Below are 43594 nucleotides of genomic sequence, written 5' to 3'. Positions count from 1 at the left end.
CCGTCCCAGCCGTACCGCCGCCAGGGTGATATACCGCAGCTCACTGACCCGGATGCCCGTGGCACAGATGGTCTCCATCAGTAGGGCTAAGCGTTCCCGGCCCTGCTGCCGGGCGGCGTCCAGGAGCCGGGCGTACTCGGCCCGGGTCAGCTCCCGGCGGTGCTCCCGGAACAAGCGCCGTTGGATTTTCAAAAATTTTACCCGGCATTCCGTCCAGCCCATGCAGCGCAGGAAGGTATTCACCGCCGCCAGCATGGAATTCACCGTGGCGGGGGCGTAGCCCTCTTGGAGCAGCCAGGCTTTCCAACCTGCCAGGCTGTCCTGGGCCACCGGCCGCCCGTCTAACCAACGCTGCAAGGCCCTCACGTCCCGCAGGTATTTCTCCAACGTGCCCTTGGCCCGTTCCTCCCGGCGCAGCTGCGCGGCAAAGGCGGCGATGTCCGCCCCTGAGATAAAATAGCCCATAAAAAATACCTCCAAACAAAGCTGTTGGAGGTATTTTACTGCATTTGTCAAATGGGGGGGCGTATCCCCGCCGCCTGGTCCCGGAGCAGGGCCAGAAAGGCCTCCGCCGCCTTGGAAAACACCTGGTATTTTTTCCACACCACATGGAGCTCCGAGCGCAGCGCAGGTTCCAGGGGACGGAAACAGAGGGGGCTGTCCCCGCTGGTGTTGATGAGCTTGTCCAGGGCCAGGGCGTAGCCCAACCCCTCTTCCACCATCAGGGAGGCGTTGAACAGCAGGTTGTAGGTGGAGACCACATTCAGCGCCCCCAAATCCCGTTGGAGCCAGTTGGACAGGCTGCTCTTGGTGAGGGCCTGGCGGGAAAGCAACAGGGGCTGGTCCCACAAATCCTCCGGGCGGACCCTGGCCTTTTGGGCCAAAGGGCTGTCCTTGCGCATCAGCACCCCCCAGCTGTCGTAAAGGGGGAGTTGGAGGTAGTCATAGTTCGCCAGGTCGGCGGTGCCCATCAGGATGCCGAAGTCCAGCAGCCCCTTCTCCAACCGCTCCCCCACGTCGTAGGCGTTGCCGCTGTATAGGTGGAAGCGGACCTGGGGGTGGGCGCTCTGCAGTGCCCCCGCAGTCCGGGCAATGAGGCGCATGGCGTCGCTTTCCCCGCCGCCTACATATACGTCCCCGGAGAGGGCCTCTTGGCTGGTTTGGAACTCCGCCTGGGTCTTTTCCACTAGGTCAAGAATCTCGTTGGCCCGCTTGCGCAGAAAGGCCCCCTCCTGGGTCAGGGTGACCTTTCTGTTCCCCCGGAGAAACAGGGTTTTCCCCAACTCCGCTTCCAGGTCCATCAACTGGCGGGACAGGGTGGGCTGGGTCAGATGTAGGGATTCCGCCGCAGCGGAAATGCTCTCCTCCCGAGCCACGGCAAGAAAATAACGCAGGACCCGCAGTTCCATCGCAACGGCCCTCCTCTCTCATTTGGGGGCAGTATAGCATTCTGCGCTATGCCTGTCAAGTATATCCAGCCATAAAATATGGGTATTTGCGATTCCTCTCCCAGGACGCTATACTTGGAGTGGACACCAACAAGAGGAAGGAGCTTTGACCATGGAATTGGCGGAGTATTTGGAGGATGTGAAAGCGGGCAAGCGCATTGTAGCCGGTTCGGAGGCCCACCAGCTCATGCACCGGATGGCCAGGGAGGCCATGGAGCTGACGAAACAGATCAACGCAAGCTGCGACCAGGAGGAAATCCGAGGGCTGTTCTCCCAGCTCACCGGCAAGCCGGTGGACGAAACCTTTGCCATCTTCCCGCCCTTCTCGGCGGATTTTGGCAAGAACATCACCGTGGGGCCAGGAGTGTTCCTCAACGCCGGCTGCCGCTTCCAGGACCAGGGGGGCATCACCATCGGGGCGGGGAGCCTCATTGGCCACAACGTGGTCCTGGCCACCCTGAACCATGAGATGGACCCCCGGCACCGGGGCGATATGCACCCCGCTCCCATCCGCGTCGGGGAACGGGTTTGGATCGGGGCCAACGCCACCGTCTGCCCCGGGGTGACCATTGGGGACGGCGCCGTGGTGGCGGCAGGGGCGGTGGTAACCCGGGATGTCCCTGCCAACACTGTGGTGGGGGGTGTCCCTGCCCGGCGGATCCGCACCATCCCGGAGGAATAACAACAGGCAAAAAGAAACGCGAGACGCCGCAAACATAAGTGGCGTCTCGCGTTTGTATCATGTGTTATTCTCCCAAGGTCTCTGCTTGCAGCGTGTCAAAGGCTGCCATACATTCCTCCACTGTAGCGCCGTTGAGGAGCTCCCGGACGATGAGGCAGGTGTTGCCCCACTGCTCCAACTTCATTCCGGCGTTGGAGCCAAGGACAAAGACGCCCTCTTCAATCCGGTCGTTGAGGGGTTTCAGGGCGGGGATGCAGTCCACCTTCACATTTTTGGAGGGGGAGATCACCTTGTTGGTCTCCGTGTAGACTTGGAGGGCCTCGTCAGAGAGGATGACATCCAGCACTGCCATGGTGTCCTCCTTGTGCTCCGCCTGGGCATCGACCCCATAGCCGGTCATGGGCACCACCGGCATCTGTCCCCGCTCTGTGGGGAAGCCAATGACCTGAAGGTTGAACCCGGGGTTTCCATAGGCGGTGTCGGTGTTGGCCGCGCCCCAGTAGGCCATGACGATGGGGGTCTTTTGGGCCAAGAAATCTGGGCTTTCCCCCTCAATGGCCTCGCTGACTAAGGCTTTCTTCGCGTCAATATAGCCCAAATCAATCATCTTCTTGAGGAACTCAAAGCCGGGACGCATATAGTCGCTGTATTTGGTTCTGCCGCTGTTCAGGGCTTCGATTTCCTCTGCGGTGTTTCCGCCGTTGTAGAGGTCGGCGTAAGCCTGGGCCAGCACGAAGGTCTCCAACCACCAGCGGTTGGCGCCCACGGGGGTCTCATAGCCCTTTTCCTTCAAGACCCGGCAGCACTCCAAAAATTCCTCCGGGGTCTCTGGCAGTTTCAGCTGGCACTGGTCAAAGATATCTTTGTTGATGAACAGGCCGTAGGCCGCCACTTCCTGGGGAATGGCCACCAGCTTGCCGTTTACCGTGTTGGCGGTTTTGACCACGTCCCGCAGGTTTTTGACACAGTCCAGGCCAGACAGGTCCGCCAAATTCCCCTCCGCCCCTGCTTTCAGGATGACATCGGGATTGAGGAGGTACAGGTCGTCCATGTGATTGCGGATGCGGTCGATGGCCACATCGTCGTAGGTTTTATCCTGGTAGTCCTCTGCCGTGTAGGTGATATATTCTATCTTTACCCCCAGCTGTTCTTCCGCCATCAGGATGGTTTTCTCGGAAGCGCTTCTAGCGACGTTTTCTGCGTCGGGATCCGTTTTCTCCATGGGGCTGTATAGGCTCACAACCCGTGTATCTTCCTCTTTGTCTCGAAGAAGGTTGTTGGGATCGTGGGACCCGCAGGCGGCCAGGGCCAACAGGGATGTCCCAGCTAGGCAGAGGGCTACCAGTTTTTTCAGCGATGGTTTCATACAATTCCTTCCTTTCGCTCGATATAGTGTCGAATCACCTTTTTCAACAGTGCCACGTCAATGGGCTTTGCCACATGGGCGTCCATGCCGGCGTCCAGGGCTGCTTTTTCATCTTCGGCAAAGGCATTTGCTGTCATGGCTAGGATGGGGATTTTAGCGGCATCGCTGCGGGGGAGGCGGCGGATGGCCCTGGTGGCTTCGTGCCCGTTCATCACAGGCATCTGGACATCCATCAGGATTGCGTCAAACTCGCCTTCGGAAGAGGCCTGGAAGCGCTCCACAGCCAGCTGGCCGTTTTCCACGATCTCACAGCTGGCGCCCTCGATCTCCAAGATTTCTGATAGGATTTCCGCGTTGATTTCGTTGTCCTCCGCGGCCAGGAAGTGTAGTCCTTCCAGGCTGTCTTGGTCTGCGCCGTTCTCATCTATGGTGCCCATGGGGTGCTCCCGAAGCTCCGTGATTTTTTCTTTGAACGCAGAGACAAAGAAGGGCTTGAACAAAAGGCTTGTATTGGGGAGGGAGAGGAAGGCCTCTGTATCGTCTGCGTCATAGTCCGCCAAAAGCAGGAGGGGAATGGACTCCGGCAAAGCGGCCCGGAGCTGCTCTGCTGCCGGGAGCCCCGCTGGGTGCAGCAAGGCCCAATCCGCCAGAAGGACGTGATACCTTGTGCTGTCCTCCTGTAGCAGGGCCAGGGCGTCTTGGATGCTGTGGACGCTGTCCACCTCCACGGAGGTCTCTCTCATCAGCGTCTGGATGGATTGGCACAGGGTCTCGTCACTGGCCACGGCCAGGACATGGGAGATGCCCCTGCTGCTCCAAAAGTACTGGTCCACCTGGTCCTCGGGGATGCGGAATTCCAGCTCTACCCGGAAGAGGCTGCCTTGGTCAACCTCACTGGTGACCTCAATGGTCCCGCCCATAAGTTCCACGATGTTTTTGGTGATGGCCATACCCAGGCCGGTGCCTTGGACCTTGTTGGTGGTGCTGTTTTCTGCCCGGGTAAAGGCGTCGAAGATGGTTTCCAGGTATTCCGGGGTCATTCCGTAGCCGGTGTCCTCCACCTCGATGCGGATATGCTCATATTGGCTAGAGCGCTGCTTCAGACCGATGAGGCGGAACCAGATGGTGCCCCCCTCCGGGGTGTATTTGACAGCGTTGGAGAGCAGGTTGAACAGGATTTGGTTGACCCGGGTTTCATCCCCTACCAAATACTCATGCTGGATGCCGGAGACCTCCACATGGAAGGTCTGGTGCTTGGCCTTGGCCATAGGCTGGATGATGGCGTCTACAGAGGAGATCAGGTTGTTCAGGGTGAACTTTTCAAAGGTGAGGACAACCTTTCCGCTCTCAATCTTGGAGATATCCAGAATGTCATTGATTAGGCTGAGAAGATGCTGGCCCGAGGCGGTAATCTTCTTGGTGTATTCCCGTACCTTCACAGGATTGTCCGCATCCATAGAGAGCAATGTGGTGAAGCCCAAAACAGCGTTCATGGGGGTGCGGATATCGTGGGACATGTTGGAGAGAAAGGTGGTCTTGGAGTTGTTGGCGATTTGGGCAGCCCGCAGGGCTTCCGCCAGCTGCTTGCTGTGGAGCTCCCGCTCGGCCTCCCGTTCCTTCCGGAGCTTGGACTGCTGGCGCTGGTTCAGGTAGTACAGCAGGCAGCACAGGAAAAAGGCGATCATCATGATGGTAACCACGATGAAAATATTTTGGTTGACCGTCCGGCCCTCCTGCTGGATGGCTTCAATGGGTACATACCCCACCAGGAAGATGCTGCCGCCGTTGACGGCCCACATGTAGTTCAGAGAGTGCTTTTCTCGGATGTCATGGTAGAACAGAATGTTGTCCCCTTGTTCCAGGCAGGCATCCAGCTCCGCGCGCAGGCCCTCTTCCCGGATGCTGTTGGCCCGGTAAAAGTCGCCCAGGTTGAGATGACCGGCCGACCGGGCGCCCATACCCTTGGGCTTGAGTACGAAGCGTTCAGTTTTCGCGTCCATGATGTAAAGCATGGCTTTTTGATCGTAAAAGCCATTGGGCAGGGACTTGTCCAAAGAGTCGTAGATGTACTCAACATAAAGGGTGGCGATTTCCCGCCCAGCTTTTTTAACGGGACATTTTATGGAATATGCCCAAGTTCCCATGTCATTGAGGTAAGATTGGGAAACCGGCAGGCTGTTCACAGTCGACCCGCTGGAGAAGTCCAGGTCCTTTGGGGAAAAGACCTCGCCGGTGTTGGAAACCCCCGAGGTTTCGCCGGAGAGAACCAGGGATAGCTTCACCATGACTTGGTTTCGGTCATACGCACGGATATATGCCACAGGGTCCTCAGCCTCGCCAATCTCCTGGGCGATCATGGTTTGGAACTCCGCCTCATTTTTCAAGATGGCTTCAATGGTACACTGGATCAGGTCCAAGCTTTCGCTGAGATTTTGGATGGCTGAGTTAGACATCTCCTGGGAAAGTTTCTTCGACACAGCGAACACCACGGTACCCAAAACACAAAAGACCAATATAATGGAAAGAAAGAGGGGAATCCCTTTTCTTTTTTTCACTCTGCTGGGCTTATGTTTCATGTCAAGTCTCCATTCCGCTCAATTCGGTTAGAAACCCTCCAGCCAGCGCACAGTGCGCCAGGGGAGGGGCCATATACGAAGAAGGAACATGTATCACTAATATAGTATACCATCGACAGCGTTTTCGTGTCAATGCCATCGGCATAGTTCGGTGCACTTCTGTGGCTGGATTTTCCGGCGGAGCCAGGGGAGGGCTGGGGCCCGGCGGGGTGGGGCCCAGCCAGGATACTCCGGCCAAACAGCGGCTCTTGCCAGACAGGGGCTTTTTTGCTATAATACCTTTTATAATATGGAGAAAAAACAAGACCTGACCGCCTTCCCATGTTGTCCAAGGGGGGACTAAAGAGGCTATATGCAGGTATACTTCCATTAGGAGGGGTCTCATGGGTATGCTATCCCAACTGAAATACGGCATCGACTGGTCCAGCATGGGAACCATGTTTCTGCGCATTGCGGCGATCCTGCTGTGCCTGGTGGTCCATGAACTGTGCCACGGCCTAGCGGCCTACTACCTGGGGGACCCAACGGCCAAGCAGAACCATCGGCTGTCCCTGAACCCCCTGCGCCACCTGGACCTCTTCGGCCTGCTGATGATGGTGACGGTGGGCTTTGGCTGGGCTAAGCCGGTGCCGGTGGACCCCCGGTATTTTAAGAACCCCAAGGGGGGCATGGCGGTCACCGCCCTGGCGGGGCCGTTGTCCAACTTCGCCCTGGCGTATCTGTCCGCCCTGGTGTGCAACGGCCTGGTGGCGGGGATCACCGTGAAGGGCCAAACCCCTGGCCTGATGGCGGCTCTGAACTTCTTCTACCTGCTGCTGGTGCTGAACATCGGCCTGGGGGTGTTCAACCTGATCCCCTTCCCGCCCTTGGACGGCTCCAAGGTGCTGGCCATGTTCCTGCCTGACAGGGCTTATATCCGTTGGATGCGCCTGGAACGCTATGGGATGCTGGCCCTGATGGCCATTTTGTGGCTGGGCTGGATCGACGCCCCCCTGTACGCTGTGCGCACAGGCCTCACTGAGGGGATGATCAGCGGCGGAGGCTTCGTCTACGACGGCGTGCTGAAGCTGCTCCTGAGGTAAGGGGATGGAACGGCCGGTCTATCATATCCCCGGGGCGGTGAAGGACAAGGCGGAGAACCGGGACTTTGTGGGCCCCCTGGATTTGATCCTCTACCTCCTGCGTAAGGATAAGATCGCCATCCGGGACATCCCCCTGGCGGACATTCTCCAACAATATCTGGACTGGATGGAGGCCCGGGAGCGGCTGGACTTGGAAGTGGCAGGGGAGTTCATTGCCATGGCCTCCCAGCTCATGTATTTGAAAACCAAGATGCTCCTGGCGGAGGAGGACAAGGAAGCCCTCTCCGAGATGGAGGAGCTCATCGCCTCCTTGGAGGCCCGGGAGCGCCGGGCAAGTTTCCAGCGCTTGGAAGTGGTGCTGCCTCAGTTGGCGGAGGCTTTCCAGCAGGGGCGGGACAGCTTTTCCAAGGGGGCGGAGGCCCGCTTTGCCCAGCGGGTTTACCGCTATGAACACAGCCCGTCGGATTTGACGGCGGCGGTGCTGGCCTGGCAGGCCCGTCAGGCGGCAGCCAAGCCCCCGGACGGGCGCCTGCTGCGCCGGACGGTACGGCCGGAGCCCTACCGGGTGGAGGAAAAGGCCCGGCAATTGCTGGACGTGCTGGAACAGCAGGGGCCCACCAGCCTCACCGCTTTGGTGGCCCGCAGTGGGAGCCGGTCCGAGGCCACGGCGGTGTTCCTGGCTCTGTTGGAGCTGTGCCGGGGGGGCAAGGTCCACCTGGCTGGGACCATGGAAGATCCGTCCATCTCCCTGCGGGGAGAGGAAGAAGGAGAGGGGGAGGCCTATGAAGGGGAATAAGCTATCCTGGGGCGTGGAGGCCATCCTCTTTGCCCTGGGGGAGCCGGTCCCTACGGACAAGCTGGCCCAGGCTCTGGGCTGTACCCCGGAAGCGGCGGAAGCGGCCTGCCGCGCCCTGGCCGATATGTACCAGCAAGAGGGCCGGGGCATCCGCCTGGTGCGCTTGGAGGAGAGTTGGCAGCTGGTTTCCGACCCGGCCTGGGGGGAGACCATCCGGGCCCTGTTGGAGCGCAAGCGGCCGGACAAGCTCTCCCCGGCGGCCTTGGAGACCTTGGCTGTGGTGGCCTATTTCCAGCCGGTGACCCGGGTATACATCGACCAAGTCCGGGGGGTGGACTGTTCCCACTCCCTGTCCCTGCTGCTGGACCGGGAGCTGGTAGAGCCCTGCGGCACCCTGGACGCCCCAGGGCGGCCCATCCTCTACCAGACCACGCCGGCATTCCTCCGGGTTTTTGGCTTGGAGAGCTTAGAGGAACTGCCCCCGCTGCCGGAGGAGAGCCCCCCAGAGGAGAGGGAAGGTGAGGCGCTATGAGGGCTTGGATGGTACTGGCCATACTTGTGGTCCTGCTCCTGCTGCTGAGCCGGTTGCGCCTGGGGGTGCTGGCGGGCTATGGCCCGGAGGGCACCCAAGTGAAGCTCCGGGTGGGCCCCTTCTTGTTCCAAGTGTTTCCCGGGAAAAAGAAGAAGAGAAAGAAGAAACCAAAGAAAAAACAGAAAGCCGCCCCCAAAGAGAAGCCCAAGCCCGATGTGAAAGCTCTGCTGTCCCTGGCCCGGGAGCTGCTCCCGGTGGGGGTGGAGGCCATGGGGGGCTTCCGGCGGCGGCTGCGCATCGACCGGCTGTCCCTCCGCTTGATCTGGGGGGAGGAGGACCCCGCCGACGCGGCCATCCACTATGGCTACGCCTGGGGGGCAGTGGAAGCCCTGATGTCCTTCCTGGAAGCGAACTTCGTCCTGGTGCGCCGGGAGGTGGCCTTGGATCTGGACTACCAGCGGGATAAGCCGGAGGTGGCGTTTGCCCTGGGTCTCTCCCTGACCCTGGGGCAGACCTTGGTGGTTTCCTTGCCTGCTGCTGTGCGGGCCTTGAAGATATTGCACCACAACAGAAGAAACCGGTCTGCACCGCCGCCCAAGAGCGCCGGTGCGCCAGCCCAATGAGAGGAGAACGAAGCATGGAAAAGAAGCATCCAGTGAACGAATTGATGGAGGAGACCATCCAGAGGATTCGCCAGGCGGTGGACGCCAACACCATAGTGGGTCAGCCCATCCAGGCGGGGGAGGTCACCATCATCCCGGTGTCCAAAGTCTCCTTTGGCTTTGGCACCGGCGGCTCGGAGCTTGACGGCAAGGGGCCGCAGCCCCATCCCTTTGGCGGCGGCGGCGGCGCGGGGGTGAAGGTGACCCCGGTGTGCTTCCTGGTGGTCAGCGGAACCAACGTGCGGGTCCTGCCCACAGCCCCCTATCCAGAGAGCAGCCTGGACCGGGTATTGGATTTGATCCCCGACGCGGTGGGGAAGGTCAGCGAATTTTTGGAAAAGAAGAAGGACAAGGGGACGGATGAGGCGTTGGATGACGTGTTCGTTGAATAAATTGTAAACACGCCACAACTGGTATAAAACCCGCAGGGATGCCCCATACTGATGCTGTATTCATCTATATAGTATGGGGGGATTCCTATGCGCAAACGATTTGCCGCCCTGGGGGTGCTCTGCGCTCTGCTGCCGGGGCTGGTGGTCCATAGTTTTGCGGCGGAGGCGCCCGCGGTTTCCGCAGCCTCCGCCCTTTTGATGGACGCGGACAGCGGCCGCATCCTCTACCGCTTGGACGAGAACACGCCCCGGCCCATTGCCAGCACCACCAAGCTCATGACTGCCCTGGTGGCGGCGGAGTGCTTACAAGACCTGTCCCAGACGGTGACCATCCGCCGGGAGTGGACGGGGGTGGAGGGGACCTCCCTCTACCTGAAACCAGGGGAGAAGCTCACAGCCCAAACCCTGCTCTATGGCCTGCTGCTCCACTCCGGCAACGACGCGGCGGTGGCCTTGGCAGGCCACTGCGCCGGGGACGTGGACAGCTTTGTTGGGTGGATGAACCAGCGGGCCAAGGACCTGGGTATGCGCAACACCCACTTTTCCGACCCCAACGGCCTGGGGGATGAGAACCACTACGCCTCTGCCCTGGACATGGCCCGGCTGGCGGTGGCCTGCCTGGAAAACGAGACTGTGGCGGAGATTGTGGCCACCAAGTCCATTGCCCTAGAGGGCCGAAGCCTCACCAACCACAACAAGCTTCTCTGGCGCTATGAGGGCTGCACCGGTATGAAAACCGGCTACACCCGCCAGGCAGGGCGCACCCTGGTGTCCAGCGCCCAGCGGGAGGGGCAGACCCTGGTGTGCGTGACCCTCAACGACCCCAACGATTGGACGGACCATCAGGCCCTGCTGGACTATGGCTTTGCCAACTATCCCAGGGCGGTTCTAGCCCAGGCGGGGGACATCCTAGCCCAGGTGCCGGTGAAGGGGAGCCTGCTGCGCAGCCTCTCCGTGGCCCCCCGGGAGACCGTGGCCTACCCCCTCCAGGAGGGGGAGTCGGTGACCGTAGAGATGGACTTGCCAGAAGAGGTCCAGGCCCCGGTGTTGGAGGGGGAGATCGCCGGGAGCTTGCGCTTCTTCTGCAACAGCAAGCTGGTGGGGGAAACCTACCTGGTGTGGACCGGCACGGCGGGGAAGGATGTCACCGGAGAGGGGGCGAAGCCCTCCCCCCTGGAATACCTCCGCCGGCTGGGCCAGGGAGATGGATAAAAGGACCGGGCGGCACCCTTTATGCCGCCGGAGAAGGAGAATTTCATGGAGGAACGCCTGCAAAAGCTGCTCTCCGCCGCGGGGCTCTGCTCCCGCCGGAGGGCGGAGGCCTACATATTGGAGGGGCGGGTACTGGTGAACGGCCATCCCGCGGCCCTGGGGGACCGGGCGGACTTGGCGCGGGATTTGGTGACCCTGGATGGTCAGCCGGTGCAGCCCAGCGGTGGGAACACCCTCCTCATGCTCTATAAGCCCCGGGGAGTGGTCACGACCCTCTCCGACGAGAAGGGACGCAAGACCGTGGCGGAGCTGGTGGCGGATTGCCCCGCCCGGGTCTGGCCTGTGGGGCGTCTGGACATGGACTCCGAGGGCTTGCTGCTGCTCACCGACGACGGGGCCCTCACCAACGCCCTGCTCCATCCCCGCCACGGGGTGGAGAAGGAGTATTTGGTGTGGGTGGCAGGCTATGAACCCCAGGCGGAGAAGCGCCTGTCTGCCCCCATGACCCTGGATGGCCAGCCGCTACGTCCAGCCAAGGTACGGCTGAAACAGGCGGAAGGAGACCGGGCCCTGCTGTCTGTGACCATCCGGGAGGGGAAGAACCGTCAAATCCGGAAAATGTGCGCCCTATGCGGCTTAGAGGTGCGGCGGCTCAAGCGTATCCGGGAGGGGGCGTTGCGCCTGGACCGGGAGCTCCGGCCTGGGCAGTGGCGGCCCCTGACGGCCCAGGAACGGCATTTGCTGGAAGGCGTGCAAATGCTGCAAGATTAAGAATTTTTTCTTGCAAACGGAACGGCTTGGCGTTATAATACCCCCTGACAGTAGCTTTATCAAAGCAGGTATCGCGCCAAGATCCCATGGACAGGCGGTTGAGCGGAGGAAAGATGTATGGCCAAGGACATTTTAGCTCTCATCAGCAGCAAGATGAATACGTTTTCAAAGGGTCAAAAGTTGATCGCCAACTATATCTTGAGTTCCTATGACAAGGCCGCCTTTATGACGGCCAGCAAGCTGGGCAAGACCGTCCATGTCAGTGAGTCCACTGTGGTGCGCTTTGCCTCGGAGCTGAAGTATGACGGATACCCTGCCATGCAAAAGGCCTTGCAGGAGATGATCCGCAACAAGCTCACCTCCATCCAGCGCATTGAGGTGACCAACGACATCATCGGCAACCAGGACGTGGTGAGCACCGTGATGCAGTCGGACATGGAAAAAATCCGCCTGACCATGGAGGAGCTGGACCGGGAGAGCTTCGACGCGGCAGTGGAGGCCATTGTGGAGGCCCGGAAAATCTATATCCTGGGCACCCGTTCCTCTGGCTCCCTGGCGGGCTTCATGTCCTTCTACTTTGGCCTGATGTTTGACAACGTGGTTCACGTAGGGGAGAGCGCCAACCAGGAGATTTTTGACCAGATCGTCCAGGTGGGGGTGGGGGACGTGGTAATCGGCCTGTCCTTCCCCCGCTACTCCCGGCGGACTGCCCGGGCCATTAGCTTTGCCCACGAGCGGGGTTCCAAGGTCATCGCCATCACCGACAGCGCTACCAATACCATGGCCCAGTCGGCGGACTATGTGCTCCTAGCCAAAAGCGACATGGCCTCGGTGGTGGATTCTCTGGTGGCTCCCCTGAGCCTGATCAACGCCCTGCTGGTGGCCATTGCCCGGAGCAAGACCGACGTGGTGGACCACTTTGAGCGCTTGGAGCACATCTGGCAGGAGTACGGCGTGTTTGTGAATATGGAGGAAGAGAACCAATGAGCCACCCACCTGTGGTGATTCTCGGCGGCGGGGCGGCTGGGATGATGGCCGCCCTGTGGTGCCGGAAGTCGGGCGCGGCAGTGCTGCTGCTGGAGCCCAACGAAAAGCTGGGGCGCAAGCTGTACATCACCGGCAAGGGCCGCTGCAACCTGACCAACCATACCACCCCGGCGGGGGTGCTGGAAAACATACCCAGGAATGGACGCTTCCTCTACAGCGCGGTGACCCGCTTCCCGCCGGAGGACGTGATGGGCTTTTTTGAAGATTTGGGTGTCCCCCTAAAAACCGAGCGGGGGGGACGGGTCTTTCCCCAGTCAGACAAGGCGGCCGACGTGATCGACGCCTTATTTTTTGCCCTGAAACGGGCGGGGGTGTCCCGCCGCCAGGCCAGGGCCCTGGACCTGGTGATCCAATCAGACCGGGTCACTGGGGTGATTGTGGAAGGGGAGATGATTCCCGCTGCCGCTGTAGTGGTGGCCACGGGGGGCCTGTCCTATCCGGCCACCGGATCCACGGGGGATGGCTACCGCTTGGCCCAGGGGGTGGGGCATACCATCCTGCCCCCAAGGGGGTCCCTGGTGCCCCTGGAAGAGGCTGGGGAGGACTGCGCCCAGATGCAGGGCCTTTCCCTGCGCAATGTGGCCCTGACCGTGAAAAATCAGAAAAAGAAAGTCCTGTTCCAAGAACAGGGGGAGCTGCTTTTCACCCACTTTGGCCTCTCCGGCCCTCTGGTGCTCAGCGCCAGTGCCCACATCAACTGGGAGCGGGACCAGTGTACGGCCCTCATTGACTTGAAACCCGCCTTGGAGGCGGAAAAGTTGGAGGCACGGGTCCTGCGGGACATTGCCGCCGCCCCCAACAAGGCCTTTCACAATCTGTTGGAGGGTTTGCTGCCCCGCCTGCTGGTGCCGGTGATGGTACAGCGGGTGGAGATTCCCACGGACCTGCCGGGGAACGCTCTCACCAAGGGCCAGCGCCGCCGGCTGGTGGAGGCCATGAAGGCCTTTTCCATCCCCCTGGCCGGGCCCCGCCCGGTAAAGGAGGCCATTGTCACCGCTGGGGGCGTCAAGACCGGGGAGATCGACCCCAAGACCATGATGTCCAAAAAGGCGGCGGGCCTTTTCTTTGCCGGGGAAGTGATGGACGTGGACGCCTATACCGGTGGCTTCAACCTGCAAATCGCCTGGTGTACTGGCCGGGTGGCCGGGGAGAGTGCCGCCGCTTACTGGAAGGAGCAACCATGAAACACTATAACATCGCCATGGATGGCCCTGCCGGGGCGGGGAAAAGCTCCCTGGCCAAGGCCCTGGCTGCCAAGCTGGGGGCCCTATATGTGGATACCGGGGCCATCTACCGCACCGTGGGCCTCTATGTGGCCCGTCAGGGCGGAGACTGCGGCAAGGCAGAAGAAGTCCTGCCCAAGCTGCCGGACATTCACATCACCTTGGACCATGGCCCCGACGGCCTCCAACGGATGTACCTCAACGGGGAGGATGTCACCACTGCCATCCGGGAGAACGCGGTGTCTCGCTATGCCTCCCAGGTTTCCGCCATCCCAGAGGTGCGGGCGTTCCTGCTGGACATGCAGCGCAAGCTGGCGGCGGAGCACAATGTGGTCATGGATGGCCGGGACATCGGCACCGTGGTCTTGCCGGAGGCGGAGGTGAAGGTATTCCTCACCGCCTCTGTGGAGCAGCGGGCCCTGCGCCGCTGGAAGGAGCTCTGTGCCAAGGGGGAGAGCCCTGACCTGGCCACCATCCAGGGGGAGATTGCCCAGCGGGACTACGACGACAGCCACCGGGCGGCGGCCCCCCTGCGCCAGGCGGAGGACGCGGTGCTGCTGGACACCTCGGCGCTGAATTTAGAGGAGAGCTTGGAGGCGCTGCACGCCATTGTGAAAGAGAGGATCGGACCTTGAAAAGTATCATTCCCTACCCGGTGTCCTACCTGGTGAGCAAGCTGATTTTTACCATTGCCTTTTTCCGCACTCCCCTGAAGGTCTACGGCCGGGAGAATATCCCCAAGGGCAGTGTGGTGATCTGCTCCAACCATGCCCACGGCAACGACCCCTTTTACATCGTCTACTCCTTCCCCTTCTGGGACAAGATCCGCATCATGGCCAAGGAGGAGATCCGCCACATGCCTGTGGTAGGCCGCCTGCTGGACTTTTTGGGCATTCCCATCTGGGTCAAGCGGGGGCAGTCGGACCTGGGGGCGATGAAACTCGCCATGAAAACCCTGAAAAAAGGGGAGAAGCTATTGATTTTCCCCGAGGGCACCCGCCACGATGAGCTGGGGGAGGGCAAGACCGGGGCGGCCCTGATGGCCATTCGCGCCAAAGTACCGGTTCTGCCCGTATATATCGCCCCGGAGCGCAAGCACTTCCATCGGGTAAAGGTGTATTTTGGAAAGCCCTTTATGCCCTTCACCCAGGAGCGGAAGCCCACCGCCGAGGACTACCAAAAGGCCACGGAGGAAATCATGGCGCACATCGCCGCCATCCGGGACAGCCGGGAGGAGATGGAGGCACAATGCAAGAAGTGATTTTGGCCAAGTCCGCCGGCTTCTGCTTTGGTGTGCGCCGGGCGGTGGAGATGGCCCAGGCACTGGCGGAGAGCGGGAAGCCCTATGTGATGCTGGGCCCTGTGATCCACAACCAGGAGGTGATCCGGGACCTGGAAGCCCGGGGCGTGGGCTGTGTGGACAGCCTGGAAGCCCTGCCCCCAGACTGCGGCGTCATCATCCGCTCCCACGGGGAGGGCCAGGCGGTCCACCGGCGGCTGCGGGAGATGGGCCGAGAGGTGGCCGACGCCACCTGCGTGAAGGTGACGAAAATCCACCGCATCGTGGAGGGGGCCAGCCGCCGGGGGCGGCAGGTCATCATCATCGGCGAGGTGGAGCACCCGGAGGTGAAGGCCATCGCCGGCTGGTGCCAGGGGGCGCGGGTTTTCCGAAGCGTGGAGGAGTTGGACGGTTTTCTCCGGGAAAAGGACGAAAACCACCAAAAACCTATCACTATGGTTTCCCAAACTACATCAACCCATAAAATTTGGGGCCCATGCCGAGAAAAAGTAAAAAAAGAGTGTACAAACGCCGAAATTTTTGATACAATATGTAATGCTACGTGTAAGCGGCAATCAGAGGCGCAGAGTTTGGCGGAGCGCTGTGGCGCGATGATCGTGATCGGCGACAGAAAAAGCTCCAATACGACCCGACTTGCCGAGTTGTGCCGGACGCATTGCCCGCTGGTTTACCACATCAGCCGGGCGGAAGAGCTTGACCGGGGTATGGTGAGCGGGGTAGCTTCTGTGGGAATCACTGCTGGTGCATCTACGCCGGGGTGGATAATAAAGGAGGTCAAAGTCAAAATGGACGAGAATACCAATGTGATGGAGATCGAAGAGTCCTTCGCTGATATGTTGGAGAAATCGATCAAAACTTTAAATACGGGAGATAAGGTTACAGGTGTGGTTACCGGGATCACTGCCACGGAAGTCAACGTGGACCTGGGCACCAAGCACGCAGGCTACATCCCCCTGGCTGAGCTGAGCGACGACCCCACCGCTAAGGTGGAGGATCTGGTCAAAGTGGGCGACGAGATCGAGACCTATGTGATGCGCGTCAACGACATGGAGGGTGTTGCCACCCTGTCCAAGAAGCGCCTGGACGCCGTGAAGAACTGGGACACCATTGAGACCGCTGTGGAGGAAAAGACCGTGCTGGAAGGCGTGGTCACCGAGAACAACAAAGGCGGCATCGTGGCCAACGTCAAGGGCATCCGCGTGTTCATCCCCGCATCCCAGACCGGTATGCCCCGTGGGGCCGACCTGTCCGAGATGATCAAGGAGAAGGTGCGCCTGCGCATCACCGAGGTGAACCGCTCCCGCCGCCGTGTGGTGGGTTCTATCCGCGCGGTGGCTGCGGAAGAACGCGCCGCCAAGGCCGCTGAGGTCTGGGAGAACATCGAGGAAGGCAAGCGCTATGACGGCGTGGTGAAGTCCCTGACTTCCTATGGCGCGTTCGTGGACATCGGCGGGGTGGACGGTATGGTTCACGTCTCCGAGCTCTCCTGGAGCCGCATCAAGAATCCCGCTGAGGTGGTCTCCGTGGGCGACCAGGTCAGCGTGTATGTCATTTCCTTCGACAGCGAAAAGAAGAAGATATCTCTGGGGATGAAGGATCGGGATCAGGACCCCTGGGAGAAGTTCACCTCCACCTACGACGTGGGCGACACCGCCAACGTCCGTGTGGTGAAGCTGATGACCTTCGGCGCTTTCGCCGAGATCGTCCCTGGAGTGGATGGCCTCATCCACATTTCCCAGATCGCCGACCACCGCATCGACAAGCCCGGCGATGTGTTGGAGGAAGGCCAGCACGTGGACGTGAAGATTACCGACATCGACCATGAGCGCAATAAGGTCTCCCTGTCCATCCGTGCCCTGCTCAACGACAGCCGCAGTGCTGTGGATGAGGATGCGCTGGACGAGGACGAGGAAGGCTGAGTTCGTAGGCTATAAAAAATAGATCAAAAAGGGGAACAACCGTTCCCCTTTTTGCCAAACAATACAGGAGGGGTGAGCCGCCTCTCTTTGGGGCAAACTAGGCTCAGCCCAAGGAAATGGAGGAGAATACTATGGTTACCATTACCAAAGATACCATCGTGGGCGACATCCTGGATATCGCGCCGGAGACCGCCCCTGCGTTTGTGGAAATCGGCATGATGTGCCTGGGTTGTCCCGCTTCCCGGAATGAGACCGTGGAGGAGGCCTGTCTGGTCCATGACCAGTCTGTGGACCAGCTGGTGGACAAGCTCAACGCCTTGATTGCAGCCAACAAGCACTAAATGACAGAGAAAACAGGGACGGGACCCCCCGCCCCTGTTTTTTGTCAGAGTAGGAAGGAGGGGGAGCATGGCAGGCTTGACCCTATCCCCCCGGCTCTCCGCCATCGCCGCCCAGGTTCCCCAGGGGGCCCGGCTGACAGACGTGGGCACTGACCACGCCTATCTCCCCACCGCCCTGCTGCTGGCTGGGCGCATCCACCAGGCGGAGGCTACCGATGTCAATGAGAGGCCCCTGCGCCGGGGCCGGGAGACGGCCACCCTCTACGGGGTGTCCGAGAGGATCAACTTCCAGCTTCGGGACGGCCTGGATGGCATCCGGGGGCCGGAGACGGACACGGTGGTGATTGCCGGCATGGGGGGAGAGCTCATCGCCCGTATTTTGGAACGGGCCCCTTGGACCAGGGAGAAATTGTTGCTGCTCCAACCGATGACCGCCCAGGCGGAGCTGCGCCAGTGGCTGACAGGGCATGGCTATGCCATCCAAGGGGAGACCTTGGTGCGGGAGGGGGAGAAGTTTTATCAAATCCTCCGGGTCCAAGGAGGGGAGGCCAGACCCTATACCCAGGGGGAGCTCTGGGCTGGACGGCAGCGCCAGGGGGAGGAGAGCCCCCACCGCCTGGACTTTTTAACCCAGCTCATCCAGCGCCGCCGCCGTGCCCTGGCGGGGATGGCATTCAGCGCCAAGACCCTGCCGGAGGAGCTGCAACAGATGGAGGCCTTGGTGGAGGAGTTGGAGGACATGAGAGAGGAGTGGAGCAGATGGCGACGGTGAGAGAGATTTTTAATTGGTTGGACCAACGGGCCCCCTTCCGATACCAGTTGGACTTTGACAATGCTGGTTTCCTGGTGGGCCGGGGAGAACGGCAGGTGCAGCGGTGTTTGGTGGCCCTGGACATCACCCCCGCGGTGATTGACGAGGCGATTGCCCTGGACTGCCAGCTCATTGTGGCCCATCATCCGGTGATTTGGGGAAAGCTGGGACAGGTGACCGACGAGACCATTACGGGCCAAAAGGTTCTCACCTTGGTGGAGAAAGGCATCGCCGCCATCTGCGCCCATACGAACCTGGACGCGGTGGAGGGAGGCGTGAACACACAGCTTGCCCAAAGGGTTGGCCTGAAGGAGACAGTCCCCTTGGAGACAGACGGGACCGACGAAGCCGGCCATCCCTACGGCATCGGCCGGGTGGGGGAGCTTCCCGCTGCCCTGTCCCTGGACGACTTCGCCCGGCAAGTAAAAACCGCCCTGGACTTAGAGGGCATCCGGCTTATGGATGCCAGGGTTCCTGTGCGCCGGGTGGCGGTGGGGGGCGGGGCCTGCGGCGGTATGCTCCCCCAGGTGAAAGCCATGGGCTGTGATACCTTCCTCACCGCTGAGCTGAAGCACGATGTCTACCTGGAAGCCCAGGCCCTGGGGATCAATCTCCTGGATGCAGGCCACTATTCTACGGAAACTGTGGTCTGTCCCGCACTGGCGGCATGGCTGCGGGAGGCTTTCCCGGAAGTATCCGTGAAAATTGCCACCAGACAGCGGGAGGTATTTACTTACCTGTAAGCAGTCGGAGGAAAGGGTTCGTCCACCGTTTTCAAAAAGAGGGCGGCGTCCAGAGGAAACAGAAGATCGTACAAAAATCCTTGATTTATCAAGCCTTGCCCTTGCCAAGCCTGGCAAGCTGTGCTAAAATTACCCTGCATTTATCTGCCGTGTAACCACACGGCGCATCCATAGAATCAGAATAATCAGAAAGGGAACGATGCCAAATGTCCGGACATTCCAAGTGGCATAACATTCAAAAGACCAAGGGCGCGGCAGACGCCAAGCGCAGCGCCGCTTTCACCAAGGTGGCCAAGGAGATTATCGTGGCCGTCAAAACGGGCGGTTCCGGGGACCCCAACAACAATTCCCGCCTGGCCACCGTCATCGCCAAGGCCAAGGCCGTGAATATGCCCAACGACAACATCAAGCGCACCATCGAAAAGGCCCTGGGTGCCAACAATACCGACAACTATGAGAGCGTGGTCTATGAGGGCTACGGCCCCTGCGGCGTAGCCGTGATTGTGGAGGCCCTCACCGATAACCGCCAGCGCACTGCCCCGGAGGTCCGTCACTACTTCGATAAGTATGGCGGGAATCTGGGTGCCACCGGCTGTGTGTCCTGGTCCTTTGATCGTAAGGGTGTGATCCTCATCGACAACGAGGACGGCGACCTGGAAGAGGATGCCGTGATGATGGATGCCCTGGACTGCGGTGCCGCCGACTTCGAGCCGGAGGAGAGCTGCTTTACCATTTACACTGAGCCCGACGACTGCGGCAAGGTGGCTGCGGCCATGGAGGAAAAGGGCTATGTGTTTGCCTCCGCCCAGGTGGAGATGGTGCCCCAGAACTATGTGAAGCTTACCGACGATGGTGACCGCAAGAACATGGAGAAGTTGATTGATATGCTAGAGGATAATGACGATGTCCAGAACGTATACCACAACTGGGACCAGTGAGTGAGCAGCCCTTTTGAGAAGAAAAAGCCGGTTCCCTGCTGAAAAATGGGGAACTGGCAGGATAGCAGACAGCCCTTTCGCGTAGACTTTAGGTGCTACGTGAAAGGGCTGTCTGTTATGGTTCAAGTTGGGATTCTTCCTCCGCCCCGCTGTTGGGGGGTAAGGGCTGCACGAAGCTGTGGAGCATGGCGGGGGAGTGGGGGAACTGCCGGGTAAAGGCGCGGCGAATCCGCCGCTCTATCATGTTGCTGTTTTCGGCGCTGGCCTGGGGCAGCAGTAACACGAACTGGTCCGCACTGCTGCGGGCTACGGCATCCCCCCGGCGCAGGCAATTTAGGATGATCCCCTGTAGGTTGTCCATGGCCCGGTCTAAGCTGAAGCGGGAAAGGGGTTCACCTTTTTCGGCGGTGATGGAGAGCAGGAGGAGATGGACTGGCGCACCGCTGCGCCCAGCCATCCGGGCTGCGGAATAACAGATGGCCCGGAACGCGTCGAAATCACACAGGAGGGCACCGGGGCAGGGGGGTTCCTGAAGCCGTTCCAGGAGATTGTCGGGGGTCAGGCTCCGTGGGTCCTGATCCTGGCGGGCCTTTCGGTAGAGGTCCCGGAGGGGGTCGGAGGGTAACACCCCCTCCACTGCCAGCAGCTGTTGGTGGAAATGCTCATAGGCCAGGGCGGCTTCCTGGGGACGGTCCAATTGGAGCAGGGCTTCCAACTGCCAGCGGCATAGGGTCTCATCCTGGGGCTCCAAGGCCAGGGCAGCGGCGGAGAGCTGGGCGGTTTCCCGCCAGCAAGCGATGGCCGCCAGTTGGGGGAGGGTGGCCAGGACAGCGTGGTGATACTGCCGGTGCAGGGATTCCGCTTGCTCCGCTGCCCAGGCGGAACGTTGCAGGGTGGGGAGGAAGTCCCCGTGGTATAGCCCTAAAGCGTTCCAGTATAAGCGCAGCTGCACTTCTTCCTTTTGGGCCTCCTGGGCAGTCTGGCACAGGCGGGAAAACGTCTCGATATCCAGGGTGAGGGGGATGTCAGGGTTCCACTGGCAAAACCGCTCCCGGTTAAGGATGGGGGGCTGGCCGCAGTGGGCCTCCAACCCGTCCAGATTGGCCCGGGCCCGGTGGAGGAGGGCCTTTATGGCGCTGAGAGAATGGGGCGTCCCCGGCTTCTTCTCCCCCAGCACCTGGCTAAGCTCCTCATAGGGGACAGGGCGGTGCCGTTGGCAAATCAAATATGCCAGCATCAAACAGAGCTTGCGGGAGCGGCTGCTGACAGGGCGCTCTGTGTCCCCCCAGCGCAGGGTAAAGCTCCCTAGCATTTGGACCTGTATGGTAGCGTCCATGGACGATCCCACCTTTCTCAACGAATTATCTTCAAATATAACATAGTTTAGAAAAGGATGCAACGGGAACGTTTCTCAAACGGGGCATGGACGAAGGGAGGCGAGGATTGGTTTGGATGTATAGAATCAGGAAAAATGAAGAAAAATTTTCAAAAAACACTTCACAAACCCAGGAGAATGTGCTATACTGGCGGTGAAATCAAATCCCCCCTTCCCGCAGCTTGGGGGAAATTTATGAAATGAGGTGTCAAGCGATGAAGCGTTTGAAGAAGCTGCTCCCTCTGGCCCTGACCTTGAGCCTGACCCTGACCCTTGTGGCTGGCTGCTCTGGGGAGAGCGCCGAGAAGGAGCAGGAAACAATTTATGTTGACCAGGTGGTGATGGAGGAGTTCGACGTTGCCGACGAGGCCGTGGCTCTGGCCGGTGCTCCCGCCGCCCTGAGTGATATGCTTATGCCGGTGGCCTCCGGTGCCCAGGTCCAGCAGAACAGCCGGGCCACCATCGACTATTCCAATATTGCGGATGGCTACGTGATGGTTCAGTTCACCGACGCCACCCAGACCCGGTTGAAGGTACAGGTGACTGGCCCCACCGCCACCTATACGTATGATTTACAGCCCGGTGGTGAGTGGACGACCTTCCCCCTGTCTGACGGCAACGGGGCTTATACGGTCAACGTGCTGGAAAACACCAGCGGCACCAAGTACGCCCAGGTGTTGGCCGCCAGCTTCAATGTGACCCTGGCCAATGAGTTTGCCCCCTTCCTGCGGCCCAACCAGTATGTGAACTATGCCAACGCCACCAACACCATCGCCAAGGCCAAGGAGCTGGCCGGGAACGAGACCGACCCCTTGAAGCTGGTGGAACGGGTTTACCAGTATGTGGTGAATAACTTCACCTATGACAAGGAGCTGGCCGCCACGGTGAAGAGCGGGTACCTGCCTGTGCTGGACAATGTGCTGGCCGCCCAGAAGGGCATCTGCTTCGACTATGCCGCCGTGATGGCCGGGATGCTCCGCAGCCTGGAAGTGCCCTGCAAGCTGGTGACAGGCTACGTGCCCCTGGGCAACGGCCAGACCGGTTACCACGCCTGGATCAGTGTGTGGTCCGGGGAGAACGGCTGGGTGGAAGGCGCCATCTACTTTGACGGTACCACCTGGCAGCGGATGGACCCCACCTTTGCTTCCTCCGCCAACCGCAGTGAGTCCATCATGCAGTATATCGGCGACGGCAGCAACTACAGCGTGAAGTACGTGTATTAAGCTGGAAAAACAGCGGAAAACCCCTTTACGAACGGGAAGATATGTATTAAAATGGGCTTGCATTTTGCAAGCCCATTTTATTTTGAATCAGTGATTGGAGTACGCCATGAATCGAACGATGCTTTCCCACGAGGCGCTCTCCGCCCTGTGCCTGGAGCTGTCCATGCTCTTCCACGCAGGCGTTGGGGCGGGAGATGCCCTCACCCTTTTGGCCGAGGAGAGCCAGGGGTCGGAGCGGACCCTGCTCTCAGAGATGGCCGACCAAGTGGACGGTGGTGCGTCCCTCTCCGCCGCCATGCGGGAGACGGGGCGCTTCCCTGTCTACGTCTGCGGCCTCATGGAGGTGGGCGAACAGAGTGGACGCACAGAGGAAGCCCTGTCCGCCCTGGCCCGTTACTATGAACGCCGTGCCCGTCTGGACCGGCGGATCAAAAGCGCCCTGCTGTACCCGGCGGTGATGATGCTGTTGATGCTGGTGGTCATCGCGGTGCTGCTGGTGAAGGTGCTACCTATTTTTGACGATGTGTACGCCTCCCTGGGAGGACAGCTCACCGGCGTGGCCGGGGGCCTGCTGTCCCTGGGGCGCTGGCTGGACGGGGCAATGCCCGTGCTGTGGGTGCTCTTGGCCCTGGCGGTGGCGGCCATGGTGGCCTTTGCGGCCTTGCCCTCCTTTCGGGGGAAGCTCACCGGCCTGTGGCGCAACAGCCGGGGAGACAAGGGCTTGTCCCGGAAGATGAACGATGCCCGTCTGGCCCAGGCCCTGGCTATGGGGATGGCCAGCGGGATGCCGTTGGAGGAAGCGGTGGCCCTGGCCTCCGGCCTCATGGAGGATACCCCCCAGGCCAAGGCCCGCTGCCAGGACTGCCAGGAGCGCCTGGACCGGGGAGAGCGGGTGAGCTCTGCCATGAAGGACAGCCAGCTCCTCCCCGCCGGCCCCTGCCGCTTATTGGAATTGGGCCAGCGAGGCGGGGCAGGAGACACCGCCATGGAGAAGATTGCCGATGACCTCTCAGAAGAGAGCGAGTTGGCCTTGGAGGACCGGGTGAGCCGGGTGGAACCCGCCCTGGTGCTGGTGTGCTCCATCCTGGTGGGCTTGATCTTGCTGTCGGTGATGCTGCCGTTGATGCACATCATGTCGGCCATCGGGTGAGCGGCCATGAGGAGACGGAAGGCAATTTTGGGGCCCTTGCTGCGGGGCCTGCTGCTGCCGGCGCTGTGCGTGGCGGTGTTGCTGTTTTTCTCCACTGCCTTGAACAGCTTGGACCAGGGCCAGGGGGAAGAGGCCCAGCGGCAGTTGGAGGAGGCCTTGCGCCGGGGCTGCGTGGCCTGCTATGCCGCAGAGGGGATTTATCCCCCCAATTTGGATTACTTAAAGGAGCGCTATGGGGTGCAGGTGGATGAGAGCCGTTACACGGTGTTTTACAGCGTGTTCGCGGACAATCTGATGCCTGACATCACGGTGCTGGTGAACACACCATGAGAGAGAAGCCGATCCAACATCATATTGAGAGCCTGGCCGCCCTGCTGCTGTTCGGGGTGTTTGCTGTGTGTGTCCTGGCGGTGCTGCTCACGGGAGCGGACGCCTACCGGGGCCTGACCCAGCGGGACCAGGAGGCCTATGACCGGCGCAGCTGCACCCAGTATATCGCCACCCGGGTGCGGCAGGCGGACTATGCCCAGGGGATTGCCGTGGACAAAGACTTCGGCGGCGGGGCCCTGGTTTTGGATGCCAAGCAAAAATACCGCACCTGGCTCTACTGCCAGGACGGATGGCTTATGGAGCTCTACTGTCTGGCGGCGGAGCCTTTGGAGCCGGAGAGCGGCCAAAAACTGATGGAGGCGGAGGATATGGAGCTGTCCTTGCAGGATGACTTACTCACCGTCCGCCTCACCACCCCCCAGGGGGAGACCGACACGTTGCTGCTGTCCCTCCGGGGCGGTGAGGGAGAGGAGGCGGCCCCATGAGGAGCAAAGCGCCACTGGCGATGATGGAGCAAATGGTCATGCTGCTGGTGTTCGCCCTGGCGGCGGCCCTGTGCCTCCAAGCCTTTGTGAAGTCCGACCAGCTCTCCCAACAGGGGGAGGTCCGAGACCGGGCCGTCACCCTCTGCCAAAACGCGGCGGAAGCTATCCGCGCTACCGGGGGGGACTTCCCCAAAGCCGCCAAGCTCTTGGAGGCTACCCAGCATGAACGGGACGCCCTGACTGTGGAGTATCAAGAGGATTGGATCCCAGCGGGGGAGTCCATGCGCTATACCCTGGGGGTCTCCCGGATAGAGAGCGACTTGCCCGGCCTGGGAAAGGCCGCCGTTTGGCTGCGGGATGAACAGGGGGAAGCGGAGCTCTTCCGCCTAGAGGTAGCCTGGCAGGAGGAGGTGCAGCCACGTGGGTAGAAAAGAGCAGTTTTCCCCGCCGGCCTTGGGGGGGAGCTCCCTGCTGGTGGTGTTTGCGGTGTTGGCGTTGACAGTGTTTGCCCTGCTGAGCCTCTCCACTGTTCGGGCGGATGCCCGTCTGGGGGATGCGGCCACGGAGGCAGTGTCCGGCTACTACGCCGCCGATTGCCAGGCCCAGGAAATCCTGGCCCGGCTGCGGGCAGGGGAGCGGCCGAAGAACAACGCCGTCACCATCACCCCAGGAGAGACAGAAGGGGAGACGGTGTGCAGCTATGTGGTCCCCATCTCAGACACCCAGGAGCTGCAAGTGAAGCTCCGCCTGCGGGGGGCGGATTATACCGTCCTGCGCTGGTCCGCCGCCCCGGCGGGGGAGTGGGACTACGACGACGGCCTGCCCGTATGGGATGGAGAATCGTAGAGTCAAAACCCTTGAAAACAAAGTTGCGTTCAAGGGCCTTGATGATAAGGAGTATAGACTATGTCACAACTATTGGATTACTTGAAGCAGGCGGTGGAGGACAAGGCCTCTGACCTGTTCATCGTGGCAGGCAGCCCGGTGTGTGAAAAGCTGGACAAGCAGATGGTCCCCCTGAGCAATGACCGCGCCCTGCCCCAGGATACGGAGGCCATGGTCACAGAGCTGTACCAACTGGCCAAGCGTCCCATGGATGCCTACGTCCGGGAGGGGGACGACGACTTCTCCTTCTCCGTGGGCGGGGTGGCCCGGTTCCGGGTGAACACCTACCGGCAGCGGGGCTCTATGGCGGCGGTGGTCCGGGTGGTGGCCTTTGGCATCCCCAACTGGGAGGAGATGCACATTCCCCCCCAGGTGGTGGAGCTCTCCGAGCTCACCCACGGCATGATCCTGGTGACAGGCACCGCTGGGAGCGGCAAGTCCACCACCCAGGCCTGCCTCATCGACCAGATCAACCGGAAATACAGCCGGCATATCATCACCCTAGAGGACCCCATTGAATACCTCCATCGCAACGAGAAGAGCATTGTCAGCCAGCGGGAAATCGCCATCGACACCGAGGACTATCTCTCCGCCCTGCGTTCCTGCCTGCGTCAGGCCCCCGACGTGATCCTCCTGGGGGAGATGCGGGACAAGGAGACCATCCACACCGCCATGACAGCGGCGGAAACGGGCCACCTGCTCATCGCCACCCTCCATACCAAGGGGGCGGTGAATACCGTGGACCGTATTGTGGACGCGTTCCCCAGCGAACAGCAGGAGCAGATCCGGGCCCAGCTGTCCATGGTGCTGCGCACGGTGGTCTCCCAGCAGCTTTTGCCCGACCAGAACGGTGGCATGGTGCCGGCCTATGAGATCATGCACGTGAACAGCGCCATCCGCAGCCTGATCCGGGACAACAAGAGCCATCAGATCGACAATGTGATCTCTTCCAGCGGGGGAGAGGGCATGGTCTCTATGGATCAGTCCATTTTGGCCCTGTTCAAAAGTGGGCACATCTCCGCCCAGACAGCCATGGAGTATTCGGACAACCCCGACCAGCTCCGCCGCCGGCTGGGGAACGCACAGTGAGGCCCCTCATATCCTGAAAAATTTCATCGTGCTTCCACTGCCCCTGTGCGTCCTGCGCCGGGGGCAGTTTTTTTGCCTTTGTAATGGCGTTACAGAAGTCAAGGGGACAGACGGGTATAATAGAGCCAAGAAATACAAAGGAGGTACGGACATGGGTTTCTTCGATTTTCTCAAAGGCCCTAACATTGATCAGGGCGTGGAGGAATATACTGCCACACCAGGGGCCATGCTCTTGGACGTGCGCACCCCCCAGGAGTACCAGGAGGGGCGGATTCCTGGCAGTAAGAACGTCCCGCTGCAATCCCTGGAACAGGTAGGCCAGCTGGTGGAGAAACAGGATACCCCCCTGTTCGTCTACTGCTACAGCGGTGCCAGGAGCCGCCAGGCGGCAGGCGTCTTGGCCAGGATGGGATATACCAATGTAAAAAATTTAGGCGGCATTGCTGCGTATACAGGAAAGGTGGAGCGATAATATGAAAGTCGTCATTGTAGGCGGTGTGGCGGGAGGCGCCACGGCAGCGGCCCGGATCCGCCGGCTGGATGAACAGGCGGAAATCGTGGTGTTCGAGCGGTCCGGCTATGTGTCCTATGCCAACTGTGGCCTGCCCTACTACATCGGCGGGGCCATTGGGGACCCGGAAGCCCTGGCCCTTCAGACCCCGGAGAGCTTCCTCTCCCGCTTCCAGGTGACCATGAAGGTGCGCCATGAGGTCACGGCCATCCATCCAGACCGCAAGTGTGTCACGGTGCGGGACCTGGAAAGTGGCCGGACCTTTGAGGAGAAGTATGACAAGCTGCTGCTCTCCCCCGGGGCTAAGCCCACCCAGCCCCGGCTTCCGGGCATGGGGATGGAGAAGGTGTTCACCCTGCGTACTGTGGAGGATACCTTCCGCATCAAGGAATATATCAATCAGCACCGGCCCCGTTCCGTGGTGCTGGCCGGTGGGGGCTTCATCAGCTTGGAGCTGGCGGAAAACCTCCGGGAGCTGGGGATGGAGGTCACCATTGTCCAGAAACCCAGGCAGTTGATGAATCCCTTCGACCCGGATATGGCCGCCTTCATCCACGCCGAGATGCGCCGCAACGGCGTGAACCTGGCCTTGGGCCATGGGGTGGAGGGATTTGAAGAAAAGGACGGCGGGGTGGATGTGCTGCTGAAGGAGGGCGCACCCATCCACGGGGACATGGTGGTTCTGGCCATCGGAGTTACCCCGGATAGCCACCTGGCCCAAGAGGCTGGCCTGACCCTAGGCCTGCGGGGCAGTATTTTGGTGAATGACCGCATGGAGACCTCCGCGCCAGACATCTATGCTGTGGGGGATGCAGTGCAGGTGAAGCACTTCGTCACTGGGGAGGATGCTGTGATTGCCCTGGCAGGCCCTGCCAACAAGCAGGGGCGCATCGCCGCCGACAACATCTGCGGTGGGGACAGCCGCTACCAGGGCTCCCAGGCAAGCTCCGTCATTAAGGTATTCAGCATGACCGCCGCCGCCACGGGCATCAATGAGGCCGCGGCAAAACGGGTGGGGCTGGACGTGGACAAGGTGATCCTTTCCCCCATGAGCCGGGCGGGCTACTACCCCGGCGGTAAGCTCATGACCATGAAGGTGCTGTTTGAAAAGGGCAGCTATCGCCTGCTGGGGGCCCAGATCGTAGGCTATGAGGGGGTAGATAAGCGCATCGACGTGTTGGCCACCGCCCTGCGTGCGGGGCTGGATGCGATCCAGCTAAAAGACCTGGATTTGGCCTACGCGCCCCCCTATTCCTCCGCCAAGGACCCGGTGAATATGGCGGGCTTTATGGTGGAGAACCTGGCCAAGGGCGTGGTGAAGCAGTTTTATTGGGAGGATGTGGACAGCCTGCCTAGAGACGGCAGCGTGACCCTCCTGGACGCCCGCACTGTAATGGAGTACAGCCAGGGGAACATCCCCGGCTTCCGGAATATCCCCGTGGATGAGCTGCGGGAGCGTCTGGATGAGCTGGACCCTGCTAAGCCGGTGTATGTGATCTGCCAGAGCGGCCTGCGCAGCTACATTGCCAGCAGAATCCTGGCAGGACGGGGCTTTGACTGTTACAACTTCGCCGGGGGCTTCCGCTTTTACGACGCAGTGGCCCACGACCGGGCACTTACCCAGCGGGCGTTTGCTTGCGGTATGGACCAATAACCCCGTTCACCCATGCCGTGGACGTCGAGTGGGGTGACGGGATAACGAGAAAACGGCGGACAGTTGGGGGGTTCCAGCTGTCCGCCGTTTCTATATCGTCAAGGGATGGCCTCTATGCTTTATGGGGTGCTGCCGTCCTGTTCTTTGGGCTCCAAGCGGCTCAGGAGCAACCCGATGATGATCCCCAGTATTGCCGGGACCACCCAGCCCAGGCCGTAGGAGTACAGGGGGAGCCAGCTGCTTGCCCAGTCCACAATGGGCATGAAAGGGCCCTTCAGCACCCGGGCCAGCTCCAACAGTGCCGCCACCAGGGTCAGGAGGATGGTCCACTGGTAGAGGATGCGGCTGTGGCCAAAGAGGCTGCCCAGAATCCCCACGAGGATCAGGGCGATGGCCAGAGGGTAGAGGAAATACAGCACCGGCCCGGAGAGCTCAATGATCTTCGACAGGCCTACGTTGGAGATCAGGAAGGAGGCCCCGGTGAAGAGCACCGCCCACTGCCAGTACCGCAGCTTGTTGGGGAACATCTCCCCAAAGGTCTCGCTGCAGGAGACCACCAGGCCAATGGCGGTTTTCATACAGCAGAGGGTGACGGTGGTGGCCAGTAGGAGGCTGCCACCCTGGCCAAAGTAGTGCCGGGCGATGATGGCGAAGGCGTCGCCGCCGGTGAAATCCGCGTCGGACAGCCGGTCCATATACAACCCGCAGCACTTGGCCCCCACCAGGGCGGTGGCGGCGTAGATAACAGCCATGAGGCCCATGCTGACGGCGCCGGCTTTCACAGTGTTCCCAGCCACCGCCGCCGGTTCCTTGACTCCCAACTGGCGGATGGTCTGGATGACAATGATGCCAAAGGCCAAACTGGCCAGGGCGTCTAGGGTGTCATAGCCCTGAAGGAAACCGGCGAAGAAAGCGCCGCTCTCATACGTCCCCGTAGGGGCCACATCGGAGATGGCATTCACCGGCTTTACCAGGGCCGTCACCAGCATGATCCCCAGGAAGATCAAAAAGGCGGGGTTCAGAAACTTCCCCACAGAGTCCAAAATTTTGGAGGGCCGCAGGGCGAAGAAGAGCACCGCGGCGAAAAACAGGGTGGAGAAAATCAGTTGTGCTATGGTAGCGTTGTCCCCCACTAGGGGCTGCACACCGATGGTAAAACTGGTGGCGGCGCAGCGGGGGATGGCAAAAAGGGGCCCGATGGTGAGGTAGAGGGCACAGGTGAACAGGTAGCGGAAGGGGGTGGACACCCGGCCGGAGAGGTCCAGGAGCCCTTCGCTGCGGGAGATGCCGATGGATACGATACCCAACAGAGGGATGCCCACGGCAGTAATCAGCAGGCCCACAAGGGCTGCCGGGAGGTTGGTCCCAGCGCTGGCCCCCAGGATCAGAGGGAAGATCAGGTTGCCCGCGCCGAAAAACAAGCCGAAGAGCATGGAGCCGACCAGGACGAGCTGACGGCCATTGAGTTTCTGTTTGATAAAAAACACTCCTCTCTTTTCTTTTTGTCACCAGTGTACCATAAGGGAGACAAAAAAGCTACCAAACTTCCCAAAAGCGTGGATTTATTTTTCCAAGGATTTGGGAGGGGAGAAAAGAGGGAGTGTGGTTAACATATGCAGTTTTCTGTAGGGTTTGGGCTCACATATGGAACCGCCGCCGGACCTCTTCCCGAAGGGAGGGGACGTGGCGGATCACCAGCAGGGGCACGATGAGCACCACGCACACCGTCAGGACGATGAGGGACCAGGATGGGGCCCACTTGCCATGGAAAAAGAGGTCGGTGAAGCGTTCTACCCCCATGGCAAAGACCCCCAGGGAGCCAATGACCAAGGTGACGGAGGTGATGACGCTGCGGTGCCGGCCCCCCAGAGTGAGGCACCAGAAGAGGAACAGGGCCCCCAGAAGAAGGATGATGGGCAGGGCCAGGTGCCAGTACCAGTCCCAGCTATCCAGGTCGATGGCCACCAGGGAGACGTAGGCGGCTACGGTCATGATATCCGCCAACAGGAACAGCCGGAAAGCGCCCCGCTTGTGGATGAGCATAGGCGGGACGGCCCAAATCCAGATCATCACCACCGCGCCGATGACATACATGGACCACAGCCGCTGGGTGGGCAGGAAGAAGCGGTTCAACACCCAGCAGCACACCGCCACCGACAGCAGCACCGTGGTAAGCAGGATGGCCAGTTGTCCCCGGGCCACCGGCGGGACCTCTTTCCGCTCCTGGGGATAGGGGCGGGGGGAGGTGGTGTCCACCGGCTGGTTGGGGTTTTGGACGGGGGTGTGGCAGAGGGGGCAGAAGGAGGCGGTGGCATCCAGTTCTACACCGCAATTGACACAGTAAGACAAGGGATCACCTCGGATGGTTCAGTGAGTACGGTTGGATTCGATCTTTACGGGGATGCCCTCCTGGACCAGGTGGGTGAAAAAGCGCCGCTCGGTCTCGCTGGAGGTTCCGGTGTTGGTAAAGGTGATGGCCATGGTGTTGCCATAGCTGATGGAGGTGCAGTGGGGGGAAGGCCGGGTGGCCTGGCCCAGCATGGCCTCCATACGCTGGATGTGGGGGGCCATGGCCGGGGGGACCTGGAAGGGGCCGGGGTTTGTGTAGGTACCGGAATAGGGCCGCACCCCCACCAGCTGGTAGGAATAGGCCATGACGATGTTTTTCAAGGGCAGGGGGACCAGCTGCAAAAAGTGGTTGGAGGCGAAGCGTACATTTCCTGTGAGCTTGGCCTGCATCTCCTGGCGGCTGGCGTGGAGCTGCATGTAGCTGCGCACCTGCTGGATGAGCTCGGGGAAGCTATACTCCCCCAAGGTGGGGTCCACACAGGGGCGCATGGTGAGGATGAAGTTGCGCAAGGTCTCCGAGGGGAACCAGGGCCGCAGGTTGATGGGGATGGCCAGGGCCACAGGGCGGGGCTTTTTGAAGTGCCGCTGGGCCTGGTTCTCCAAAATGCTTTGGAGGAGCAGCGCGGTGAGGTATTCGGTGATGGTGGCCTGGTAGGCCTTGGCTGCCTTGCGTACCTGGTCCACAGGGACCAGGCCCGTGGTGACGTTTAGAGTGTAAAAGGGCTCCTTGGGGCTGGTGTTGGGGAAAGCGGTCTTTTCCAGTTTCCCCCGCAGGAGCTTTTTCCCAGCGTAGCGGGCGTAGGCGTCCTCGAGCTCTTCCTTCCTGGGGGGCTGGGTGATGTCTAAAATCCCTGGCCCCTCTGGGATGCTGTGGCCCAGCTCCCGGAGGTAGACAGCCAGGAGGGTACGGAAGAAGATGGTGGAGCCGGGGCCGTCGGAGACGGCGTGAAAGACCTCCATGGAGATGCGTGTCTCATAGTAGAAGAAGCGGATCAGCCAGCCGTTGTCCTCCTTGAAGCGTACAGGCTGGCAGGGGTTGGCCATGTCCGGCCGGACGAAGGGGCCAGGGGCGGGGTTGGGCTCTAAATAGCACCAGAATGCCCCCGGCGGATGCGCACCCCAAAGCCGGGGAAGCGGGGCATGGTCTTGTCCACCGCCTGTTGGAGGGCTACCGGGTCTACCTTCTCCCGCATGAGGGCGGAGAAGCGGTAGACCGCGGAGTAGTTTTCCTTTTGAATGGCAGAGTAGAGCAGGCCAGCGTTGTCCAGGGGATACCAGGTGGGCCGCTCCTGTTTGGTTGCCACGGCATGTCCCTCCTTCCGCCTTGGCGCTGCCCGCCCCAGGAGGGCGGCTTGTGGGGAACATTGTACCATACTAGGGAGAAAACTACAAGACGAAGCGTGGGGAAAAGAACAGCAGGCGGGGACACTTTTCTTTTTCCTCCCCCCGTGGTATACTACATCCTAAGCAAAGAAAGGACGTGGGCTGATGAAAGAGGAAAAGCGTGTCATCCGCTTGGTGAGCAAGGGCGAGGAAAAGGCGGGGCCCAAGAAGAAAAAGGCGGAGGGGAACCGCCGCCTGGCCCCCATGCTCCGGGCTTTGAAGGCCATCCATTCCGCCACCACTCCGGATACCATGGACCCGGAGGACCTGGCCCGTCAGCGGGCTGGGCAGGAGATGTTGGGCCGCCTGGCCGCCCCGATGATCGTGGCCAAGCGCTGGGAGCCCTTCCGCCTGGGGGAGATGGACGCCGCCTGGGTGAAGCCGGACTGGGCCCACGACAAGCGCCGGGTGATCTTCTACTGCCACGGTGGCGGATTCACCAGCGGCAACCTGGGCTATTCCCGCCCCCTGGCCTCCAAGCTCACCAACGCCACTGGCTGGGAAACCCTGTGCTTTGAATACCGCCTGGCCCCAGAGCACCCCTTCCCGGCAGCGGTGGAGGACGTGCGCCGGGCTTGGGACTATCTGATGTACCTGGGCTATGGGGCCCGGGACGTGGTGGCGGCAGGGGACTCCGCTGGGGGGAACCTGGCTTTGGGGCTGTGCCACCAGCTGAAAAAGGCGGGGCGGCAACTTCCGGGGCGGCTGGTGCTGATGTCCCCCTGGACGGACATGACCGCCAGTGGCCCCTCCTACACCAGCAAGGCGGAGGAGGACCCTACCATCACCATGGACTATATCCGGGCGGTGCGGTCGGTGTACGCCGAGGACCGGGACCTGCGCTCCCCGCTGCTTTCCCCCCTGTTCGGGGATTTGAGCGGCTTTCCCCCCACTTTGGTCCAGGTGGGGGGCAATGAAATGCTCCTCTCCGATGCGGTGCGCCTGCGGGACCGGATGCAGGCGGTGGGGGTCCACTGCCAGTTGGAGGTCTGGGAGGACATGTGGCATGTGTTTCAGATGCTGCCCGTCCACAAAGCGGCCTTGGCCATGGAGAGTATCGGACGGTTTTTGCTGGAACAATAGAAAATCCCTAAAAAAGAAAAATATTCTTGCATCCTTTGGACGCTAGTGCTATAGTATGGAAGGGTACCACCCAAAAACTTGAAAAGGAGAAATGACAATGAAAAAGCATACGTACAGACCCATTGCCGCGGCTCTTTTGGCAATGGTCATGGCACTGGGTCTCACCGCCTGTGGCAATGAAGGTGGGGACGCCACCACAGCAGAGATGACTCCTGCCCAGGTGATGGAGAAGTCCCAGGAGGTAATGGCAGAAGTGAAGAGCCTGCACTATGACATGGATATGTCCTTTGGCATGTCTATGCAGGAGCAGTCCATGAACGTGGAGAGCAACATGTCTGTGGACTATATCCTGGACCCCATGGCCATGAAGATGGATATGCACATGACCCTGGGCGAGATGGGCGACCAGGATATGACCACCTATCTTGTGACCGAGGACGGCGCTGCCGTGATGTACATCAAGGATCAGACTGGTGTTTGGACCAAGACCCCGGTGGGTGACATGTCCACTCTGGACCAGTACAACGCCACCGCTTCCATGGATCTGTACCTCTCCAGCACCGAGAACTTTACCGAGAATGGCACCGAGACCATCAACGGCAAGGAAGCTGTCCGCTATGACGGCGTGATCGCCAAGGACGACATGGAAGAGGTCTTGGAGGCTTCCGGTATGCTGGATCAGCTGGAACAGCTGAACTTGGGTTCTTCCACCGCCATGATCTCCGAGCTGGGCGACCTGCCTGTGAGTGTGTGGATCGAGAAGGAGACCTACTATCCTGTGCGCTATGACATGGACATGACCGAGCTCATGAAGAAGATGTTCGATCAGATGGGCGGCGCAGAGATGGGCCTGACCCTCAGCGACGTGAAGGTTTCCATGGTGATGAGCCAGATGAACGAGATTGGGGACATCACCCTGCCTGACGAAGCCAAGGCTGCAGCGTAATCGTTGCATAAACATGCGATAAAATAATGTAGATGTAGGGACCGGCCAGGTTTGGCCGGTCCCTTTTGTAGGCCAGGGAGAAGTGGCTCCTGGGCCTTATAAATGCAGATAGCGCTGAAGCATCACCACGCACTGGTCCCGCAGGGCGGGGGCGTTGGGGGAGAGCTGCCGGTGGCTGCCGCCCTGTAGGATTCCCTCTGCCACAGCCCAGGAGACGGCCTCCTTGGCCCAGGGGGAGACGGTTTCGCCGTCGGAGAAGAGGGATAGGTCGGCTCTGGCGCTGACATCGTGGCCCTTGCTGGCCCGGTCCCGGTAGAGGAAGAGGGCGAAGTCCTCCCGGTTGACGGCCTCCTCCGGGGCGAAGCGGCCAGGGGATACCCCCTGGGCGATGCTGCGGAGTTGGGCCCAGTGGACGGCATGGGCGTACCAGTCGTCAGAGGATACGTCGGTGAAGTGGAGTGCCCCGGCGGTGCTGGGGGAGCCGGACAGGCGGTAGAGGAAGGCCAATGCCTCTGCCCGGGTGGCGGCCCGGTCCGGGTGGAAATACCCACCGGAGCCCAGGACAATGCCCCGCTGGTGGAGCTCGACCAGGGCGTCATAATACCAACTGTCCGGGAGGATATCCACAAAGGGGAGGGCGGATAATAGGACCTCTTGAGAGAAGAGGTCCAGGTCTACCTCCCCGTGTATCCCATCCACATAGCCTGCCCCGTACTGGAAGCCCACCCACCCAGGCCAGTGGCCGGTGGTGCTGGGTTCTGACACGCCGTATTCCGCCACCCACAGGGGGTAGCGGGTCAGGGCCACATCCCAACGGTAGGCTGCGCTGGAGGTGTTGGTATAAAATAGGGGAAGCTGACCGGTCTCCGCCTCCACAGTCTGGGCAAAGGTCAAGGCAATGCGGTTGAGGGCTGGGTCGGACAGGCCTGTGAAGTCCTCAAAGTCCACGGCTGGGCGGCAGGTGTAGGGTTGGTCGCGGATGAGGGAGGCGAAAAACTCCCCTTGCTGCCGGGCTTGGAGCTCATTCCTGGCGGTGACATAAAAATAAAACCCGGTTTGCAGCCCTGCGGCATGGGCGTTCCGGGCATTCTGCAAAAAATAACGGTCCTGGGCCAAGCCGTACCCGGCCCGGATATAGACAAACTTTTTCCCAGCGGCTTTGACCTTGGGAAAGTCAATCTCTCCCTGCCAGACGCTGACGTCGATCCCCTCATAGAGGGGGCCCTGGGCCCTGGCGGTGGGGATGCAGGGGATGATGAGCAGGACGGCCATCAAAATGGCAAACGTTTGAAAAAAACCTTTCATATCTCTCACTCCTTGTTCCAGGCTATGTGGGCCTGTCGGGTTTTGTCACAGGGGGTCAGAAAAAACTTGAAATTTTTTCATTTTCCTCTTGACTTCTCCGAAAAACTTGCTATAATATCGTTGTTGCCTTTCAGTAGGGACAAGCAAAGATGAGAGCTAAGCAAACACGGAGAAGTCGCGTAGTTTGGTCGAGCGCGCACGATTGGAAATCGTGTAGGCCCCAAAAGGGTCTCGAGGGTTCGAATCCCTCCTTCTCCGCCAGCCTGTATTGGAAGAAGATACGGGTCTGAAAACACCGCACACTTGTGCGGTGTTTTCCTATGTTCAGAATACAATCGAGGAGGCCGGGGATGGATTGCCCTGGCTTCCTTGTTTCTCAGCCGGGTTCGGGGAGGAAAGCGGTGGCTGCCCCTTGACTTTCCACGGGTTTAATGGTACAGTAAACTTGTTGTATTATGAGTTTAAAGCTATAAAGCTGTCGTCTCCCGGCCCATAGGCCTGGGGGAGAGAAAGGACTGTTGAACATGCCCGTTACCGATTTTCTGGAACGCAACGTGAAGCTCTATGGAAACGAGATCGCCCTGGTGGAGCTCAACCCGGAGCTCCCGGACCCCCGGCGGATTACCTGGAAGGAATATGATCTGATCCAGCCCACAGTGAAACGCCCCTACCGCCGGGAGATCACCTGGAATGTGTTCAATGAGAAAGCCAACCGCTTCGCCAACCTCCTTTTGGAGCGTGGGGTCAAAAAGGGCGACAAGGTGGCTATTTTAATGTATAACAGCCTGGAATGGCTGCCCATCTATTTCGGCATCTTGAAAGCCGGTGCCATCGCTGTACCCTTCAACTTCCGCTATTCCGCCGAGGAGATCCAATACTGTGCGGACCTGGCGGAGGTGCAGGTGCTGCTGTTCGGGGCGGAGTTCATCGGGCGGATCGAATCCATCGCCCATAAGCTCTGTCACGGCCGCCTGCTGATCTATGTGGGGGACAACTGCCCCACCTTTGCCGAGAGCTACCGGGAGCTGGTGGCGGACTGTTCCTCCGCGCCCCCCCAAGTCCTCATCACCGACGATGACGACGGGGCCATCTATTTTTCCTCCGGCACCACCGGCTTCCCCAAGGCCATCCTACATAAACACCGCAGCCTCACCCAGGCTGCGGAGATGGAGCAGAAGCACCACGACATCCAACACGATGATGTGTTCCTGTGTATCCCGCCCCTGTACCACACCGGCGCTAAGTTCCACTGGATGGGGAGCCTCTTTGCCGGCAGCCGGGCGGTACTGCTGAAAGGGACCTCTCCGGAGATTATCTTGAAAGCCATTTCCAACGAGGGCTGTACCCTGGTGTGGCTGCTGGTGCCCTGGGCCCAAGAGATTTTGGACAGCCTGGACCGGGGGGATGTCCAGCTCTCCGACTATACCCTGGATCAGTGGAAGCTGATGCACATTGGCGCCCAGCCGGTGCCGCCCTCTATGATCCGCCGCTGGAAAGCTTATTTCCCCAAGCACCTGTATGACACCAACTACGGTCTGTCCGAGTCCACCGGCCCGGGCTGTGTCCACTTGGGGATGGAGAACATCCACAAGGTAGGGGCCATCGGCATCCCCGGCTACCGCTGGGAGGTGAAGATTGTGGACGAGCAGGACCAGGAGGTGGCCCAGGGGGACGTGGGCGAGCTGTGTGTCAAGGGCCCTGGCGTCATGAGCTGCTATTACAACAACCCGGAGGCCACCGCCGAGGTGCTGAAAAACGGTTGGTTATACACAGGCGACATGGCCATGATGGACCCCGACGGCTTCATCTTCCTGGTGGACCGGAAGAAGGATGTGGTGATCTCCGGCGGTGAGAATATCTACCCGGTGCAGATCGAGGACTTCCTCCGGGCCCATGCTAAGGTAAAGGACGTGGCGGTGATTGGCCTGCCGGACCGCCGGTTGGGCGAGATTTGCGGGGCTATCATCGAGGTCAAGGAGGGCATGGATTGTACCGAGGAGGAGATCAATGACTTCTGCATGGAGCTGCCCCGCTACAAGCGCCCAAAGAGGGTGATCTTTGCGGAGATCCCCCGCAACGCCACCGGGAAGATTGAGAAGCCTGTCCTGCGCAAGCGCTATGGCGCGGATCATCTGGTGGCCCAGCAGAACCAAAGCTGACATCCACAGAGAGGAGCGAAATGGTATGCCAAGACCCAACAGGAAAGAGCGCAGTATTGCGCTGTACCAGCACATTGCGGCCCTGGAAACGGTGGAGGAGTGCTGCCGGTTTTTTGACGACCTGTGCGCCGTCACAGAGCTGCGGGCCATGGAGCAGCGCTTTGACGTGGCGAAAATGCTCCATGAGGAGAAGGTATATAAGACGATCCTGGGGGAGACCGGCGCCAGCTCCGCCACGGTCAGCCGGGTAAACCGGGTGCTGAGCGCTGGCACCGGGGCGCTGGTGGAGATCATGGAGCGGGTGGAACAGAGACAAACCCAGGGGGAGGCCCCCACGAAGGAGACAGTATGAGAGAATTGATGCTGGGCAACACTGCGGTTGCCCGTGGACTATATGAGGCCGGTTGCGCTGTGATCTCCAGCTATCCCGGCACCCCCAGCACAGAGATCACAGAGGAGGCCGCCAAATATCCAGAGGTCTATTGCGAGTGGGCCCCCAACGAAAAGGTGGCCCTAGAGGTGGCCCACGGGGCCGCTGTGGGGGGCCGCCGGGCTGCCTGCTGTATGAAGCATGTGGGCTTGAACGTGGCGGCGGACCCCCTGTTTACCATCTCCTACCAGGGGGTAGAGGCGGGGCTGGTGCTCTGCGTGGCCGATGATCCAGGGATGTTCTCCTCCCAGAATGAGCAGGACTCCCGGCACTATGCCATTGCCGCTAAGGTCCCCATGCTAGAGCCCTCAGACTCCCAGGAGGCCTTGGAGTTTACCAAGCGGGCGTTCCAGCTTTCCGAGGAATACCATACCCCGGTGATTGTGCGTATGTGTACCCGCATTTCCCACTCCCAGAGCATTGTCACCAAAGGGGTACGGCAGGAGGTGCCCAAGCGGGCCTATGTGAAGGACCCGGAGCGGGTGATGATGACAGTGAACTCCCTAAAAGCCCACTACCGGGTGGAGGAGCGGACCCGGGCCATGACCGCGTTCAGCGAGACCACGGAGCTGAACCGGGTGGAGATGGGGGATACCGCCCTGGGGATCATCACCTCTTCCACCAGCTATCAGTATGTGAAGGAGGTCTTTGGGGACAGGGCCAGCGTCTTGAAGCTGGGCCTCTCCTGGCCGATGCCCGTGGAAAAGATCAGGGACTTCGCTGCCCAGGTGGACCAGCTCCTGGTGGTTGAGGAGTTGGAGCCCATCATCGAGAACCACTGCCGTCAGATTGGCGTGGAGGTCATAGGGAAAGAGAAAATCCCCATGGTGGACGAGCTCACCCAGGGGGTGATTGCCCGGAGCTTGGGGCAGGGGGAGAAGCCCCGGGTGCGCCTGGAAGAGGAGGTCCCTGGCCGCCCGCCGGTGATGTGTGCCGGCTGTCCCCACCGGGGGGTATTCTACACTTTGGCCAAGAACAAGTGTATGGTCTACGGGGACATCGGCTGCTATACCCTCGGGGTGATGCCCCCCTTGAACGCCTTGGATTTGAACATCTGCATGGGGGCCTCCTGTTCCGGCCTCCACGGCTTCAACCTGGCCGGAGGCGCGGAGCATGAGAAACACAGCGTGGCAGTGATTGGGGACTCCACCTTTGCCCATTCGGGGATCACTGGCATTGCAGACATCGCCTACAACCGCAGCAATTCCACGGTGCTGATTCTGGACAATTCCATCACCGGCATGACCGGCCACCAGCAAAACCCCACCACTGGGCGTAACCTCCGGGGGGAGCCCGCAGGGCAGATCGACTTGGAGGCCCTGTGCCGGGCTGTGGGCTTTGACCGGGTGCGGGTGGTGGACCCCAACGACCTGAAAGCCATGGACAAGGCCCTCAAGGAGGAGCTGGCGGCAGAGGAGCCCTCCATCATCATCTCCCGCCGGCCCTGCGTGATGCTCAAAAGCGTGAAGAAGGCCCCGCCGCTGACGGTGGATTTGGACAAGTGCAACGGCTGTGGCCTATGCATGAAGATCGGCTGCCCAGCTCTGTCCCTGCGGGGGGAGAAGGTGGAGATTGACCGGACCCAGTGTGTGGGCTGCCAGGTGTGTATGCAGATGTGCCACCGAGACGCGCTGCTGCCATGAGGGAGGGAGTCAATATGGAAACTGTGAATATCATGATTGTGGGGGTCGGCGGCCAGGGCTCCCTGCTGGCCTCAAAAATGCTGGGCCACCTCCTCCTGAACGCTGGCTATGATGTGAAGGTGTCAGAGGTCCACGGCATGAGCCAGCGGGGGGGCAGCGTGGTCACCTACGTCCGCTTTGGGGATAAGGTGTATTCCCCCATCATCGACCGGGGGGAGGCGGACTTCATCGTCTCCTTTGAACTGCTGGAAGCCGCCCGCTGGCTGGAATATTTGAAACCCGGCGGGCAAATCGTCACCAATACCCAGCGCTTGGAGCCCATGCCGGTGATCGCCGGGCTGGCCCACTACCCGGAGGGGTTGGTGGAGAAATTGCAGGAAAAGGGCGCCCAAGTGGACGCCATGGACTGCCTGACCCTGGCGGAACAGGCGGGGTCCTCCAAGGCGGTGAATATGGTCCTCATGGGGCGGCTGTCCCATTACTTCCCCGAAATCCAGGCTGCTGCCTGGCAGGCTTCCCTGGAAGCTGTGGTGCCCCCCAAGGTCCTGGCCCTCAACCGCGAGGCCTTTGCCCTTGGGCGGAAGGATTGAACGTTCCAAAGCGAAAGGACGGTCTCTCTTTGGCGCTATCAACCAAGGAGAGACCGCTTTTTTGTCACAAAATGCCGGGATCGTTCGGCATATCGACTGTTTTCACAAAGGAGGAGAAAAACCTTGCGATTTCCCTTGTCAATCCCGCCGGGTTTACGATATAATAAAAAAGAATTGATCCATTTTAGTGACCAGTTGCCGCCATGTCAGGGCGGCCAGCCAGGGGGTGCATAGGTATGACGATCCATCCGAAGATTCGAACGGTGCTGTCTTTCCTGTCCCGACTGTTGGGATTCCAAACAGGACAGGTGCAGCCAGAGGAAGAAACGGCAGAAAGAGAACAGTTTGCGCCCGCTGCTGCGGCGCCTGAGGATAAACCGGTGCTGCAATTACGCTCGGACCATCCCCTGAATAAGCTGTGGGAGCTGCGCAGGAGCCAGACCAGGGAGCGGCTGCCACCCCCTGAGCTGCGCATGGAATCCCCCAAGCTGAAGCTGCTCACCCCCAAGGAGGCGAAGCGGGAGCTCTCCCGGCTGCAATCGGCCATCACCTCCTCCGCCAACCAGCGCTGGAAGCTGGCCCAACCCCCGAAGAAGAAGCGGGGAGAGGAGGACGCAGAGCCAGTGGCCGAGCCGGTGCTGGACGCACAGGTGACGGTGATCACCACCTCAGGGCAGATGACCGCGTGGGTGCTGATTTATCCCCCGGTGGGGGATGGCGCAGAGCTCAGTGTTGAGATGCTCCGGGCGGCCCTAGAGGGAAGCGGCGTGACCTTCGGCCTGGACGAAAAGCTCATCGAGCGCCTGCCCCAGGACCCGAAGCGCTATTTCCGCCTGTACCTGGTGGCCCAAGGCCGGCTGGCAGTGAACGGAAAGGACGGTTCCGTGGTGGACCTCTTCCCCCGGCAGCCAGAGCAGAAGCTGGATATGGATGAGTTTGGCCAAATGGATTACACCCAGCTGAACCTGATCCAAAACGTGGAGGAGGGGGGCGTGATCTGCCGGATCATCCCCCCCACCCTGGGGGTACCGGGGTACACGGTGCAGAGCAAGGAGCTCTCCGCCAAGGACGGCCGCCCTGCCACGCCCCCTGCCGGGCGCAACACGGAGGTCACCGAGGACGGCACCGCCGTGATTGCCACCAAGACCGGGGACGTGAAGTTCAACGGCCGGGCCTTTACCGTCCGCCAGGTGATGGAGATCGACGGAAACGTGGACTACGCGGTGGGCAGCATCAACTACGTGGGGGACGTCCACGTCCACGGGGATGTGCTCAGCGGCTTCTCCATCCAGGCCATGGGGGATATCACGGTGGACGGTGTGGTGGAAGCCTGTACCATTGAGGCCGGCGGTGACCTGGTGGTGGCCAAAGGCATTGCGGGCAGCGACCAGGCCATTATCCGGGCCCATGGGAAAATCTTTGTAAAGTATTTGGAGAGCTGCTGCGTCTATGTGCGCAGCGGGCTGCAAACCGACTGTATCATGAACTGCGATGTCTACAGCGACAGCACAGTAAACGTGCGCTCCGGGCGGGGAACCATCATCGGCGGTTCCATCCGGGCGGCGGAAGAGGTGGACGCTGGGGCCATTGGCTCCCAGTCGGAGCTGCCCACCCGGATCACCTTAGGCGGCCTGCCCTGCGAGGAGTTTGAGCGGGAAGTCCTGGTGAAGGAGCTGGATGAGCTGGAAGAGGACATCGAAAAGACCGAGCGCCAGCCAGACAGCAGCGTAAAGCTCTCCCAATTGTCCAAGATGCGCATGAAAGTCCTCATCAACAAGAAGAAGCTGGAACAGGTGGATAAGGACTTGGAGCTTTTGCGCAGTGAATTGGACGATCGAAACAACAAGGGACGGCTGGTGTGTGACATTGCCCACAGGGGAACGGAAATCACCATTGGCAATGCCACCATGCGTTTGAACCGCGAGATCAGACCCTGCCACGCGAAGCTGATGGACGGGGAAGTGGCGTTCTTCTAAGAACAAACAGTTTTGGAAGGGGGGAGAGGCGCAACATGGATCGTGTGATGCGCCAAGAGGAGCTCCAAGAGGTGTTTGACCAGCTCCTGCGGGATGCCATGGGCAAGCTGGCGGGAATCCGGCTGGCCCGGCTAGAGACGGCACCCAGCGGGGATGTGTGTACTGTCTGGGTGAAGTTTGAACGGGGCTTCCGTTCCAGCCTGGCCTTGTGCGCCCAGAGCAGTGTGTTTACCCGGCTGACGCAATTTATGACGCAGCTGGATACTGTGGCCCCTGGGGATGTGGAGGACGTTACCAAGGAGTTTTTCAACGTCCTGTGCGGGCAGATATGTTCCAGGCTGTATCAAGAGACAAAAATCACATCCCGTTTTGGGATCCCGGCGTTTTGCCACGGGCGCTACCAAGGGGAAAGCTTAAAGGAACAGTTCACGCTGTGCTATTCCAGCGAACGCAACGAGTACACGGAGCTGATCCATCAAATCCCTGCTGCGGAATGACGCGGGAATCTACTTACATGGAAAGAGGCGATAGCATATGGGAAAGCGGATCATGGTGGTGGACGACTCTCGCGTGGTCCATTTACAGATCGAGAAGGTACTGGAAGGGACGGACTATGAGGTGGTGGCCTGCTTCCGGGATGGGGATAACGCCATTGACCAATATGGCTTCGTGAACCCGGACCTGGTGACCATGGACATCATCATGCCCGGCATCGACGGCCTGGAAACAGCCCGGGTGATCCTGGAGGAACACCCGGATGCCAAGATCGTGATGCTCTCTTCCCTGGCCTATGACGACACCATCAACGAGGCCAAGGCCCTGGGCACCAAGGGCTTCATCTACAAACCCTTTGACCGGGAGCAGGTGCTTTCGGTGTTTGACCGGGTGCTGGGCAAATAATACCCCAGGTGACGGGATACCAAAAAAGGAGGACGGACCTACAAGGCCTGTCCTCCTTTTTTGATATCCTGTTATGAATGCCCCTCCACGGCACGTTTCAAAATGGCGTCAAAGGTGGGGGCGTGCTTACGCACCGCAATGACCCGTCCCTCCTGGTCAAGAAAACAGTGGGAGGAGGTGGCCGTAGCCACCACTAGGCCTGCCTCATCCTGCATCACATAGGCCAGGGAGAGCTTCACGCCGGTGTAGCGCTGGGCCGTTACCGTGATGGTGATCTTGTCGCCATA

Annotated in this window: 45 protein-coding genes, 1 tRNA gene and 1 pseudogene; 36 read left to right on the top strand and 11 right to left on the bottom strand. The window is 60.5% G+C overall.

The genetic code is table 11. The features are described 5' to 3' along the window. Both ACTOZL_RS05195 and ACTOZL_RS05190 read right to left on the bottom strand, forming a co-directional pair. Positions 1 to 465: tyrosine-type recombinase/integrase (locus ACTOZL_RS05195; RefSeq protein ID WP_482477081.1), on the bottom strand; the 465-nt coding region annotated here is incomplete at its 3' end. 47 nt (positions 466 to 512) lie between these two features. Continuing rightward, the gene (locus ACTOZL_RS05190; protein ID WP_482477080.1) at positions 513 to 1409 is read right to left on the bottom strand and encodes a LysR family transcriptional regulator; all 897 of its coding nucleotides are present in this window, start codon (positions 1407 to 1409) and stop codon (positions 513 to 515) included. A 151-nt stretch (positions 1410 to 1560) separates the two neighbouring features. On the opposite strand from ACTOZL_RS05190, the gene ACTOZL_RS05185 reads away from it, so the two are divergent. Next, complete coding sequence (locus ACTOZL_RS05185) at positions 1561 to 2130, top strand: DapH/DapD/GlmU-related protein (protein WP_482477084.1); 570 nt, start codon at positions 1561 to 1563, stop codon at positions 2128 to 2130. A gap of 64 nt (positions 2131 to 2194) precedes the next feature. Here the strand turns inward: ACTOZL_RS05185 and ACTOZL_RS05180 are convergent, their stop codons facing one another. Together ACTOZL_RS05180 and ACTOZL_RS05175 are read right to left on the bottom strand one after the other, a co-directional pair. Further along, positions 2195 to 3496, bottom strand: coding sequence for an ABC transporter substrate-binding protein (locus ACTOZL_RS05180; protein WP_482477079.1), 1302 nt, complete (start codon positions 3494 to 3496; stop codon positions 2195 to 2197). Further along, positions 3493 to 5949 (bottom strand): hybrid sensor histidine kinase/response regulator, encoded by a 2457-nt coding sequence (locus ACTOZL_RS05175; protein WP_482477078.1) that lies wholly within the window; start codon positions 5947 to 5949, stop codon positions 3493 to 3495. Before ACTOZL_RS05175 ends, ACTOZL_RS05180 begins: the two co-directional genes overlap by 4 nt. Before the next feature lie 506 nt (positions 5950 to 6455). Here ACTOZL_RS05175 and ACTOZL_RS05170 point away from each other — a divergent pair. From ACTOZL_RS05170 to ACTOZL_RS05095, 16 genes are all read left to right on the top strand, one after another. Beyond that, positions 6456 to 7154 carry a site-2 protease family protein gene (locus ACTOZL_RS05170; protein WP_482477077.1) on the top strand — a complete coding sequence of 233 codons (699 nt, stop codon included), beginning with the start codon at positions 6456 to 6458 and terminating at the stop codon, positions 7152 to 7154. Positions 7155 to 7158: 4 nt separating this feature from the next. Further along, positions 7159 to 7950, top strand: coding sequence for a segregation and condensation protein A (locus ACTOZL_RS05165; RefSeq protein WP_482477076.1), 792 nt, complete (start codon positions 7159 to 7161; stop codon positions 7948 to 7950). Further along, positions 7937 to 8482 (top strand): SMC-Scp complex subunit ScpB, encoded by a 546-nt coding sequence (gene scpB / locus ACTOZL_RS05160; RefSeq protein WP_482477075.1) that lies wholly within the window; start codon positions 7937 to 7939, stop codon positions 8480 to 8482. The genes ACTOZL_RS05165 and scpB overlap by 14 nt, the downstream gene beginning before the upstream one ends. An 8-nt stretch (positions 8483 to 8490) precedes the next feature. Further along, positions 8491 to 9105 (top strand): DUF2953 domain-containing protein, encoded by a 615-nt coding sequence (locus ACTOZL_RS05155; RefSeq protein WP_482477074.1) that lies wholly within the window; start codon positions 8491 to 8493, stop codon positions 9103 to 9105. 14 nt (positions 9106 to 9119) lie between these two features. Beyond that, on the top strand, positions 9120 to 9536 hold the full coding sequence (locus ACTOZL_RS05150; RefSeq protein ID WP_482477073.1) for a GerW family sporulation protein: 417 nt from the start codon (positions 9120 to 9122) through the stop codon (positions 9534 to 9536). Between the two features lie 87 nt (positions 9537 to 9623). Then, positions 9624 to 10748, top strand: coding sequence for a D-alanyl-D-alanine carboxypeptidase family protein (locus ACTOZL_RS05145; protein WP_482477072.1), 1125 nt, complete (start codon positions 9624 to 9626; stop codon positions 10746 to 10748). Between the two features lie 45 nt (positions 10749 to 10793). Further along, entirely contained in the window at positions 10794 to 11519 is a 726-nt protein-coding gene (locus tag ACTOZL_RS05140; protein WP_482477082.1) for a pseudouridine synthase, read from the top strand. A 117-nt stretch (positions 11520 to 11636) separates the two neighbouring features. After that, the gene (locus ACTOZL_RS05135; RefSeq protein ID WP_482477071.1) at positions 11637 to 12506 is read left to right on the top strand and encodes a MurR/RpiR family transcriptional regulator; all 870 of its coding nucleotides are present in this window, start codon (positions 11637 to 11639) and stop codon (positions 12504 to 12506) included. Beyond that, positions 12503 to 13750, top strand: a complete 1248-nt coding sequence (locus ACTOZL_RS05130) for a BaiN/RdsA family NAD(P)/FAD-dependent oxidoreductase (RefSeq protein ID WP_482477070.1) — start codon at positions 12503 to 12505, stop codon at positions 13748 to 13750. The genes ACTOZL_RS05135 and ACTOZL_RS05130 overlap by 4 nt, the downstream gene beginning before the upstream one ends. Next, positions 13747 to 14424: a (d)CMP kinase gene (cmk, locus tag ACTOZL_RS05125; protein ID WP_482477069.1), complete on the top strand. Its 678-nt coding sequence runs from the start codon at positions 13747 to 13749 to the stop codon at positions 14422 to 14424. Before ACTOZL_RS05130 ends, cmk begins: the two co-directional genes overlap by 4 nt. Continuing rightward, positions 14421 to 15050, top strand: coding sequence for a lysophospholipid acyltransferase family protein (locus ACTOZL_RS05120; RefSeq protein WP_482477068.1), 630 nt, complete (start codon positions 14421 to 14423; stop codon positions 15048 to 15050). The genes cmk and ACTOZL_RS05120 overlap by 4 nt, the downstream gene beginning before the upstream one ends. After that, positions 15038 to 17008: a bifunctional 4-hydroxy-3-methylbut-2-enyl diphosphate reductase/30S ribosomal protein S1 gene (locus ACTOZL_RS05115; protein WP_482477066.1), complete on the top strand. Its 1971-nt coding sequence runs from the start codon at positions 15038 to 15040 to the stop codon at positions 17006 to 17008. Before ACTOZL_RS05120 ends, ACTOZL_RS05115 begins: the two co-directional genes overlap by 13 nt. Before the next feature lie 131 nt (positions 17009 to 17139). Further along, positions 17140 to 17349 carry a DUF1858 domain-containing protein gene (locus ACTOZL_RS05110; protein ID WP_482477065.1) on the top strand — a complete coding sequence of 70 codons (210 nt, stop codon included), beginning with the start codon at positions 17140 to 17142 and terminating at the stop codon, positions 17347 to 17349. A gap of 67 nt (positions 17350 to 17416) precedes the next feature. Beyond that, positions 17417 to 18121, top strand: coding sequence for a tRNA (adenine(22)-N(1))-methyltransferase (locus ACTOZL_RS05105; RefSeq protein ID WP_482477064.1), 705 nt, complete (start codon positions 17417 to 17419; stop codon positions 18119 to 18121). Then, positions 18109 to 18903 (top strand): Nif3-like dinuclear metal center hexameric protein, encoded by a 795-nt coding sequence (locus tag ACTOZL_RS05100; RefSeq protein ID WP_482477063.1) that lies wholly within the window; start codon positions 18109 to 18111, stop codon positions 18901 to 18903. Before ACTOZL_RS05105 ends, ACTOZL_RS05100 begins: the two co-directional genes overlap by 13 nt. Positions 18904 to 19109: 206 nt before the next feature. Then, positions 19110 to 19841: a YebC/PmpR family DNA-binding transcriptional regulator gene (locus ACTOZL_RS05095; protein ID WP_482477062.1), complete on the top strand. Its 732-nt coding sequence runs from the start codon at positions 19110 to 19112 to the stop codon at positions 19839 to 19841. Between the two features lie 115 nt (positions 19842 to 19956). Here the strand turns inward: ACTOZL_RS05095 and ACTOZL_RS05090 are convergent, their stop codons facing one another. Then, the gene (locus tag ACTOZL_RS05090) at positions 19957 to 21177 is read right to left on the bottom strand and encodes an AfsR/SARP family transcriptional regulator (RefSeq protein ID WP_482477061.1); all 1221 of its coding nucleotides are present in this window, start codon (positions 21175 to 21177) and stop codon (positions 19957 to 19959) included. A 254-nt stretch (positions 21178 to 21431) separates the two neighbouring features. On the opposite strand from ACTOZL_RS05090, the gene ACTOZL_RS05085 reads away from it, so the two are divergent. The 9 genes from ACTOZL_RS05085 to ACTOZL_RS05045 all read left to right on the top strand — a co-directional run bounded on the left by ACTOZL_RS05085 (position 21432) and on the right by ACTOZL_RS05045 (position 28543). Beyond that, positions 21432 to 22439: a transglutaminase-like domain-containing protein gene (locus ACTOZL_RS05085; RefSeq protein WP_482477060.1), complete on the top strand. Its 1008-nt coding sequence runs from the start codon at positions 21432 to 21434 to the stop codon at positions 22437 to 22439. 106 nt (positions 22440 to 22545) lie between these two features. Continuing rightward, positions 22546 to 23589 (top strand): type II secretion system F family protein, encoded by a 1044-nt coding sequence (locus tag ACTOZL_RS05080; RefSeq protein ID WP_482477059.1) that lies wholly within the window; start codon positions 22546 to 22548, stop codon positions 23587 to 23589. A gap of 6 nt (positions 23590 to 23595) precedes the next feature. Then, positions 23596 to 23919: a hypothetical protein gene (locus ACTOZL_RS05075; protein WP_482477057.1), complete on the top strand. Its 324-nt coding sequence runs from the start codon at positions 23596 to 23598 to the stop codon at positions 23917 to 23919. Further along, positions 23916 to 24404 (top strand): DUF4860 domain-containing protein, encoded by a 489-nt coding sequence (locus ACTOZL_RS05070; RefSeq protein WP_482477055.1) that lies wholly within the window; start codon positions 23916 to 23918, stop codon positions 24402 to 24404. Before ACTOZL_RS05075 ends, ACTOZL_RS05070 begins: the two co-directional genes overlap by 4 nt. Then, the gene (locus tag ACTOZL_RS05065; RefSeq protein ID WP_482477054.1) at positions 24401 to 24832 is read left to right on the top strand and encodes a hypothetical protein; all 432 of its coding nucleotides are present in this window, start codon (positions 24401 to 24403) and stop codon (positions 24830 to 24832) included. Before ACTOZL_RS05070 ends, ACTOZL_RS05065 begins: the two co-directional genes overlap by 4 nt. Next, on the top strand, positions 24825 to 25250 hold the full coding sequence (locus tag ACTOZL_RS05060; protein ID WP_482477053.1) for a hypothetical protein: 426 nt from the start codon (positions 24825 to 24827) through the stop codon (positions 25248 to 25250). Before ACTOZL_RS05065 ends, ACTOZL_RS05060 begins: the two co-directional genes overlap by 8 nt. 60 nt (positions 25251 to 25310) lie before the next feature. Further along, positions 25311 to 26378, top strand: coding sequence for a type IV pilus twitching motility protein PilT (locus tag ACTOZL_RS05055; protein ID WP_482477052.1), 1068 nt, complete (start codon positions 25311 to 25313; stop codon positions 26376 to 26378). Between the two features lie 151 nt (positions 26379 to 26529). Continuing rightward, positions 26530 to 26850 (top strand): rhodanese-like domain-containing protein, encoded by a 321-nt coding sequence (locus tag ACTOZL_RS05050; protein WP_482477051.1) that lies wholly within the window; start codon positions 26530 to 26532, stop codon positions 26848 to 26850. A 1-nt stretch (position 26851) separates the two neighbouring features. Continuing rightward, on the top strand, positions 26852 to 28543 hold the full coding sequence (locus ACTOZL_RS05045; RefSeq protein ID WP_482477050.1) for an FAD-dependent oxidoreductase: 1692 nt from the start codon (positions 26852 to 26854) through the stop codon (positions 28541 to 28543). A gap of 119 nt (positions 28544 to 28662) precedes the next feature. Here ACTOZL_RS05045 and brnQ read toward each other — a convergent pair whose 3' ends face one another. The 4 genes from brnQ to ACTOZL_RS05025 all read right to left on the bottom strand — a co-directional run bounded on the left by brnQ (position 28663) and on the right by ACTOZL_RS05025 (position 32196). Then, on the bottom strand, positions 28663 to 30030 hold the full coding sequence (gene brnQ / locus ACTOZL_RS05040; RefSeq protein WP_482477049.1) for a branched-chain amino acid transport system II carrier protein: 1368 nt from the start codon (positions 30028 to 30030) through the stop codon (positions 28663 to 28665). 151 nt (positions 30031 to 30181) lie between these two features. Beyond that, positions 30182 to 30892 (bottom strand): DUF6320 domain-containing protein, encoded by a 711-nt coding sequence (locus ACTOZL_RS05035; RefSeq protein WP_482477048.1) that lies wholly within the window; start codon positions 30890 to 30892, stop codon positions 30182 to 30184. Between the two features lie 18 nt (positions 30893 to 30910). Continuing rightward, the gene (locus ACTOZL_RS05030) at positions 30911 to 31936 is read right to left on the bottom strand and encodes a condensation domain-containing protein (protein ID WP_482477047.1); all 1026 of its coding nucleotides are present in this window, start codon (positions 31934 to 31936) and stop codon (positions 30911 to 30913) included. Positions 31937 to 31974: 38 nt separating this feature from the next. Further along, entirely contained in the window at positions 31975 to 32196 is a 222-nt protein-coding gene (locus ACTOZL_RS05025) for a hypothetical protein (protein WP_482477046.1), read from the bottom strand. A 184-nt stretch (positions 32197 to 32380) separates the two neighbouring features. Between ACTOZL_RS05025 and ACTOZL_RS05020 the strand changes: the two genes are divergently transcribed. Both ACTOZL_RS05020 and ACTOZL_RS05015 read left to right on the top strand, forming a co-directional pair. After that, positions 32381 to 33358: an alpha/beta hydrolase gene (locus ACTOZL_RS05020; protein WP_482477045.1), complete on the top strand. Its 978-nt coding sequence runs from the start codon at positions 32381 to 32383 to the stop codon at positions 33356 to 33358. 97 nt (positions 33359 to 33455) lie between these two features. Next, positions 33456 to 34304, top strand: a complete 849-nt coding sequence (locus ACTOZL_RS05015) for a DUF6612 family protein (RefSeq protein WP_482477044.1) — start codon at positions 33456 to 33458, stop codon at positions 34302 to 34304. A 96-nt stretch (positions 34305 to 34400) separates the two neighbouring features. Here the strand turns inward: ACTOZL_RS05015 and ACTOZL_RS05010 are convergent, their stop codons facing one another. Then, positions 34401 to 35609, bottom strand: coding sequence for a GH25 family lysozyme (locus ACTOZL_RS05010; RefSeq protein WP_482477043.1), 1209 nt, complete (start codon positions 35607 to 35609; stop codon positions 34401 to 34403). A 168-nt stretch (positions 35610 to 35777) separates the two neighbouring features. On the opposite strand from ACTOZL_RS05010, the gene ACTOZL_RS05005 reads away from it, so the two are divergent. The 8 genes from ACTOZL_RS05005 (at position 35778) to ACTOZL_RS04970 (ending at position 43307) form a co-directional block, all read left to right on the top strand. Next, a tRNA-Ser gene (locus tag ACTOZL_RS05005) sits at positions 35778 to 35870 on the top strand. A 263-nt stretch (positions 35871 to 36133) separates the two neighbouring features. Then, entirely contained in the window at positions 36134 to 37768 is a 1635-nt protein-coding gene (locus ACTOZL_RS05000) for a class I adenylate-forming enzyme family protein (protein WP_482477041.1), read from the top strand. Between the two features lie 25 nt (positions 37769 to 37793). Continuing rightward, the gene (locus ACTOZL_RS04995) at positions 37794 to 38120 is read left to right on the top strand and encodes a YerC/YecD family TrpR-related protein (protein WP_482477039.1); all 327 of its coding nucleotides are present in this window, start codon (positions 37794 to 37796) and stop codon (positions 38118 to 38120) included. Further along, complete coding sequence (gene iorA / locus ACTOZL_RS04990; protein ID WP_482477038.1) at positions 38117 to 39841, top strand: indolepyruvate ferredoxin oxidoreductase subunit alpha; 1725 nt, start codon at positions 38117 to 38119, stop codon at positions 39839 to 39841. Before ACTOZL_RS04995 ends, iorA begins: the two co-directional genes overlap by 4 nt. Positions 39842 to 39855: 14 nt before the next feature. Continuing rightward, a complete protein-coding gene (locus ACTOZL_RS04985; RefSeq protein WP_482477036.1) occupies positions 39856 to 40431 on the top strand; it encodes an indolepyruvate oxidoreductase subunit beta in 576 nt (191 codons plus the stop codon). Positions 40432 to 40667: 236 nt separating this feature from the next. Continuing rightward, on the top strand, positions 40668 to 42407 hold the full coding sequence (locus ACTOZL_RS04980; protein WP_482477034.1) for a flagellar assembly protein A: 1740 nt from the start codon (positions 40668 to 40670) through the stop codon (positions 42405 to 42407). Positions 42408 to 42442: 35 nt separating this feature from the next. Further along, positions 42443 to 42904, top strand: coding sequence for a chemotaxis protein CheX (locus ACTOZL_RS04975; RefSeq protein WP_482477032.1), 462 nt, complete (start codon positions 42443 to 42445; stop codon positions 42902 to 42904). Between the two features lie 37 nt (positions 42905 to 42941). Then, positions 42942 to 43307 (top strand): response regulator, encoded by a 366-nt coding sequence (locus ACTOZL_RS04970; protein ID WP_482477030.1) that lies wholly within the window; start codon positions 42942 to 42944, stop codon positions 43305 to 43307. Positions 43308 to 43378: 71 nt separating this feature from the next. On the opposite strand, the pseudogene ACTOZL_RS04965 reads toward ACTOZL_RS04970, so the two are convergent. Further along, positions 43379 to 43594: pseudogene (locus tag ACTOZL_RS04965) on the bottom strand (hotdog family protein); the annotation flags it as partial.

This window comes from Evtepia sp. (genome assembly GCF_056797215.1).
The sequence above is the reverse complement of the archived record's forward strand: the minus strand, read 5'-3'. Positions and strand labels throughout refer to the sequence as shown.

Coding starts and splice junctions, on each gene's coding strand:
- ACTOZL_RS05190 (WP_482477080.1), bottom strand. CDS start 1,409: ATGGAACTGCGGGTCCTGCGTTATTTTCTTGCCGTGGCTCGGGAGGAG.
- ACTOZL_RS05185 (WP_482477084.1), top strand. CDS start 1,561: ATGGAATTGGCGGAGTATTTGGAGGATGTGAAAGCGGGCAAGCGCATT.
- ACTOZL_RS05180 (WP_482477079.1), bottom strand. CDS start 3,496: ATGAAACCATCGCTGAAAAAACTGGTAGCCCTCTGCCTAGCTGGGACA.
- ACTOZL_RS05175 (WP_482477078.1), bottom strand. CDS start 5,949: ATGTCTAACTCAGCCATCCAAAATCTCAGCGAAAGCTTGGACCTGATC.
- ACTOZL_RS05170 (WP_482477077.1), top strand. CDS start 6,456: ATGGGTATGCTATCCCAACTGAAATACGGCATCGACTGGTCCAGCATG.
- ACTOZL_RS05165 (WP_482477076.1), top strand. CDS start 7,159: ATGGAACGGCCGGTCTATCATATCCCCGGGGCGGTGAAGGACAAGGCG.
- scpB (WP_482477075.1), top strand. CDS start 7,937: ATGAAGGGGAATAAGCTATCCTGGGGCGTGGAGGCCATCCTCTTTGCC.
- ACTOZL_RS05155 (WP_482477074.1), top strand. CDS start 8,491: ATGGTACTGGCCATACTTGTGGTCCTGCTCCTGCTGCTGAGCCGGTTG.
- ACTOZL_RS05150 (WP_482477073.1), top strand. CDS start 9,120: ATGGAAAAGAAGCATCCAGTGAACGAATTGATGGAGGAGACCATCCAG.
- ACTOZL_RS05145 (WP_482477072.1), top strand. CDS start 9,624: ATGCGCAAACGATTTGCCGCCCTGGGGGTGCTCTGCGCTCTGCTGCCG.
- ACTOZL_RS05140 (WP_482477082.1), top strand. CDS start 10,794: ATGGAGGAACGCCTGCAAAAGCTGCTCTCCGCCGCGGGGCTCTGCTCC.
- ACTOZL_RS05135 (WP_482477071.1), top strand. CDS start 11,637: ATGGCCAAGGACATTTTAGCTCTCATCAGCAGCAAGATGAATACGTTT.
- ACTOZL_RS05130 (WP_482477070.1), top strand. CDS start 12,503: ATGAGCCACCCACCTGTGGTGATTCTCGGCGGCGGGGCGGCTGGGATG.
- cmk (WP_482477069.1), top strand. CDS start 13,747: ATGAAACACTATAACATCGCCATGGATGGCCCTGCCGGGGCGGGGAAA.
- ACTOZL_RS05115 (WP_482477066.1), top strand. CDS start 15,038: ATGCAAGAAGTGATTTTGGCCAAGTCCGCCGGCTTCTGCTTTGGTGTG.
- ACTOZL_RS05110 (WP_482477065.1), top strand. CDS start 17,140: ATGGTTACCATTACCAAAGATACCATCGTGGGCGACATCCTGGATATC.
- ACTOZL_RS05105 (WP_482477064.1), top strand. CDS start 17,417: ATGGCAGGCTTGACCCTATCCCCCCGGCTCTCCGCCATCGCCGCCCAG.
- ACTOZL_RS05100 (WP_482477063.1), top strand. CDS start 18,109: ATGGCGACGGTGAGAGAGATTTTTAATTGGTTGGACCAACGGGCCCCC.
- ACTOZL_RS05095 (WP_482477062.1), top strand. CDS start 19,110: ATGTCCGGACATTCCAAGTGGCATAACATTCAAAAGACCAAGGGCGCG.
- ACTOZL_RS05090 (WP_482477061.1), bottom strand. CDS start 21,177: ATGGACGCTACCATACAGGTCCAAATGCTAGGGAGCTTTACCCTGCGC.
- ACTOZL_RS05085 (WP_482477060.1), top strand. CDS start 21,432: ATGAAGCGTTTGAAGAAGCTGCTCCCTCTGGCCCTGACCTTGAGCCTG.
- ACTOZL_RS05080 (WP_482477059.1), top strand. CDS start 22,546: ATGAATCGAACGATGCTTTCCCACGAGGCGCTCTCCGCCCTGTGCCTG.
- ACTOZL_RS05075 (WP_482477057.1), top strand. CDS start 23,596: ATGAGGAGACGGAAGGCAATTTTGGGGCCCTTGCTGCGGGGCCTGCTG.
- ACTOZL_RS05070 (WP_482477055.1), top strand. CDS start 23,916: ATGAGAGAGAAGCCGATCCAACATCATATTGAGAGCCTGGCCGCCCTG.
- ACTOZL_RS05065 (WP_482477054.1), top strand. CDS start 24,401: ATGAGGAGCAAAGCGCCACTGGCGATGATGGAGCAAATGGTCATGCTG.
- ACTOZL_RS05055 (WP_482477052.1), top strand. CDS start 25,311: ATGTCACAACTATTGGATTACTTGAAGCAGGCGGTGGAGGACAAGGCC.
- ACTOZL_RS05050 (WP_482477051.1), top strand. CDS start 26,530: ATGGGTTTCTTCGATTTTCTCAAAGGCCCTAACATTGATCAGGGCGTG.
- ACTOZL_RS05045 (WP_482477050.1), top strand. CDS start 26,852: ATGAAAGTCGTCATTGTAGGCGGTGTGGCGGGAGGCGCCACGGCAGCG.
- ACTOZL_RS05030 (WP_482477047.1), bottom strand. CDS start 31,936: ATGGCCAACCCCTGCCAGCCTGTACGCTTCAAGGAGGACAACGGCTGG.
- ACTOZL_RS05020 (WP_482477045.1), top strand. CDS start 32,381: ATGAAAGAGGAAAAGCGTGTCATCCGCTTGGTGAGCAAGGGCGAGGAA.
- ACTOZL_RS05015 (WP_482477044.1), top strand. CDS start 33,456: ATGAAAAAGCATACGTACAGACCCATTGCCGCGGCTCTTTTGGCAATG.
- ACTOZL_RS05010 (WP_482477043.1), bottom strand. CDS start 35,609: ATGAAAGGTTTTTTTCAAACGTTTGCCATTTTGATGGCCGTCCTGCTC.
- ACTOZL_RS05000 (WP_482477041.1), top strand. CDS start 36,134: ATGCCCGTTACCGATTTTCTGGAACGCAACGTGAAGCTCTATGGAAAC.
- ACTOZL_RS04995 (WP_482477039.1), top strand. CDS start 37,794: ATGCCAAGACCCAACAGGAAAGAGCGCAGTATTGCGCTGTACCAGCAC.
- iorA (WP_482477038.1), top strand. CDS start 38,117: ATGAGAGAATTGATGCTGGGCAACACTGCGGTTGCCCGTGGACTATAT.
- ACTOZL_RS04985 (WP_482477036.1), top strand. CDS start 39,856: ATGGAAACTGTGAATATCATGATTGTGGGGGTCGGCGGCCAGGGCTCC.
- ACTOZL_RS04980 (WP_482477034.1), top strand. CDS start 40,668: ATGACGATCCATCCGAAGATTCGAACGGTGCTGTCTTTCCTGTCCCGA.
- ACTOZL_RS04975 (WP_482477032.1), top strand. CDS start 42,443: ATGGATCGTGTGATGCGCCAAGAGGAGCTCCAAGAGGTGTTTGACCAG.
- ACTOZL_RS04970 (WP_482477030.1), top strand. CDS start 42,942: ATGGGAAAGCGGATCATGGTGGTGGACGACTCTCGCGTGGTCCATTTA.